This window comes from Pseudacidovorax intermedius, from assembly GCF_001476815.1.
In the GTDB taxonomy this organism is placed as follows: Bacteria; Pseudomonadota; Gammaproteobacteria; order Burkholderiales; family Burkholderiaceae_C; genus Xenophilus; species Xenophilus intermedius_A.
The window spans coordinates 1-55973 of the sequence record NZ_LDSL01000098.1; the positions used below are offsets into that span (position 1 = coordinate 1).

Sequence of the window (55973 nt, forward strand, 5' to 3'; positions counted from 1 at the left end):
GCCGGGTGCGCCCCTCGAGGGGGATTGGACTTCCACACGCAGTGAGGACCTCCAGACGAGGCGGTCTCTTATCAATGATCCATCGCGCTCACGCCCCGCCCGGATGGCAAGAAACCGGCGCAGCAAAAGGATCGCATGTCCGCGGAGCAGGCCATGCCAGTGCACCCGCGGAACCGGCTTTGCCGGGCCGCCGGGTGCGCCCCTCGAGGGGGATTGGACTTCCACACGCAGTGAGGAAGTCCAAACGGGGTGGTCCCTTGCTATAGCCAGTTGCCCGTGCCCTGCGGCATTTGAATGCGCGCGGCCGGGTCGCCGCCGTCCACCAGTGTGCCGATGAGCACGCTGAGGATCGAGATGAAGATGCTCGCGAACAGCGCGGTCCAGAAGCCCGAGACGCGGAAGCCCTTCACCAGCGCCGCCACCAGCAGGATCATCAGCGCGTTGATGACCAGCAGGAACAGGCCGAAGGTCAGCAGCGTGAGCGGCAGCGTCAGGAAGATCAGCAGCGGCTTGACGATGGCATTGGCCAGGCCCAGCAGCAGGGCCGACACCACCAGCGAGCCCGTGCCGTCGAACTGCAGCCCGCGGAAGATGTGGCTGGCCACCCAGAGCGAGAAGGCCGTGATGGCCCAGTGGACGAGGAAGGGCGTGAGGTTCGCGAGCATCGGCCGATGATAGGGGCGGCATGCCGCCGCCGCGTGGCGCCCGGCCGCGCCGCGCCGGCCGCGCACAGGCCGATCCAGTGCCGGCCTACACGGCCGGCGGGCATCCGCCGCAGCATGGGCAGATCCTCTGTCCATCCAAGGAGCACGTCATGCCACGTGGCGACAAGTCCAGCTACACCGACAAGCAGAAACGCCAGGCCGAGCACATCGAGCAGGGCTACGAGGACCGCGGCCTGCCTGAGAAGGAGGCCGAGCGCCGCGCCTGGGCCACCGTGAACAAGGAGACCGGCGGCGGCAAGAAGAGCGGCTCGGGCCGCGGCCATGCGGTCAACCATGCGCCTTCCCGCAAGGGCGGTCATGCAGGCGGCGCGGCCTCGCGCACGGCCGCCGAGCGTTCGGCCTCGGCCAGGAAGGCCGCGGCCACGCGCAAGCGCAACGCGGAGGCGGCGAAGCATTGAAGCGGCGGCGTGGTCAGTGGCTTGCGCCCGGTCAAGGCGCAATGGCACATGGCGGCCTACGCTGGCAGGACCGATCAACCTGCCGGAGAGCCGCCGATGGCCGCACTGCAATGGTCCGACGCGCTGGTGCTGGATGCACCGGCCATGGACCGCACCCATGAAGAATTCGTCGTGCTGCTCGCGGCCGTGGAAGAGGCGGAAGACGCCGACCTGCTGCCGCGCTGGCAGGCCCTGATCGCCCACACGGACGCGCACTTCGCCCGCGAGGACCACTGGATGCGCGCCAGCGGCTTCGCCACCGGCAACTGCCACAGCGTGCAGCACCAGGTGGTGCTGCACGCCATGCGCGAGGGCCTGGCCGCGGGACGCACCGGCGAGCTGGCCGTGGTGCGCGACATGGCCCGGCAATTGGGCCTGTGGTTCGTCCAGCACGCCCAATCCATGGACGCCGGCCTGGCGCTGCACCTGCGCAGCCTGGGCTTCGACATGGAAACGGGCGAGCCTCCGCCCGCGCTGATGCGGCCGGTCTGTACGCTGCAGGGCTGCGGCACCGCGGCCTGCAGCAGCGCCGATACGCTGCATCGCGCGCACGCGGCGGAAGCTGGCTGAGCCGCGGCCCGCCGACCGGGGGCGCCGCGGCGCGCCCACCTACCGCGCGAGGCGGCGCGGGCGCCGATGGCCACCCCCACCATGCGCCTACGCTGGTGCGCCATGACCGATCCCCACGCCCCCCGCACCGGCCAGGCGCCGGACAAGCTGCCGCGCGATGCCTTCAAGGTGCGCTTCATGCAGGTCTTCCAGGATCCGGCCTTCGCGCCCGAAGCCGAGGCCCTGGCCCGCATCGAGGCGGTGGCCTGGGACGCCTACCAGGACGGCCGCAAGGCCCCCGTCACCCGCCGCGCCGGCCCGGGCTATGCCGACCCGGACTACGAACTCTCGGTCGACTGGCTGGAGGCCCGCGCCCGCATCGACGCCGCCCAGGCCGCCTGGGGCAGGCCCGAGACGCGCTCGCGCGTGCTGCTCATCAACGGCTCGCCGCGCAACGACGGCACCTGCCCCGGCGAGATGGCCAAGAGTTGGCGCCTGCTGCAGCTGGCGCGCGAGGTGCTCGAAGGCCAGGGCATCGAATGCGACGTGCTGGACCTGAGCCTCGTCACGTCCGACTACGACCGCCACATCCATCCCTGCAAGGGCTGCGCTTCCACCGCCATGCCGCTGTGCCACTGGCCGTGCAGCTGCTATCCCAACCATTCGCTGCGGCAGACCGGCGACTGGATGAACGAGATCTACGAGCGCTGGGTGGCCGCGCACGGCGTCATGATCTTCACGCCCACCCACTGGTACCAGGCGCCCACGCCGCTCAAGGCCATGATCGACCGGCTGGTGTGCGCCGACGGCGGCAACCCCGACCCCACCACCACCCACGGCAAGAAGGCCGTCGAGGCCAAGGCGCTGGAGCTGGACGGCGAAGGCTGGCACTACCCCAAACACCTCGACGGCCGCGTCTACGGCGTGGTGGTGCACGGCGACGTGGCCGGCATCGAGAGCCTGCGCCGCAACCTGTGCGACTGGCTGGACTGGATCGGCCTGCAGGACGCCGGCACGCAGGCCAAGCTCGACCGCTACATCGGCTACTACGAGCCTTATGCCACCAGCCACGAGACGCTGGACGAGGACGAAGCCATGCAGGAAGAAGCCCGCAATGCCGCCCGCGCCGTCGCCATGGCGGTGGGCATGCTGCGCGCCGGCCGGCTCACGCCGCCCGACGCCCGCCTGCGCCGCCCGCGGCCGAAGTAAGGCGTGGAAGTAAGGCGAGCCGAGGCGCGGACCGCCTGCGCGCCTCCTCGATGTCTGCGCAATCGCATGGCACCCTTCACGCTTCTTTACCTCCCCACATGCGGGGTTGACGAAGGCCGCACCGGCGCTTGACCTGCGGGGCGCACAGTCGCTTCCACGCTGCCGCACCGGTGGCGGTCTTCGGAAAGGAAGCACCATGAACTCCCGTCGTCACTCCCTCCTCGCGGCCGGCCTGCTGGCCTGTGCCGCCTTCACCGCCCAAGCCCAGCCGGCCCCCGGCACGGCACCCGCCGGCGGTCCGCCACCCGCCGGCATGCAGGCCGAACGCACCGGCAAGCCCATGGACATGCAGCAACGCATGCAGCGCATGAAGGAGCGCCATGCCAAGCGCATGGCCGATCTCCAGGCCAAGCTGCAGCTCACCCCGGCGCAGCAGCCAGCCTGGGATGCCTACGCCGCCAGCTTCGCGCCCCCGGCCATGCCGCCCGGTCCGCGTGAGGACCTGGCCAAGCTGAGCACGCCCGAGCGGCTGGACCGCATGCAGGCCCGCCAGGCCGAGCGCCAGGCGCGCTTCGCCAGGATGGCGGATGCCACGCGCAGCTTCTATGCGCAGTTGACGCCCACGCAGCGCCAGACCTTCGATGCCGCCACCGTGCCGCACCGCCACGGCCGCGACGGCCACCCCGGCGGCCATGGCCCGCGTGGCGGCGACGCCCCGCGCGGCTGATCGAAGCCGGGCGCGCGGCCTCCGGCCACGCGCCCGCCCATGAAAAAAGCCCCGGCCAGATGGCCGGGGCTTTTTCATCGTGGATTCGCCGCGAGGGCGCCGATCACTTCGGCGTGCCGCCGGGCTGGGCGCCCTGCGGGTTGGTCGGCACGGCGGTCTTTTCGCCGGGGCCCATCGGGCGGGCGCGCATTTCGGCCTTGGTGTCGGCACGGACTTCGGCGCGGCTGTTCTGGTTGACCGACGGGGTCTTGTTGGGCTGGCCGTTCATCATGGTGCTGGCCTGGCCGCTCGGCGTGGTCGTGTTGTTCTGCATGCGGGCGTTGGCCTTGGCTTCGGCGCGCACGTTGTCGCGCTGGGCGGGCATCGTGCCCTCCGGACGCTGCGTGGGGTTGGGCACGCCGGTGGTGGTCATCGTGCTGGCCTGGCCCTGGGTGGCGGGCACCGTGGCCTGGGCCATGGCGCCGGCGCTGGCGGCCAGCAGGCCGGCGGCGAACAGGGTGGACAGCGTGGTGTTGCGGGTCATGGTGGTTCTCCTTCGATGTGGATCAGTGAGAGGGGTTTCGGGATGACGTCGCCATCCCGACGACGTGCTGTGCACCGTACCGGCCCGCCCCGAGCCCGCAGTGTGGGCGGCCACTGCGCCGCCCTGTAGGAGCCCGGTCCGCAAAGGCCGCTGCCGAAGCGAAAGTCGCTGGCGAAAAAATGGGCGCGGGGAACCGGACGCACTCCTACAGTCCATTTCACGGCCCTGGCCTACAACACTGGCGTGTCTTCCCTGCCCCACATCCCCACCGATCCGACGCCCCCGCAACCGGCCACGGCCGCCGCCGGCTCGCGCCGGCTCAAGGTGATGACCGTCAACACCCACAAGGGCTTCACCGCCCTGAACCGCCGCTTCATCCTGCCGGAGCTGCGCGAGGCGGTTCGCACTGTGGGTGCCGACGTCGTGTTCCTGCAGGAAGTGCTGGGCACGCACGAGCGGCATGCGCGCCGGGTGGACAACTGGCCCGAGGCGCCGCACTACGAATTCCTGGCCGACACCATGTGGCCGCAGTTCGCCTATGGACGCAACGCGGTCTATCCGCGCGGCCACCACGGCAATGCGCTGCTGTGCAAGTTCCCGATCGTCCACCACCGCAACCACGACGTGTCGGTCGCGGGGCCGGAAAAGCGCGGCCTGCTGCACTGCGTAATCCGGCCGCCGGGCCTGGCCTTCGACATCCATGCCATCTGTGCCCACCTGGGCCTGGCCGAGTCGCACCGGCAGCAGCAGCTGGAGTTGCTGTGCCACATCGTGCGCGACGAGGTGCCGGCCGATGCGCCGCTGATCGTCGCGGGCGACTTCAACGACTGGCGCAGCCGCGCCGACCGGGTGCTGGAAGACGGCGCGGGCCTCAAGGAGGTGTTCCGCACCGCCACCGGCAAGCCCGCGCGCACCTTCCCGGCCCGTTTCCCGCTGCTGCCGCTGGACCGCATCTACGTGCGCAATGCGAGTGTGTCGTCGCCCGTGGTGCTGCCGCGCACGCCCTGGTCCCACCTGTCGGACCATGCACCGCTGGTGGCCGAGATCCATCTTTGACAACACTGCCTGAGCGAACGGCCATGACTGCACCTGCCTGGCATCCCGACAACGACGTCGAACTCCTGGAGAACGGCGAAGCCTTCTTCCCGCGCGTCTTCGAGGCCATCCGCCGCGCCGAACGCGAGGTGGTGATCGAGACCTTCATCCTGTTCGAGGACAAGGTGGGCCTGGCGCTGCACGAGGCGCTGTGCGAGGCCGGGCGCCGGGGCGTCCACATCGACCTGATGATCGACGGCTTCGGCTCGCCCGACCTGTCCGAGCGCTTTCTCGGCGAGCTGGCGGCGGCCGGCGTGAAGGTGCGCGTCTTCGACCCCGGCGAGCGCGTCTTCGGCAAGCGGCTCAACGTGTTCCGCCGCATGCACCGCAAGATCGTGGTGGTGGACGGCTGGCGCGCCTTCATCGGCGGCATCAACTATTCGGCCGACCATCTCGCCGACTTCGGGCCCGAGGCCAAGCAGGACTATGCGGTCGAGTTGCGCGGTCCCATCGTCGGCGAGCTGCACCGCTTCGTGCTGCGTGAGATCGCGCTCGGCGCGCGCAAGCCGCGCTGGTACCGCCGCCGCATGGCGCGCGTGAAGGCGCTGCAGTCCAAGCCCGCGCTGCAGACCGCGCCGCCTACCGCCACGCGGCTGCGCGGTCCGATGGCGGCGCAAGGCATCCAGGCCCTGCTGGTCACGCGCGACAACCGCCACCACACGACCGACATCGAGCGGCACTACCTCGCCGCCATCCGCAGTGCGCGCAAGCGGGTGGTGATCGCCAATGCCTACTTTTTCCCCGGCTACCGCTTCATCAAGGCGCTGCGGCAGGCGGCGCGGCGGGGGGTGGACGTGCGCCTCATCCTGCAGGGCGAGCCCGACATGCCCATCGTCAAGAAGGCGGCGAGCATGCTCTACCACCACCTGCTGCATGCCGGCGTGCGCATCTACGAATACTGCGAACGGCCGCTGCACGGCAAGGTGGCGCTGGTGGACGACGACTGGAGCACCGTGGGCTCCAGCAACCTCGATCCGCTGTCGCTGTCGCTCAACCTCGAGGCCAACGTGGTGCTGCGCGGCGCGGGCTTCAACCAGGTGCTCACCGAGCGGCTGGAGCACCTCATGCGCCACAGCTGCAAGCAGATCGCCCCCGAGGACCTGGCGGAGGAATGGAGCGGCTGGCGCCTGGTGCGCAGCTTCTTCGTCTTCCACTTCCTGCGCTGGTATCCCTCGCTGACCAGCTGGCTGCCGCGGCATGTGCCGCAGCTCAAGCCGGCGGTGCCGCCGGCCGACGCGCCGCCGCTCGGCACCACGCGCGCCGCCGACGCCGTCTGAGCCCCATGGCCCCCGCAGCCTCGGCCCGCGCCGCGCCGTCTCCGGCCAAGGCCGCACCTGCAACCGGACTCGCCGCCAGGGCCTGGTGGCCGTGGGCGAAGCGCGTCGCGCTGTGGGTGTTCCTGTGCGGCGTGGCCTGGCTCATCGTGCGGCAGGCCCGCACCATCGAATGGGACGAGGTGCTCGATGCGCTGCGCGCGCTGCCCGTGGCGCTGGTCGCCGGCGCGGCGCTGATGGCGGCCTGCAGTTTCGCGCTCTACACCACCTTCGACCTGCTGGGCCGGCACCTCACGGGCCACCGCTTGCGTGCGCCCACGGTGATGGGCGTGGCCTTCATCAGCTACGCCTTCAACCTCAATTTCGGCTCGCTGGTGGGCGGCGTGGCCTTCCGCTACCGGCTCTATTCGCGGCTGGGGCTGCGCGCCTCGGACATCACGCGGGTGCTGGGCTTTTCCATGCTCACCAACTGGATCGGCTACCTGGTGGTCGCCGGCCTGGCCTTTGCGCTGTCGCCGCTCGCCCTGCCGCCGGAATGGCGCATCGACAGCGGCGGGCTGCGCATCCTGGGCCGCGTGCTGGTGGCGGTCGGCATCGCTTACCTGGCGCTGTGTGCCTTCGCCGGCGGCCGCTCGCTGTCGGTGCGCGGCCATGTGCTGGAGGTGCCCTCGCTGCGCATGGGCCTGGTGCAGATGGGCCTGTCGATGGCCAACTGGTCGCTCATGGGCGCCATCTTCTGGCTGCTGCTGCAGGGCCGCGTCGACTATCCGCAGGTGCTGGCCGTGCTGCTGGTGGCGGCCGTGGCTGGCGTCATCACGCACGTGCCGGCCGGGCTGGGCGTGCTGGAGGCGGTGTTCGTCGCCCTGCTGTCGCACCAGGTGGCACAGGGCCCGCTGCTGGGCGCCCTGCTGGCCTACCGGGCGGTGTACTACCTGCTGCCGCTGGTGGTGGCGGTGCTGCTCTACGGCGTGACCGAGTACCGCGCCCGTCACGCGCGCCATCGCGCCAAGACCTGACCGCGGGCGGGGCCATGGCAGCCCGCACCGGATGACTGTATATTCATCCAGTGGACCTCAATCGCAAGCTCGCCATCCTGGCCGACGCCGCCAAGTACGACGCCTCGTGCGCCTCGTCGGGCACCGACAAGCGCGACTCGCGCGGCGGCCGCGGCATGGGCTCCACCGAGGGCATGGGCATCTGCCACAGCTATGCGCCCGACGGCCGCTGCATCTCGCTGCTGAAGATCCTGCTGACCAACTTCTGCCAGTACGACTGCCTCTACTGCATCAACCGCGAGAGCAGCAACGTGCCGCGCGCCCGCTTCTCGGTGGACGAGGTGGTGCACCTCACGCTCGACTTCTACGCCCGCAACTGCATCGAGGGCCTGTTCCTGTCCAGCGGCATCATCCGCAGTCCCGACTACACCATGGAGCAGCTGGTGGAGGTGGCGCGGCTGCTGCGCGAGGACCACGACTTCCGCGGCTACATCCACCTCAAGACCATTCCCGACGCCGACCCGGTCCTGCTGGCCCGGGCCGGCCGCTATGCCGACCGGCTGAGCATCAACGTCGAGCTGCCCACGTCGGCCGGCCTGCAGGCGCTGGCGCCCGAGAAGGACGCGGGGGCCATCCGCCGATCCATGGCGCGCATGGCCGTGCACATCGGCGAGGCCAAGGGCCAGGCGGGCGACGACGCGGCCGCGGCGGCCAGGGCGGTGTCGCTGCCGGTCACCGGGCCGCGCCGCGGCAAGGCGCCGCGCTTCGCACCCGCCGGCCAGAGCACGCAGATGATCGTCGGCGCCGACGCGGCCACCGACGCCGCCATCCTCGACACCAGCGCCAACCTCTACGGGGCCTACCGGCTGCGCCGCGTCTACTACTCGGCCTTCAGCCCCATCCCCGACGCCGCGAGCCGGCTGCCGCCCGCCGCGCCACCCCTGATGCGCGAGCACCGGCTCTACCAGGCCGACTGGCTGATGCGCTTCTACGGTTTCGAGCACCACGAGATCGTGCCCGCCACGCAGCAGGGCATGCTGGCGCTGGACGTGGACCCCAAGCTGGCCTGGGCCCTCGCCCACCGCGAGCGCTTTCCGGTCGACCTCAACACCGCGCCTCAGGAACTGCTGCTGCGCGTGCCAGGCCTCGGCGTGCGCGCCGTGCAGCAGCTGATGGCCGCGCGCCGGCAGCGGCGGCTGCGGGCCGAGGACCTCAAGCGGCTGCGGGTGCCGACGGCGCGGGTGATGCCCTTCGTGCAGCTCGACGGCCATCGGCCGGCCCGCGCGCTGGAGGCGCCCGACCTGCGCGCACGCCTCACGCAGCGCGCCGAGCCGGCCCAGGCCAGCCTGTTCTGAGCACCGCGTGGCCCGTGACGCTCGAGCGCGCAGGGCCTGGATCACGTCCTGCAGTCTTGCACTGACCCAGGGGGCTGATTCCGGCGCGGCGGCGGCGGGTCGCCTGCCTACAAATGACTGACAGGCGACTGCCTACCTTACAGGGCATGAGTCCCCGTGTCATCACCCTGGAGAGCGAGATCGATTGGCCTGGCTTCCGGAGGGAGGCACGCGCCCTGCTCGCCGCGCTGGTGCCACCCGATGAAGTGCAGTGGCAGACGCCCGGGCAACCGGCACCAGAGCTGTGGGCCGACCAGGAGGTGGCTCGCCCGTCCGCACCCCCTGCGATGCCGACGCGGCCGCTGGGCAGCGCAGGGCCGGCGCGCCTCGTGGTGCCGCCCGCCTTTCTGACGCTGTGCGAGAAGGTGGTGCTGCACCAGGACCCGCAGCGCTTTGCGCTGCTCTACCGGCTGCTGTGGCGTCTGGTCCACGAGCGTGGCCTGCGCCAGGACCCGCTCGATCCCGACCGCCTGCGCGCCCGCCAGATGCTTCAGTCGGTGCGGCGCGACATGCACAAGATGAAGGCCTTCGTGCGCTTCCGCCCCGTCGGCCAGCCCGAAGGCGAAGCGCCCCTGTCGGTGGCCTGGTTCGAGCCGGAGCACCACATCGTCGAAGCCGTCGCGCCCTTCTTCGTGCGCCGCTTCACGCAGATGCACTGGGCCATCCTCACACCCGAATGCTCGGTGCGCTGGATGCCCGCGCCGCCCGGCGCACCGCCGCTGGCGGGCGATGACGCCCTGCCCGGCGAACTGGAGTTCGGCCCCGGCGCGTCGCGCGAGCAGGCCCCCGGGCCGGACGAGGGCGAAGTGCTCTGGCTCACCTACTACGCCCACATCTTTAATCCCGCCCGCCTGAAGCTGTCGATGATGGCGCGCGAGATGCCGCGCAAGTACTGGTCGAACCTGCCGGAAGCAAAGCTGATCGCGCCCCTGGCCGCCCAGGCCGCGGAACGAACCGGCCGCATGGTGCAGGCCGAGCCGGCCCCCACCCGGCGCCGCCTGCCGGCGCGGCCGCCGCTACCGCCCGCGGTCTCGCCGGGCCAGGACCCGGCGCACACCCTCGAAGAACTGGCCCGCGCCACCGACCGCTGCCGCGACTGTCCCATCGGCGAACATGCAACGCAGTCCGTGTTCGGCGAAGGGCCGCTGCATCCTGCGCTCATGCTGGTGGGCGAGCAGCCGGGCGATCAGGAGGATTTGGCGGGCCATCCCTTCGTCGGTCCTGCAGGACAGCTCCTGGACCGGGCGCTGGAAGCACTGGGCTGGTCGCGCGACGCGCTCTACCTCACCAATGCCGTGAAGCATTTCAAGTTCGAGCTTCGCGGCACACGGCGAATCCACAAAAGCCCCGGCCAGCGCGAGGTGCTGGCCTGCCAGCAATGGCTGGAGCGCGAGATCGCGGTCGTGCGTCCCCGCGCCTTCGTCGCGCTGGGCGCCACGGCGGCGCGCGCGCTCGTCGGACGCGCCGTGCCCGTGATGACCGAGCGCGGGCAGTGGCTCGCGGGGCCGGAGGGCGTGCCGGTGCTGGTGACCTTGCATCCTTCCGCGCTGCTGCGTGGCGATCCGGCGGAGCGGGAGTCGCAGTGGCAGGCCTGGCTGACCGATCTGGCGCTGGCCAGCCGCTACCTCAGCGGCGAGGACGCCGAAGAACTCAGTCGTCCGCGCGCCGCAGCGTGATGAGGGTGATTTCGGAAGGCGCGCCCAGGCGCTTCGGCGGACCCCAGTAGCCCGTTCCCCGGCTCACATACACCCACATGTCCTGCAACCGGTGCAGGCCGGCCGTGAAAGGCTGCTGCAGCGGCACGAACAGGTTCCAGGGAAAGAACTGCCCGCCGTGCGTGTGGCCGGACAGCTGCAGTTGAAAGCCCGCTTCGGCCGCCGCCGGCGCACTGCGCGGCTGGTGGGCCAGCAGGATGCGCGTGGACACCAGGGGCGGCGCATCGTGCAGGGCCTGGCGCGGGTCGCTGGCGTGGGCCGTGTCGAAATGGCCGGCGGTGTAGTCGGTCACGCCGGCCACCAGCAGCATGCTTTCCAGCACCTCCTCGTCGGTCTGCGCGCCGTGCACGCTGCGCGTCTGCAGCACCACGTGCTCGTTGAGCAGCACCTTGAGGCCCAGGCGCTTCAACTCGGCAATCCAGGCATGGGCGCCGGCGTAGTACTCGTGGTTGCCCGTGACGACGAAGGTGCCGTGCCGCGCCCGCAGGCGCGCCAGCGGCGCGACATGCTCGCGCAGCTCGGGCACGCTGCCGTCCACCAGGTCGCCGGTGATGGCGATCATGTCCGCGCCCAGGCGGTTGACCTGGTCCACGATGCGGCCGATGTAGCCGGCGCGGATCGTGGGGCCCACGTGCAGGTCGCTCAGCTGCGCGATGGTGAAGCCCGCCAGCCGCGCAGGCAGGCCGGCGATGGGCACCTCCACCCGCCGGACCGGCGGCGTGCGCCGCGCGAAGAAGAAGCCCACCAGCGAGTCGGCCGTGGCCAGCGCCACCACGGCCAGCGCACTGGTCTGCTCCCATTGGGCGCGCACCATGCCGAAGCCGGCCAGCCGGCTCGCGGCCCAGGCCGAGAGCAGCGCGACGTCGCGCAGCACCGCCAGGACGAACAGCGACGAGAACCAGCCCATGGCCAAAAGGCCCACCCAGCGCACCGGCTTGCGCCAGCGCTCCGGCAGGGGAAAGCGCTGTACGAAGGGCAGCGGCATGGCGGCGGCCGACACCACCAGCAGCAGGGCGAACAGCGGCCACAGGGCGGTGGCAGCGGCCAGGGCCGGCAGCAGCCGCACGGCCAGGAAGACGTGCAGCAGCGTGACGAGGAAGACGAGGGGAGCGAGGCGCATGACGAAGATCAACATTTTGCTGCGCCGCAACAAAACGTGCATGTGGGGAAACCCGCTTTCGGCGTGTTCAAGCGTAAGAAGAAGCGGGAAGACGTGAAAAAAGGCCGCCGGCCGGTCAGGGCCGCGGCCTGCGCGCAGACCGGCGCCTGAGGATCAGCGTGCGCTCTGGCTTTGCGCCAGGGCCTGCGGCGGGTGGGTGGCCGCCGCGATGTCGAAGTTGGAGGGCCACAGGAAGAGCATGCGCCCCGGCGCACCCAGCGCCACGTTCAGCGTCTGCGTGAGCGTCAGCGTGCCCAGCGTCGCCTGCACGTCGTAGGTGCCGGGGCCGAGGCGCGCCAGCATGTAGGGGCCGTGGGCCGTGGCGTCCAGCACCTGCTCGCCGTTGTACTTGTTGACCACGCGCACGGCCACCGGCTCGTCGAACTGGCCGCGCGGGCCGCGGGAGACGGCGAATTCCAGCGTGGCACCCCAGCGCGGCGACACCATTTCCATGAAGGCCTGCTCGTCGCGGCCGACGCCGCCGCACATGTATTCGGTGCCCTCGGGCGCCATGCGGATGTCGGGCAGCGCGGCCGGCGCGGCGGCCGCCTGGCCGCAAAGCAGGGCGCAGGCCGCGGCGGCGACGCCGGCGCGGAAGAGGGAAGGGAAGGGCCGGAAGGACATGGGCTTCAACTTCAATGGCGAGGAACGGCCCCGGAACACGCGACCCGCACTGCGGGCCGCAAAGGCGTCCGGGCCATTGTGTGCAGCAAGAATCGGGCGCGGTCTCGGGACTGCTCCGCTTGACAGGCCGGCGCCGCTGGCATGAGCGCCGCTGCCGGGGCAAGGCATGCCGCCGTGCGCCCTCCGACAAGCCCGCCCCGCACCGCCGGTGACGTGCGCACGCGCCAGGCTGGGGCATCCGGAGCGGTTGCGGGCCTACATGGGGGCATCCGCCGGATGTCTAGAACCGCAGGGAATCCTCACTTCCTTCCATGACGACGCCATGACCCAACCCGGCTTTCCCCAGTCGCCCGACATGCCGCAGTCCGGCGCGCCCAGCGCCGACGTCGCTGCCGCGCCGGCTTCCAACGACGGCGCTCATTCCTGGGTCGCCGCGGCCAAGGCCTTCGACGCCCGCCGGCCGGACCTGCCGGGCGAGCACCTCGCAGTGCTGGGCCTGGGCGTGCTGCTGCTGCTGTCCTCGGGCCGCAGCCGCTCGCTGATCGGGCGGCTGGTCAAGGCCGCCGCCGGCGGCGCGCTGGTGGCGCGCGCGGCCAGCGGGACCGGCGGCGTGGCGAAGCTGGCGCGGGTGATCGCAAAGGTCACGTGAGCCCACCCCGTTTGGACTTCCTCACTGCGTGTGGAAGTCCAATCCCCCTCAAGGGGCGCACCCGGCGGCCCGGCAAAGCCGGTTCCGCGGGTGCACTGACGTGGCCTGCTCCGCGGCCCTCGGATCAGGAGGATGGCGCCGCCGATGGGGCGCCAGCGAGATGCGTCACTGAGATCGACGTCGAGCGCCTCCTCAAGCGCCCGCCGCCTGCGGCTCAGCCCTTGGCCAGCCGGTACTGCACCGGATCGGCCGTCAGGTAGCCCACCGCGCAGGCGAAGCGGTCCTTGTAGTTGGCGCGCACCAGCGGATCCAGCGTGGGCTGCACGATGCTGTGGATGCTCTCCCAGTCCCCCGCGTGCTGGAAGTTGCTCATGATGTAGGTCCAGCCGTTGATCTCGTCCACGGCATGCAGGCCGGTGGACTCGGCACCGGCCGGCGTGGATAGGATGCGCGACAGCTTCTTCGTGTCGACGTTGTACGCCCACAGGAAGTTGTTGACGTGGTTGCCGCTGTCCTCGCCGATGAAGAGCGTACGCATCTTCTCGGAGAACTTCAGGTTGTCGGCGCTGGAGATCTTGTCCGGGTTGGTGGTGTTGCCCAGCGCGTCGGGCGTGGCCAGGTCCTCGCCGGTCAGCATCACGCGCGAGCTCACGGCCACCCAGTCGCTGTTGATGGCGTTGCCGTCGGAATCCTTGGCGCCGCCGGCCAGCTTGTGCTCCAGGATCACGCCGCAGCTGAGCTTCTTGGGGAAGGTCACGTTGGCGCTGGCCAGCCAGCCGGTGCCGCCGTTGACCATCGAGGTCTGCACGTTGGTCACGCCGGAATAGGCCAGCTTGTCCTTCACGTTGACGGTGGTGCCTTCCATCTTGGTGAAGGCCATGCTGCCGCCCTTGAGCGCGGCGTAGCGGTGCGTCTCCAGGAAGGCCGCGGCCTTCTCCTTGCCGGCCTTGACCTTGATCCAGTTGGCCTTGCCGCTGTAGAAGATCTTCGTGTAGCTGGCGTCGCCCGGGTCGGTGGTCTGCACGTCCATGATGTCCGTCGGCACAAGCGCATCGGCCAGCGCCTCGATGGCCGAGCTGGTGGCCGAGCCGAGCTTGATCCACGTCAGCCTGGCGGTGCTGGTGTCGGTCAGCCGCTCGTCGTAGCGCGCCACGTAGAGCGTGCCGGAGGACAGGTCGCGCGCCTTGTCGGCCACGAACATGAACAGGCCGCCGTTGGTGGCGTCGTCGCCCATCAGGGCGGTGCGCTCGTCGGGCATCACCTGGATCAGCTCGTGCGAGATGCGGCCCAGGTTGTAGTGCTTTTTGCAGCTGCCGGTGCCGTCGGCGTTGACGCTGATCTCGGGCAGGTGGCCATAGTGGTAGGGGTTGGCCTTGGCCGGGTCGCCGTACAGGTTCTGGCTGTAGGCCTTGAACATGGTGTTGCTGGCGATGGCGAAGGCGTCCGGCTCGTACTCCTCGCTCGACAGGTGCGTGCCCCAGGGCGACAGGCTGGCGCCGCAGGTGATCCACAGGCCGTGCGAGGCCGAGGTGTCGACGTTGTGGTACTTGACCAGCGTGAGCTTGCCGGTGGCCGGGTCCTGGTCGAGCGTGAGCACCGCCATCGGCGAGGGCAGCGTGCCGTAGGCGCTGGCGCCGGCCTGGTTGCGGGTGGTGTATTCGAACTGCACCACGGCGAACACCGGGTTGCCCTTGACGCCGGCCACCTTGGCGCCCGGCACCGTCAGCAGCGAGCTGCCGTCGGCGCAGTCGGAGAAGAACTGGCGTTCCTTGCCCGCCACCGAGGTGTCGAGGATGGGCTTGTTGTTGATGTCGAAATAGCCGCCGGCCAGGATGGTGCCGCCCTTGCCGTCCGGCACCAGGTCGCCGGTGGTGAAGTAGGGCTTGTAGGCCAGGGCATAGCTGGTGCTGCTGCCGTCGCTGTACGACACCTTCATCACCGAGCTGGTGGTCATGGTCGCCATCTCGGCCGGCTTGGCCAGCGTGGGCGCGGGCATGTTGCTGAATTCGGTCGACACGTACTGGGCGGCCGGGCTGGCCACCGGGGCCGGTGCGGCGCCCGGTGCGGGCGCGGGCGCCGGGGAGGGCGCCAGGCCGGCGAAGCTCGCGTTGCTGCTGCCGCCGCCGCAGGCGGTCAGCAGCGCGGCGCCGCCCAGCGGCAGCAGGGGCGCGGCGCCGAACAGCCGGAGGGCCTGGCGGCGCGAGGGGACGGATGGGGTGTTGTCGTGGGTATTCATCGTCGGGGCTCGGTGGAACGGAAAAGGACCCGGCCGGCGGCCCGCCAGGAAGGCAGGCCGCCGGCCGCGAAGCCGAGACGATGGCGTGGCCCCGTGACAGGGGCGTGAAACGGTCAGGCGACTGGCAGGCGGCCGGACTAGGCTGGGCGGTGACCCGGTGGTCCGTCCCCGTCGCCTGTGCTGGCCCTGGATGCCCCCGGCAGGGGCCTCAGGTGCCGATGAAGCCGCCGTCGTTGCGCGTGATGGCGATGGTGGCCGAGCGCGGGCGGCTGCTGCCGCCGTCGGGCCAGTGGCTCGTGAACTTGCTCGGGTCGCCGATGTTGGCGACCGAGGTGTCCTCGCCGGGGTGCTGGATGTTCACGAAGATCGCGCGGCCGTCGCCCGATTCGGCGATGCCGGTGATCTCGCATTCCACCGGGCCCACCAGAAAGCGGCGCAGCGCGGCCGTGCCGGGTGCCTTGCCCACGATGGTGCCCTGCTGGCGCGTGCTGCCGTCGGCGGCGATGTTGGTGATCGTCTTCGCGCCGCCGTCGCCCACCTTGCCGGGCAGGGCGGCCAGCATCATGCAGTTGGTCACGTCCGTGTAGGCGCCGTCGTCCGTCTGCAGCCACAGCAGGCCGGGGCGGGCCTGGCTGAACCACAGGCCGTCGGGGCTGGAGAAGTCGTTGTCCGCGCCCAGCTGCGACAGGTTGATGTCGGCCGAGGCGGTCGAGCGCGCGCCGAAGAGGTACACGTCCCACTTGAAGGTGGTCGAGGTGACGTCGCCATTGGCTTCGGAGAAGCGCAGCACGTGGCCGTTGGGGTTGCCGCGCTGGGCGGTCTGCGCCGAGCCCTTCGGGTCGTTGTAGAAGCGCGGGTTGGCGGCGTCGGTGGCGGTGATGGGACGTGCCGTGGCATTGGTGTTGGTCAGCGTCACGTACACCTCGCCCGTCACCGGGTTGACGGCCGTCCACTCCGGCCGGTCCATCCTGGTGGCGCCGGCGGCGTCGGCGGCCAGGCGGGCGTTGATCACCACGTCGGCCGCGTCGGCGAAGGCGTAGGTGCTGTTGGCGGCGGTGATGTTGTTGACGCCCAGCTTCAGCTCCAGCCAGGTGCCGGTGCCGTCGGCGGCGAACTTCGCCACGTACAGGCGGCCGTCGTCCATGTACTTGTCACCGGCGGCCAGGCCGCCGCCCACGTCGGCCGGGTCCCAGGCGCGGGTGGAGACGAACTTGTAGATGTACTCGTTGCGCGAGTCGTCGCCCATGTACCAGACCAGCGGCTTGCCGGCCACCACCGGGCCGAGGCAGGCGCCCTCGTGGCCGAAGCGGCCCAGCGCGGTGCGCTTGCGCGGCGTCGACAGGGGGTTGAAAGGGTCGATCTCCACCACCCAGCCGTAGGTGTTGGGGCCGTTGCGGAAGTCGTCCGTGGCGCTGGCGCCCAGCACTTCGGCATTCCAGCGGCCGTACAGGTTGTCGCTGGTGTCCGGCGTGACGGTGGCCCACAGCTCGCGGCCGTTGCCGGCCACGCCGTAGCGGCTGAGTGCGGTCAGCTCCTTGGCCGTGCGCTTCGCGTTGTCGGTGGCGGTGACGCGGCGGAAGTAGCCGGCCCAGTTCTCTTCGCAGGTGAGGTAGGTGCCCCAGGGCGTGGTGCCGTTGGCGCAGTTGTTGACGGTGCCGCGGGTCCTGCTGCCGTCGGTGGAATACCGGGTCTTGACGTAGTCGGTCCTGGCGGCCGGGCCCGACAGGCGCATCTCGGTCAGCGTGTGCACGCGGCGGTTGAAGCTGGAGCTGCGCTTGTAGCCCCAGGTGCTGCCGGTCTTGCCGACTTCGATCACGCTCACGCCGTGCAGGTAGAACTCGCGCAGCACTTCGCCGGGCACGGTGCGGACCTGGGCGGTGCCGCTGCCGGTGGTGGTCTGGCCGGCGGGGTGCAGGAAGGCGGGCGTGATCGCCTCGTGGTTCATCACCAGCAGGCCGCGGTCGGTGGCGCTCGGCGCCCAGGTGCCGCCGGCGCCCATGCCGAAGTAGGTCATGCCGTCATGGTGGTCGCCGGCGCGGCGGTCGTAGGTGGTGGGGTCGTCGCTGCCGTCGTTGGCATAGGCGGGCACGTCGCTGCTGATCGGGTCGCCCAGGCGGTACATCACCGTGGCGGTGTAGCCGGCGGGCAGCACCAGCCTGTCTTCCAGGCTCTTGGCGACCGGGTTGAAGCTGAGCGTCAGCGGGGCAGGTGCCGGGGCTGCGCCGGGGGCGGGCGCCGGCGCTGGCGCGGGCAAGGGCGCCGGGCTGGCGCCGACGGCGGGCAGGAAGGTGCTGTTGCTGCCGCCGCCGCAGGCGGTGATCAGTGCCGCACCGCCGCTGGCGACGCCGAAGCCCAGCAGGCGGCGGCGGTTCATGCGTGCGGCCACCACCTCGTCGAAGCTGGGGTTGGCGCTGGGGTTGTGGCCGACCTCGTCGGGATCGATCGAGGGCATGCCCAGAGGCTGCGAGGTGCTCATGGCGGATTCCGTGGGGCTGTTGTGAGAAACAGCGGGCACGGTATCGGCCGCAGATGACAGTTCTGCGAAAGTCAGGTTCCCATCAGCATGAATCTGCTAGGCAGTTGCCGGGTGACCGTCGCGGGCGGCAGGCGCGGCGCCGCGCCCGCCATGCCGGGCTCAGAAGGCGCCCGACGGATCCACCCCGCGCGGCCACAGGGCCCACAGCCGCAGCGGCTGCTTCATGCGCGCGGCGAAGCGGCCGGCCTCGGCACCGGTGCCGGCGAAGAAGTCGGCCCGCACCGCGCCCAGGATGGCGCTGCCCGTGTCCTGCGCCACCACCAGCCGCGACAGTTGCGCCACCGGCCCGCTGGTGGCCAGCCACACCGGCGTGCCATAGGGAATGGAGTCGCGGTCCACCGCGATGGAGCGGCCCGCGGTCAGCGGCACGCCCTGGGCGCCGCGCGGCCCGAAGGCGGCGTCCAGCTCGGTCAGCGGCTCCTCGCGGAAGAAGACGTAGCGCGGGTTGCTCCACAGCATCTGCTGCACCCGCTGCGGGTTCTGGCGCGCCCAGTCCTTCACGTCCTCCGGCCAGCGGCCGATGGGCGACACGCCCTGGCTGGCCAGCCACTGCTGCACGCTGCGGTAGGGCTGCTCGTTGGTGCCGGCGAAGGCCAGGCGCACGGTGCGGCGGCTGCCGTCGGCCTCGGTGATCTGCAGCCGGCCCGAGCCCTGGATGTGCAGCATCAGCGCATCGACCGGGTCGGCCAGCCAGGCGATCTCGCGCCCGCGCAGCGCGGCCTGGGCCTCGGGCAGAGTGTCGATCTGCTGGCGCGTGAACCAGGGCCGGCGCGGCACCCAGCCGGCGGGCGTCTGGTACAGCGGCACGGCGAAGGCCGAGGTGGGCGTGCGGCTGGCCTCGAACACCGGCTCGTAGTAGCTGGTGAGCAGGCCCTGCGGCTGGCCGTCCAGGGCTTCCACGCGGTAGGGCTGCAGCCGCTCCAGCAGGAAGGCGCGCTGCTCCTCCGGCGTGCCGATGGACAGGCGCCGCAGCTCCTGGCACAGCGGCGCCATGACGGCGTTCGGCCGCTGGCAGTTGGCCATCAGCACGATCCAGGCTTCGTGCATCGCATCGTCCTGCACGCCCGGCAGCTCGCTCCAGTCGGCAGGCACCCAGCGGCTTTTGGGATGGGTGAGGGGGCCGGTCAGCGGGCCCAGCGGAGGCTGCGGCGGCGGCGCCGTGGGCACGCTCACGCGCGGCGCGGTGGCAGGCGTGGGCGGCGACGAGGCGCAGCCCGCCAGCACCGCTACGATGGCCGTGGCCGCAAGGGCGGCCAGGCCGCGCCAGCGGCCGGCGCTCGGCCGCGCCGGCACCATGGCCGCGGCCATGCGGGGGCCGCCAGCGGCGGAGAACTGCGAAATTTGTGGAGCATCGGGACGCATGTACTTGATTTTGCTGGAGGCGCTGGCGGCCTTGGTGGTGCTGGTGCTGATTGTGTGGTGGACCATGTTCCATGGCCGCCGCAAGGGCGAACTCCCGAAGGACGAGGACCGGGACGACGCACGCTGATCCTGTCGGACGGCCGGCCACCGGCCTGTGGGACGTGCCGGTGAAGTCGGGGCCGCCAAGGTCTTCGGCGGTTCAAATTCGATAGCAACGAAGCGACGCTGAACAAACCTGGGAAGCGTGTTATTTGCCCCAATCCGCGCCGTTTTCAAAAGGCGCATTCGTCACCGGACCTTCCCATAATGGCCCCAACCCGCTGCGGCGGCCGGACGTCCCGGCCGGGTGCGGGTGCCATATTCCAAGGAGAAAGAACCATGCAGAAGATCTCGGGCAAGCTCGTCCTCAGCGCCGCCACCCTGGCCGTGGCCCTGACCGGTTGCGCCAACATGAGCGACACCCAGCGCACCACCGGCATGGGCGCCGGCATCGGCGCGCTGGGCGGCGCGGCCATCGGCGCCGCCACCGGTAACAGCCGCACCGCCGCCACCGGCGCGGCCATCGGTGCCGGCGTGGGCGCCCTGGGCGGCTACCTGTGGTCGCAGCGCATGGAGCAGCAGAAGCGCCAGATGGAGCAGGCCACGCAGGGCACGGGCATCGCCGTGTCCCAGACCGCCAACAACGAGCTGAAGCTGGCCGTGCCCGCCGACGCCGGCTTCGACACCGGCCGCGCCAACATCCGCCCGACGCTGGCCCAGGTGCTGGACCAGTTCGCCACCGGCCTGCGCAACAACCCGAACGCCGACGTGCGCATCATCGGCTACACCGACAACACCGGCACCGACGCCATCAACGACCCGCTGTCGGTGCAGCGTGCCGCCGCCACGCGCGACTACCTGACCTCGCGCGGCGTGCCCGCCCGCGCCATCCAGATCGACGGCCGCGGCTCGCGCGATCCGGTCGCCAGCAACGCCACCGAAGCCGGCCGCGCGCAGAACCGCCGCGTCGAGATCTACGTGGGCGAGCGCGCACCGTCGCGCGGCTGATCGCCCCATGACGGCGGCCGGGCCCGGCCGCCGACGCCACCCTTCCACGCCGCCTGCCGGGTCGAACCTGCCAGGCGGCGTCAGCTTTCCGCGCCGCGCAGCAGGTTGGCCAGCTCCACGGCCGACTTCACTTCCATCTTGTCGAACACGCGCGCGCGGTGCACCTCCACCGTGCGCACGCTGATCGACAGTTCGTCGGCGATCAGCTTGTTGGGCAAGCCGCGCACCACGCGGCGCAGCACCTCGCGCTCGCGCTCGGTCAGTTCGGCCAGCCGCTGCTGGATGCGCTGGCGTTCGCGCCGCACATCGATGGCGGTCTGCGACAGCTGCAGCGCCTGCTCGATGCGGTCGACCAGGGCGTTGTCCGAAAAAGGCTTCTCGCAGAAGTCGAAGGCGCCGCGCTTGACGGCCTCGACGGCCGTGGGCACGTCCGCATGGCCGGTGAGGAAGATCACCGGCATCTCCCCCAGCTGCCCGGCATCGGCCAGGCGCTCGAACAGCGCCAGGCCGCTGGTACCGGGCATGCGCACGTCCAGCAGCAGGCAGCGCGGCTGGTTGAGGAAGGCGGTGCTTTCCTCCAGCCGGGCGGTGAAGGCATCGGCACTGGCGAAATGCTCGCTGGCCAGGCGGCGCGAACGCAGCAGCCAGGCCAGGGCTTCTCGCACGCTGGCGTCGTCGTCGACGATGAAGATGAGGGCGTCGATCAGGGGTTGCATGGCGAGGACGGAGAGGAAATCGTAGGGGCTGCCGGTGCGGCCGGCGCCGCGGCGCCCGCGGCCGGCAGCGTGAAGCGGAAGACGGTGCCGCGCGGCTGGTTGGGCGCATGTTCCAGCGCGCCGCCGTGCTGCTCGACCACGGTGCGGCACAGGCTCAGGCCGAGGCCCATGCCGTCGCGGCGGGTGGTGAAGAAGGGGGTGAACAGCCGTTCCTGCACCTCGGCGTCGATGCCGGTGCCTTCGTCGGCCACGCTGAAGGCGACCCAGCGCCGGCTTTCGCCGCCGGCCACCACCGGCGCGGCGCTGAGCGTGAGCACGCGGCGGCGCAGCTCGGGCCGGTCCATGGCCTGCATGCCGTTGCGCGCCAGGTTCAGCAGCACCTGTTCCACCAGGGAGCGGTCGCACACCACGGCGGGCAGGCCGGCCGGCACGTGCAGCTCGATGCGCACGTCCAGCTTGCGGGCCTGCAGCTGCACCAGCGGCATCACGGCCTCGAACAGCTGGCGCGGCGTGACGGGTTCGCGCGCCCGCTCGCGCCGGCGCACGAAGTCGTGCACGCTGCGGATCACGCGGCCGGCGCGCTCGGCCTGCTCGGCGATGCGGCGCATGGCCAGGGCGAGCTGGCGCCGGTCCTCGGCTTCCTGGCCGGGCAGCGGCGGCGTCTCCAGCAGGTTGAGCGAGCCGGTGGCGTAGCTGGCGATGGCCGCCAGCGGCTGGTTGAGTTCGTGGCTCAGCAGCGAGGCCATCTCGCCCACCGTGGCCAGGCGGGCCGTGGCCTGCAGCCGCTCCTGGCTGGCGCGCGACAGTTCCTCGATGCGGCGCTGCTCGCTCAGGTCGACGATGGCGCTCATCCAGCCGGTCTGCACGCGGCGGTCGTCGATCAGCGGCGTCTCGAAGATCAGCACCGGCACGCGGGTGCCATCCTTGCGGCGGAACACCGACTCGTGGCCCTCGCGCGCGGTGATGCCGCTGGCCTGGCGCACGTGCTGCCGGTTGCGGTATTCGGCAGCCAGCTCGGGCGGCCAGTAGGGCATCTCGTCAGCATGGCCCAGCAGCTCCTCGGCCGTGAAGCCGACCATGTCGCAGAAGGCGGCGTTGACGTAGGTGACGCGGCCGTCCAGGTCGCGCGCGCGCAGGCCGGTGAGCACCGAGTCTTCCATCGCCTTGCGGAAGGCGAGCGTGTTCGACAGGTCGTGCTCCACCCGCAGCCGACGTCGGGTGTCGCGCGCCAGCAGCACCAGCACCGACACCAGCGCGATGGACATGGCCGTGACCAGGCCGGTCAGCAGGTTGGGAAAGAGGTCGGGCGCGCTGCGCCACCCGTCCACGCGCAGCATGAGCGTCAGGCCCGGCAGCTCCAGCGCCTGCTGCGCGGTGAAGATGCGATTGCCGGCGCGCCGGGCGGTGCCGATGCTGGCCAGGCGCGTGCCGTCCAGCTCCAGCAGCGAGACTTCCTGGCCGCGGGTCATGCGCGCGTCCAGCAGTTCGGTGAGCATGCTGCGCAGCGAATAGAGGGCGATCAGGTAGCCGCCGTGGCGCGAGGGCAGGCAGACCTCCAGCACCTCCACGCCGCCGCCGCCGGGCATGGGCAGGTAGTGCGAGGGCGCGTAGGCGCCGCCGCGCTGGCGCTCGGCGGCCGTGCAGGCCTGCACCAGCTCGGGCAGGCTGGAGGGGCGCTGCTGCAGGTCCAGCGGATGGGGGCGGTAGGGCGTGTCTTCCGCCGCGAGCAGCGCCAGCGAGGCATCGCGCCGCTCGATGCGCAGCCATTCGCGGTGGTTGCGCAGCAGTTGCGCCGCCTCGGCGGGAAAGCGCTGCGCATCGGCATCGGTGGCCTGCAGGCTCTGCAGGTTGCGGGCCAGGGCGGCGCGCAGCTCGACGGTGGCGTCGGCGGTGTCGCGCTCCAGCCGCTGCTGCACCTGCTCGATCTCGTGGCGGCCGGCCAGCCAGACGACGGTGATGAGCAGGCCGGTGACCAGCACCGCCAGCATCACCCACAGGAACCAGCGCCGCCACATGGAGCGCAGCCGGCGCCAGCCCACGCGCGGCAGCACCGGCGCGTCGGGCAGGTCGGCGGGGGGCAGGGTGGCGCTCACAGCACCCGGTGGCCGAGCGCCGGCAACTGCTGGCGGCAGGCCCGCAGGCGGGCGATGTCCAGCTCGGCGAGCACCACGCCCTCGCCCTCCTCGCGGCGCTCGGCGGCGAGCTGGCCCCAGGGGTCGGCCACCAGGGTCTGGCCCCAGGTGCGGCGGCCGTTCTCGTGGCGCCCGCCCTGCGCGGGCGCGGCCACCCAGGCCAGGTTCTCGATGGCGCGGGCGCGCAGCAGCAACTCCCAGTGGGCCAGGCCGGTGGTGTGGGTGAAGGCGGCGGGCACCAGCAGCAGCTCGGCGCCCTGGGCGGCGAGCGCGCGGTACAGCTCGGGAAAGCGCAGGTCGTAGCAGACCGACAGGCCGATCTTCCAGCGGTGGCCGTCGCGCGAGGGCAGCTCGAACAGCACCGGCGTGCGGCCGGGCGCGATGACGCGCGCCTCGTCGTACTGCTCGCGGCCGTTGTCGAAGCAGAACAGGTGGATCTTGTCGTAGCGCGCCGCGCAGGCGCCGTCGGGGCTGTACACCAGGGTGGTGTTGAACACGTGGCCGTCGTCGCCGGCGTCCATCGGCAGCGTGCCGCCGACGATCCACAGGCCGAACTCGCGGGCGCAGCCGGCCAGGAAGTCCTGCACCGGGCCCTGGCCGGGCGTCTCGCGCAGCGGCAGCTTGTCGGTGTCGCGCTGGCCCATGAGGCAGAAGTACTCGGGCAGGGCGGCCAGTTCGGCGCCGGCCCCGGCGGCCTGGGCGAGCAGGGCGCGGGCCCGGGCGAGGTTGGCCTCGCGGCCGGTGCCCGAGACCATCTGGATGGCGGCGATCTTCATGGTTTGGCGTCGTTGGCGGTGGCGGAGGCGCCGGCGGCCGACGCGGTGCGTGGCACCTTCACCACGCGCGGGTCGGCCCAGGTGCCGTCGATCAGGAATTCCTGCGTGGCGGCGGCCTCCAGCGGCCGGCTCAGCACCAGTTGCGCCAGGAAGGCGCCCAGCCCCACGGCCGGGTTGATGGCGGTGGCCACCAGGGCGGCGGTGCCGGCGTTGATCTCGGGCACCACCACCACGCGCAGCTGCTGCGTCTCGTGCGCGATGTCGGCCGAGCCGTCCATCACCACCACGGCGTTCACGCCCTTCATCTGCAGGTTGTGGGTGGTGGCGATGCCGTCGGCGATGCGGGCGTCGCCGCGGATGAAGTCGAAGGCGAAGCCGGCGCTGAAGACGTCGCGGAAGTCCAGCGTCAGCCGCCGCGGCAGCGCCTGCAGGTTGATCACGCCCAGCAGCTTGGCGATGCCGGGGTCGGCCTTGAGGAACTGGCCGCGGGTCATGTCCAGGTGCAGCTGCCCGCCCAGGGAGGCCAGGTCCAGGTCGAAGGGCGAGCCCTGCCAGTGCACGTCGCCGCCCAGCGTGCCCTGGCCGGCGGCCAGCACGCCCGGCATGCCGAAGCGGCCGAGCAGGGCGCCGGCGTCGTGCATGTGGAGGGTGAAGTCCAGCGCCATGCGCCGCCGGGCGCCTGCGCCGGTGGGCGGCGCCCAGCGGCCCCTGGCGTCGAGCCGGGCCTCGGGCAGGGTGAAGGCGAGCTTGTCCAGCCGCCATTCGCGCGCGCCGCCGCCGGCGGCCGGCTGGGTGGCGGCCACGATCTCGGCCCGGCCGAGGTGACGGCCCAGCAGTTCCAGGTCGTCCACGACCACGTCGAGCGCGGGCAGGTCCTCCGGCGGCGAATCGAGCAGCGATTCCACCTGCTCGCGCGACTCGCCCGGCGCGATGCGCAGGTAGGCCAGGCGGGCCTTCACCCGCGCCGGTGCACGGCTCTGGTACTCGATCGCGCCGCTCAGCTCGCGGGCCTGCACGTTGGCCTTGTAAAGGTCGCCTTTGACGGTGCCCCCCACCGTCAGGTCGTGCAGCGTGCGGCCGGCCACCTGCAGCCGGCCGGCCTGCAGGGCGAGGCGGTCGGGCAGCCAGGGCGAGGCGGCGACGGCCTGGGCGCCCGACGGCTGCGTGGCGCGCGCCGGCGCGGCGGGAGCGGCGTCCGCCGGCACCGAGGCGGCGGGCAGCGACACCTTCTGCGCGAAGGCGGCGCGCCAGGCATCCACGTCGATGTCGTCCAGCGCGATCTGCGCCAGCACGCCGCTGGCGGGCAGCGTGTCCGCGCCGGCCACCTTCTCGCCCAGGCGCAGCGCGCCGCGCAGCACCGTGGGCTGCGGCGCGCCCACGTCGCGCACGTAGGTGGCCGAGGCCACGTCGCCCAGGCGCATGGCGATGGTCTCGGTGCGGCCCTGGCCCGCGGCCTCGGCCTGGCGCAGCGTGAGGCGCAGCGGCCGGCTGGCGTCGGCGGCCTTGGCCAGCGGCGGCGGCAGGTCCATCGCCAGGCCCTGCAGGCTGCTGTCGAATTCGAAGTCGGGCACGCCGCCGCGCAGCTGCAGGCTGGCGGTGTAGCTGCTGCCGCCCTGCAGGTGCGCGGCAAGGCTGTTGAGTTCGGGCTGGCCCTCCAGCGTCTGCAGGCCTTCGGCGGTGAACTGGCCCTGGGCCTTGAGCTGCAGCGGCTTGCCGCTCTCGCCGTAGCCGCCCTGGCCCTCGACGCGCATCGGCCCACCGGCGAGCTGGGCCTGGAGGCCGGCCAGGGAGAAGCCGCTTTCGGTGAACTGCAGGCTGCCCTTGACCTGCCGGAAGAAGGGCGAATGGGGCACCAGCCGCACGTCGTTGCCGGGCAGGGCGACGGTGGCCCGGATCTTCGTGTCCACCATGCGGGTGAGCGGCATGTCCATGGCGAAGCGGTAGTCGGCGCTGCCGCCGGCCTCGATGCCGCCCAGGAAGGAGGCCGCCTCGCCCGTCAGCGGCGCGCCCTGGCGCAGCAGGTCGGCCACCGGCCCGCGCGCCTGCAGCTGCAGCCGCAGCAGCGGCGCATGGGCCAGGTCGGGAATGGTCGCCTCGCCCTTGACCAGTTCCACCGCCGGTGCCCCCGCCAGCCGGCCGCGGGCATTGAGCACCTGCATGGTCTGGCGGTCGAACACCAGGTCGCCCGACAGGCCCGTGACGCCCGGCCAGGCGGCATGGCCGGCGGGCACGTGCGGCACGTAGTCGAACTGCACGTCGTGCACCCGCGCCGTGATGCGGAAGGCGTCCTGCGGCGCCATCGACGGCACGTGGTGCAGGTCGCCGCGGATGCGGAAGCGCACGTCGTCGGCGCGGCCCTGGCGGACGGCGTCGCGCACGTAGTGCCGTGTGTCGGCGGGAATGCCCAGCGGCAGGTAGCGGTGCACGCGCGTACCGTCGGCGCGGGTCAGCCGCGCCGTGAGGTCCAGCACGCCCGGAAAGCGGCCGGGGCCGGCGGGCGCCGGCTCGCCGGTGTGCCAGGCGATCTCGGCCGTGCCTTCGGCGTCGGCATTGGCCAGGCGCAGGTCGGGCAGCTGCAGGCGCAGCGCCTCGCCCTCGCGCTGCCAGCGCACGGTGGTCTGCAGCCGGTCGACGGGGATCTCGGGCTCCTCGAACACGCCGGGGAATTCCAGCGCCCCATCGCGCACGGCCACCTCGGCGGAGCCGCCCTGCTGGTTCAGCGTGAAGTCGGCCGTGAGGCCGCGCACGCCGGGCGAGCCCGGGTGGTGGCCGTCGGGCGTGGCGTCGCGGCCGTCGGCGGCGATGGCCAGGGCCTCGACCCGGCCGCGCACGTCGTAGCGGCTGGGCGCGTCGGCGGGGCCCTGCCAGCTGGCCTCGATGTGGTCGAGCAGGCCGCGCGGCGCGCGCAGGGCCAGCTGCTGGCGCACCTTCTGGCCGATGGGCAGGCGGTCGGCGATCAGCGCCATGGCGCCCAGGTCCAGACGGTCGGCCCGCAGCGCGCCGCGCTCGGGCGTGCGGCCGCTGGCGGGCTCGGTGCGCAGCCAGAAATTGCCGCCGGGCCAGCGCTGGCCGTCGCCCGTGGCGAACTGCAGGTTCTGGGTGGCGAATTCGAAGAGCGCGTCGGTGCTGCGCACGGTGATGCGGCCGGTCAGGTCGCGCAGCTGCAGCGGGTCGAGCCGGGGGCCCAGCACGGCATCCACGCGGGCGAGGGCCAGGTCGGCCGTGGCGCCCACCGCGCGGCCGTCCTCGACGTCGATCCAGGCACGCACGGCGCCCTCGCCTTCGCGGATGCGCGCGTCCAGCGTCACGTACTGGCCCAGGCGCCTGACGTCGAAGGCGGGCAGGTCGGCGTAGAGCTGGCCGCGCCAGCTGCGCCAGTCGCCGCTGCGCAGGCTGAGCAGCGGCTGGCGCAGGCGGCCGTTGATGGAGAAGCGCTCGCCCCAGCCGGCCGGCGGCGTGGCATCGAGCCGCAGGGCATGCTGCAGGCCGCGGTTGCGCGAGACGAAGCGCACGTCCGACAGCACCAGCGTGGGCGCGTCGCGGGTCTCGTCGGTCCAGCGCACGGTGCCCTGCACCACCACCACCTCGCGCTGCGAGAACAGCCATTCGGTGCCCGCGTTGTCCTCGTCCTTGCGCGCGGCGGGGTCGATGACGATGCCGGCCACGCGCAGCCGGCCCTGCGCATCGCGGCGCACCTCGAGCTCGGGCTTTTCGATGTAGAGCTGCTCGAAGCCGCGGTGCCACAGCGAGCGCGGCGACACGCTGGCCACCACGCGCGCCAGGCGCAGGCCGGCGCCGTGGCCCGGGTCCTGCAGCGTGACGTCACGCAGCTCGATGGTCGGGAACAGGCTGCTGGAGTGCGCCTCGAGCTCGCCGATGCGAACCGGTACCCCTGCGATGCGGCTGGCTTGCGCCTCCAGCGCGCCGCGCCATTCGCCGATACGCGGCACAATCCACGCGTGTAGGACAACAACGCACAGGGCGATCAGCAGCCACGCGGCCACCACCAGGGCCAGCAGCCAGCGTGCCGCGACCGCTGCGATCCTGAGCATGCGTGGAGGTGAGGGCGTCGTGACATTCATGAAGGATCGCGCTGTGTCGGAAATTATGACCGGCCGCCCCTGGCCGGGTTCCAGGTCGGCCGGTGGCGAGGACGTGCCGCGGCCGGCCGATTCGGGGCCCTCCGGCAACGCCGATGCGTCGGCCGCGATGCCGCCCGCGCGCGGGCTTTCGTCGGGCTCGCGTTTCGTGCAGCGGCTGCGCCGCCGCTATGCCGACGCGCTGCCGCTGCTGCCCGCCGGCGCGCCCGCCCGCGCCACCATGGAAGCCGCCTACGCCGCCCTCCGCGCCGCCGGCCGGCCCACCGGCGATGCCCTGCGCATCGTGCGCCAGCTGGTCATGGAGCGGCTGATCGCCCGCGACTGCGACGAAGGCGCGCCGCTGGAGGAAGTGCTCGGCGCCGTCACCGCGCTGGCCGAATTCGCGCTCGACGTGGCCTGCCGCGACGCCTTCGACGAGCTCGATGCCGTGCATGGCGCCCCGCGCACCGCCGACGGCCAGCGCGCCCAGCTGTGGATCGTGGGCATGGGCAAGCTCGGCGCGCGCGAGCTCAACGTCTCCAGCGACATCGACCTCATCTACCTGTACGACCAGGACGGTGACACCGCCGGCGACGCCCAGGGCCGCGGCGTCATCGCCAACCAGGACTACTTCGGCCGGGCGGTCAAGCGCATCTACCAGCTGGTGGGCGACACCACCGAGCACGGCTTCGTCTTCCGCGTCGACCTGGCGCTGCGGCCCAACGGCAACTCGGGCCCCAGCGTGGTCTCGCTCGATGCGCTGGAGGAGTACTTCCAGGTCCAGGGCCGCGAATGGGAGCGCTTCGCCTGGCTCAAGAGCCGCGTGGTGGCGCCCACGGCCGCCGTCGAGTCGGGCAGTGCCCAGGCCCTGCGCGGCGTGGTGCTGCCCTTCGTCTTTCGCCGCTACCTGGACTACAGCGTGTTCGACGCGCTGCGCTCGCTGCACCGGCAGATCCGCGAGCAGGCCATGCGCCGCAGCGCCGGCCGGCCCGAGCGGGCCAACGACGTCAAGCTCTCGCGCGGCGGCATCCGGGAGATCGAATTCATCGTCCAGCTGCTGCAGGTGGTGCGCGGCGGCCAGTTCCCGGAGCTGCGCACCCGGCCCACGCTCGACGCCCTGCAGCGCCTGGCGCGTGCCGGCCTCATGCCCCAGGCCACCGCCGACGAGCTCGACCGCGCCTACCGCTTCCTGCGCCAGGTGGAGCACCGCATCCAGTACCTGGACGACCAGCAGACCCACATGCTGCCCGTGGCCGACGAGGACCTGCGCTGGATCGCCGCCACGCTGGGCTTTCCCGACTGCTGCGCATTCCTCGAAAAGCTGGACACCTGCCGCGAGTTCGTCGCCCAGGAATTCGACACTCTGCTCGGCGGCGAGAAGCGCTGCACCGGCGGCCAGTGCCAGCGCGGCGGCACCGGCCCGCGCACCGCGCCGCAGGACCTGGGCGAGCTGCTCGCCAGCCTGCCCGCCCCCTTCGCCGAGCGCGTGCGCCAGTGGGCCGACAACCCGCGCATCGCCGCCCTGCGCGACGAGGCCCGCGCCCGCCTGCGCCAGCTGGTCGTGCGCACCGGCCGCTGGCTGCAGGAGGCCGAGTCCGCCCCCGCCGACGAGCGCTGCGCCCACCCGGTCGAAGGCGCGCTGCGCTGGGCCGACTGGATCGAGCCGCTGCTGCGCCGCGAAAGCTACCTGGCCCTGCTCGTCGAGCGCCCCGGCGTGCACGAACGCCTGCTGCGCCTGCTGGGCGCGGCCCGCTGGCCGGCGCGCTACCTGCTGCAGCACCCCGGCGTCATCGACGAACTCGCCAGCCCCGACATGCTGGCCGCGCGCTTCTCGGCCCTGGAATTCGAGGGCGAGCTGGAGGCCCGCCACCGCTCGCTCTCGCGCACCGGCGAGGCCGACGAAGAAGCGCTGATGAACCTGCTGCGCCGCGCCCACCATGCCGAGGTCTTCCGCATCCTGGCGCGCGACCTGGAAGGCCGGCTCACCGTCGAGCAGGTGGCCGACGACCTGAGCGCCCTGGCCGACACCGTGCTGGCCATCACCGCCCGCTGGTGCTGGCCCCACGTGCGCAACCGCCACCGCGAGCAGCCGCGCTTCGCCGTCATCGGCTACGGCAAGCTGGGCGGCAAGGAACTGGGCTACGGCAGCGACCTGGACATCGTCTTCGTCTACGACGACGAGGACGAGCGTGCGCCCGAGGTCTATGCCGCCTACGTGCGCAAGCTCATCAACTGGCTGACCATCAAGACGCGCGAAGGCGACCTGTTCGAAATCGACACCGCGCTGCGGCCCAACGGCAACTCGGGCCTGCTGACCATCACCTTCGACGCCTACGAGAAATACCAGCTCGGCCGCGGCAGCAACACCGCCTGGACCTGGGAACACCAGGCCATGACCCGCGCCCGCTTCGTGCTGGGCAGCGCCGAGCTGGGCGCGCGCTTCAACGACGTGCGCCGCGCCGTCATCGCCGCGCCGCGCGATCGCGGCGCGCTGCGCCAGGAGATCGTGACCATGCGCGAGAAGGTGCGCGCTGCCCACCCGGTGCGCGCCGGCCGCTTCGACGTCAAGCACAGCCCCGGCGGCATGGTGGACGCCGAATTCGCTGTGCAGTACCTGGTGCTCGCCTGCGCGGGCGAGGTGCCGGCCCTGCTCGACAACGTGGGCAACATCGCGCTGCTGCAGCGCGCCGAGGCGGCCGGCCTGCTGCCCGAGGGCATGGGCCGTGCGGCCGGCGATGCCTACCGCGTGCTGCGCCGGGTGCAGCACAGCGCGCGGCTGGACGAGGCGCCGACCCAGGTCGCGCCCGACGGCCTGGCCCGCGAGCGCGCGGCCATGCTGGCGCTCTGGGGCGCGGTCTTCGGTTGAGGACGGCCGCCGCGCGCTGCGCGCGGCGTTCCTGCCTCTGGCGCAGGACCGGCGCCGCATGCCGGCGCCCGTGGACCCGTGAACCCGGCCGCCGCACGGCGTTTCATAAGATGCGGCTCGCATGCACCGACCCGACACTCCCGAGATGCCGATGCCCCGCACCCCCTGCCCCTTCGTGCTGCACCGCCGCTGGACCCTCTGGACCGCCGCCTGCGCCGCCGCCGTGCTGGCCGGCTGCGCCAGCGCGCCGCGCGACGGCCCGCCGCGCAATCCGCCGCCCGGCCTGGCCCAGACGCCCGATGCCGAGCCCCGTGTCGAGGCCATCCGCGTCGACGGCGGCACCAGCCGGCCCTACACCGTCGCCGGCCGCAGCTACGTGCCCCTGACCGACGACCGGCCGCTGGTGGAGCAGGGCTTGGCCTCCTGGTACGGCCAGGGCTTCCATGCCCGCGCCACGGCCACCGGCGAGCCCTACGACATGTACGCCATGACGGCCGCCCACCGCACCATGCCGCTGCCCAGCTATGCGCGGGTGCGCAACCCGGCCAACGGCCGCGAGGTGATCGTGCGGGTGAACGACCGCGGCCCCTTCCGCGACGACCGCATCATCGACCTGAGCTACACCGCCGCCCTCAGGCTCGACCTGCTGCGCGGCGTGGCGCCGGTGGAGGTGGAGCGGCTGACCAACGAATCCATCCGCACCGGCGCCTGGCGCCGGCCTTCGGACACGCGGCTGGCCGCGGCACCGGCGACCGCTGTGGCGGGCCGGCCGGTGGCGGGCGCGGCCTCTGCCGCGGCCGTGCCAATGGCCTATCCGGTGGCGACGTCGGCGGCGGCGGGGAGGTCCGGCGCCTCGGCGAGCGCCGCTGCGGTGCCCGTGCCCGTGCCCGCTGCGTGGGCGCAGCCCATCGCCTCCGGTCCGTCGGAGCGCGCCTCGGCGCCCGCGTGGCAGTTGGCGCAGGCGACCTCCGGCACCGCCAGCGATGCGGGCCCCGGCCCGGCGCCGTCCGCACCGCCCGAGCCGCCGCCGCGCTTCCGCAGCATGGAGGTGGCACCGATCGCGCCCATGGCGCCGTTGACGCCACCGTCCACCGGGGCCTCCGGGCCATCCGCTGCGACGAGCGCGCCTGCCGGGCCGGCAAACGCCGGCGACGCGGCAGCCGCGCCCGCCGGCGCCCCGTCCACGCCGATGGCCACCCCTGCGGCCGGGGTCTGGATGCAGCTGGGTGCCTTCCGCGAACGGGAGGGGGCGCAGACCCTGCTGGCGCGTGTGGCGGCGGGCGAGCCGGCGCTGGCCGGCCGGCTGCGCATCGTCGAGGAGGGCGGCGCGCACAAGGTGCAGGCCGGGCCGTACCCGACGCGCGATGCGGCGCAGGCCGCGGTCGCCCCGCTGCGCGCCAGCCTGGGCCTCGCGCCCTTCGCCGTGGAGCGCCGCTGAGCCGGGCGGCGCACCTTGGCGCGGCTTAAGCGCCCTGCGGCGCGGCGCCGGCCGCACCCAGCCGGGCGCCCAGCTCCTTGCGGTAGCGGTTGAGGTCCTGCACCGTCTTGAAGCTGCGGTCGAACAGCAGTCCCAGGTTGTGCAGGATGCGCTCGCCCACCTTGCCTTCCCACACGGCGTCGAAGCGGATCTGCTGGTCCAGCCAGCGCTCCAGCCACTCGGGGTCGGGCATGCGGCTCTGCACCGTGTCGCGCGGGAACAGCGCCTTGTTCACGTGCAGGTTGGTCGGGTGCAGCGCCTGGGCCGTGCGCCGGGCACTGGCCATGAGCACGCCCACCTTGGCGAAGGCCGCGCGGGCCTCGTCGCCGCACTTTTCCAGCGCGCGGCGCATGTAGCGCAGGTAGGCGCCGCCGTGGCGCGCCTCGTCCTGCGACAGCGTGGTGTAGATGTGCTTGATGACCGGCTCGCTGTGCCACTCGGCCGCGCGGCGGTACCAGTGGTTGAGCCGGATCTCGCCGCAGAAATGCAGCATCAGCGTCTCCAGCGGCGGCGCGGGGTCGAAGTCGAAGCGCACCTGGTGCAGTTCCTCCTCGCTCGGCACGCAGTCGGGCCGGAAGCGGCGCAGGTATTCCATCAGCACCAGCGAATGCTTCTGCTCCTCGAAGAACCAGATGGACATGAAGGCACTGAAGTCGCTGTCGTGGCGGTTGTCGCGCAGGAACATCTCCGTGGCGGGCAGCGCCGCCCATTCGGTGATGGCGTTCATCTTGACGGTCTGCGCCTGTTCGTCGGACAGGCGCGTGCCGTCGAAGTCCTGCCAGGGGATGTCGGTGGCCATGTCCCAGCGCACCGATTCGAGCTGCTTGAAGAGGTCGGGATAGAGCATGTCGGAGGCAATGTCGTTTGCGCCGATTCTGCGGTCGAAGGCGCAGGCGCCCGGCTTTGTCCTGGGCCGGCCGAGGTTACTTCTGCGGCACCGGGGCCCTGCTTACGCAAATTTACAGGCTCCCACGGGAACCATCGGATTCCGCCTACGCTCCCAGAACCATGAGCGCGTTGACCATGCGCTCGACGGTTTTCGATGTTGCGAGGTCTTCCGGAATCAGATCCGGTCGAAGCATCCCGGGGCGACTCTTCTCCTCCTCCCTCCCTCCCTCCTTCGTGTCGGGGTATCTCGCAGCATCTTTTTAACAAGCCTCACCGGCCTTCTACCGGTGCAAGGCATTTTCCAGGCGCGACGAGTTCGCGCCTTTTTGTTTCCGGGCGCGCCGTTCCCAGGAGGCGACAGGCTCAAGCCGGCGCCGTGTCCTTGAAGCTGGCGCGCTGGTGCAGCTTGTCGATCAGCCTGGCCAGCGAGGGATGGGCGCTGCGCCAATCGAGTTCGGGAAAGCGGAAGGCGGTCCAGTCCAGCGCGCAACCCACCGCGATGTCCGACAGGCTCAGGTGGATGCCGCTGCAGAAGGGCTTGTCGCCCAGGCCCTTGGCCATGGCGGCGATGCCGGCCTCGACCTTGCCGCGCTGGCGGTCCATCCAGGCCTGGCTGCGCTCGCCGTCGGCGCGCTTGGGCCAGATGGCTTCCATGCGCCAGAGCACGCCGGCGTCCATCACGCCGTCGGCCAGGGCTTCCCAGGTCTTGACCTCGGCGCGCTCGCGGCCCGAGGTGGGAATGAGCTTGCCCACGGGCGACAGCGTGTCCAGGTACTCGACGATCACGCGCGAGTCGAACATGGCGTCGCCGCCGTCCATCACCAGGCAGGGCACCTTGCCGAGCGGGTTGGACGACGCGATGGTGGTGCCGTCGGCCCACACGTCTTCCTGCACGAACTCATAGTCCAGGCGCTTCTCGGCCATGACGACGCGCACCTTCCGCACGTAGGGGCTGGACGTCGATCCGATGAGTTTCATGCAGGCGGAATCCTCGAAAAATGTGAACCCGATGTCTGCGGGCGCGCGGATTCTAGAGGGAGTCGCGCCGCCCGGCCCGCCGCCGGCTCCTAGAATCCACGGATGAGTTTCGCGCCCGTTTCCGCCCTTTCGCCCCTCGATGGCCGCTATGCCGGCAAGCTCGCGCCGCTGCGGCCGCTGATGAGCGAGCAGGGCTACATGCACCGCCGCGTCCAGGTCGAGGTAGCCTGGTTCATCGCCCTGTCCGACGCCGGCTTCGCCGAGTTCAAGCCGCTCACGCCTGGCGCCCGCAAGTACCTGATGGGGCTGGTCTCGCATTTCTCCGAGGCCGATGCGCTGGCCATCAAGGAGATCGAGAAGACCACCAACCACGACGTCAAGGCCGTGGAGTACTGGATCAAGTCCAAGTTCGAGGCCCGGCCCGAACTGGAATCCGCCGCCGAGTTCGTGCACTTCGCCTGCACCAGCGAGGACATCAACAACACCAGCCACGCGCTGCAGATCCAGGCCGCGCGCGACCAGGTGGTGCTGCCGGCGCTGGACGGCATCGTCGCCACGCTGCGCAGGATGGCCGGCGACTTCGCCGCCGTGCCCATGCTCAGCCGCACCCACGGCCAGACCGCCAGCCCCACCACCGTGGGCAAGGAGATCGCCAACGTCGCGGTGCGCCTGGCCAAGGCGCGCGAGCAGATCGCCGCGGTCAAGCTGATGGGCAAGATGAATGGCGCCGTGGGCAACTACAACGCCCACCTGGCCGCCTGGCCCGACTTCGACTGGGAGAGCTTCAGCCGCAAGGTGGTCGAGACGCCGGCGCCGCAGGGCCTGGGCCTGGTCTTCCAGCCCTTCAGCATCCAGATCGAGCCGCACGACTACATGGCCGAGCTGTTCGACGCGCTGGCGCGGGCCAACACCATCCTGGTCGACTTCTCGCGCGACGTCTGGGGCTACATCAGCCTGGGCTACTTCAAGCAGCGGCTCAAGGCGGGCGAGATCGGCTCGTCCACCATGCCGCACAAGGTCAACCCGATCGATTTCGAGAATGCCGAGGGCAACCTGGGCCTGGCCAACGCCCTGCTGCGCCACCTGTCGGAAAAGCTGCCCATCAGCCGCTGGCAACGCGACCTGACCGATTCCACGGTGCTGCGCAACGTCGGCGTGGCCTTCGGCTATGCCGTGCTGGCCTATGCCAGCCTGGCCACCGGCCTGGGCAAGCTGGAGCTCAACGAAGCCGCCCTGGCCGAGGACCTGGACAGCAGCTGGGAAGTGCTGGCCGAGCCCATCCAGACCGTGATGCGCCGCTACGGCGTGGCCGGCGCCTACGAGAAGCTCAAGGAAGTGACCCGCGGCCAGGCGGTGACGGCCGAGGCGCTGCACGGGCTGATCCGCTCGCTCGAGATTCCCGAGGCCGAGAAGGAACGCCTGCTGGCCATGACGCCGGGCAGCTACACCGGCAAGGCGGCCGAGCTGGCGAAGCGCGTGGGCGGCGGCCAGGCCTGATGGCGCTCAAGTCCACCATCTTCAAGGCCAACCTGGCCGTGGCCGACATCGACCACGGCTATTACGCCGACCATGCGCTCACCCTGGCCCGCCACCCGAGCGAGACCGACGAGCGCATGATGATCCGCCTCGCGGCCCTGGCCCTGCAGGCCCACCAGCTGCAGGTGATGTGCGGCGGCGACGGCCAGCTGGCCTTCGGTGCGGGCCTGTCCGACCCGGACGAGCCCGACGTCTGGCTGCGCGACTTCACCGGCCGCGCGCGGCTGTGGATCGAGGTGGGCCAGCCCGAGGACAAGCCGGTCGTCAAGGCCTGCGGCAAGGCCGACCAGGTGGTCGTCTATGCCTTCGCCAGTTCCGCCGAGGTCTGGTGGCGCGGCATCGAGACCAAGCTGAGCCGGCCGCAGAACCTGCAGGTCTGGCGCATTCCCGCCGCCGCCTCGCAGCAGCTGGCGAGCCTGGCCCAGCGCAGCATGCAGCTGCAGGCGACGATCCAGGAAGGCGTGCTCATGCTGGGGGACGGCGAGCGCTCCGTCGACATCGAGCCGCAGCGGCTGAGATGAAACCACCCCGTTTGGACTTCCTCACTGCGTGTGGAAGTCCCATCCCCCTCCAGGGGCGCACCCAGAGGCCTGGCGGAGCCAGTTCCTCGGGTGCCCTGGCGTGGCCTGCGCCGAGAGCCCTCGGCGACTGCCTACGTAGAGCTGCTGGGGGGCAGTAGGGCGCTCAAAGCCCCGGCATCGGCGCGCCGCAGTTCCAGCACTGCTCGAAGCCGCCTTCCACGAACTCCCCGCAGCGGCAGTGCCACTGGCGCTGCGGTGGGCGCTGCAGCGCGCCCAGCAGGCGCAGGGCACGTGCGTGGTCGTCGTCATGTTCGACCCACAACTCTGGCAGACATTGGTCGGGCGGCAACTGGCCAGCGGCGGCGCCGAGGTACTCCCGTTGCACGCTCACCGACAAGCCCTGGGCTCGCAACGCATCGGCCCACAGGGTGGCCAATGCCAGATTGGGGGCCTGGGCGAGGCGGCGCATGGGTGGGGCGGATTCGCTCAGGCTGCCGGATCGCCGCCGCCCGCCGGCGCGGCGGGGTCCGACGGTGGCGACGCGTCGGGGGCAGGTGCTTCGGCCTCGCGCGCCCGCTCGGCATAGCGATTGAAGCGCCACGCCGTGTCCTGCATCGTGATGCGGCGCCAGGTCTGGCGCTTCTCGGCCGGGCTCATCGCGGGCCAGTGCTGCACCTCGTCGAAGCTGCGGCCGCAACCCTTGCACTCGTCGTCGCCCTGGCTGGTGGAGCAGATGGCGATGCAGGGCGTGTCGGGCGTGGTCTGGTACCAAGCTTCCCACGCCGCCCAGGCGCGGGCCGGAAAGCCGAATTCGTCGGCCTCGTCTTCATGGTGGAACACCATCAGCGCATACACCTCGGCCAGCGCCCGCACTTCGGGCGCCAGGCTGATGCCGTCGGGCGAGGGCTTCTGCCGCCGCCAGTGGTTGATGGCGGCCTCGATGTCGGTGATGTGGATGCCGGCCATGCAGGAGAGAACGTGGCGCTGCGGAAGGACGAAACGCCGTCCGCATCGAATCAGGAGGGGCGCGATCTTATCGCCACGGCTGCCGCCTTGCGCCCCGCGAGGGCGCTGTGTTCCAATCGCGCGGTTCGAAGGGGAGTAGCTCCCGGCCCGGCCCCACGCCGGCGCTGTCGGTCCTGTCGTCAGTACGAAGCGCAAGCTTCCGGCAGTTCCGGGTCCTGCACCATGCGGTGCCGTTCCGAGCAAGACCTTTGATGAGCCCGCTTCGGGCTGATCAAGGCCGTCCTTCGGTTCCATGGTGTCCTCCGGCACCTTCCTCGATCAGCCCGCAGCGGGTTGTCCTTCCCGGCAGGCGCCCGCCGCCTGTCCATCGGTCACAGGTATTGAGGAATCTATGGACTTTCTGACTTCTCCCGAGTTCTGGGTCGCGCTCGGGCAGATCATCATCATCGACATCCTGCTCGGCGGCGACAACGCGGTCGTGATTGCGCTGGCCTGCCGCAAGCTGCCGCCCGCGCAGCGCACCAAGGGCATCATCTGGGGCACGGCCGGCGCCATCATCCTGCGGGTGGTGCTGATCGCCTTCGCGATGACGCTGCTGAACCTGCCCTTCCTGAAGTTCGTCGGCGCGCTGCTGCTGGTGTGGATCGGCATCAAGCTGCTGGCGCCGGACGAGGAGGGCCACGGCGAAGTGGCCAGCAGCGACCGCCTGTTCGCCGCCATCAAGACCATCATCGTGGCCGACCTGGTGATGAGCGTGGACAACGTGATCGCCATTGCCGGCGCCGCGCAGAACGCGGGCGACCACTCGCTGCTGCTGGTGGTGCTGGGCCTGCTGATCTCGATCCCGATCATCGTCTGGGGCAGCCAGCTGGTCATCAAGCTGATGGAGCGCTATCCGCTGATCATCACCGCCGGCGGCATGCTGCTGGGCTGGATCGCGGGCGGCATGCTGGTCAGCGACCCGGTCTTCGCCAACCCCGACCGCTGGCAGTGGATGCTCAAGCTGCCGCAGACCGACGCGCTCAAGTACGGCGCCCAGATCGCCGGCGCGCTGCTGGTGCTGGCGATCGGCAAGGCGGTGCTGGCCCGCCGCGCCAAGCAGGCCGCCGTTCACTGAGCGTGCGCACGGCCGGTGCGGTGAACCTTCGGTGCCGCCCGGCCTCTCTCACGAATCCGCCAACCTGGCCCAAGGAGCCCTTCGATGGACAAGATCATCCTGTACGTGGACGATGCGGCCTATGCCGTGGAACACCTGGACCGACTGGCGCCCGCCGCGCCGGGGCGGCACTGGATCGTGGTGGCCTGCGCGCCGCGCATGACGCACCGCATCAGCAAGTGGGTGAGCCACAGCGCGCGCGAGAACTGGCGCGCCAAGTGGTTCGCGCGCGTGCAGGAATCGCTGGGCCCGCTGCTGGCCCGCGAGGGCGCGCAGACCACGCCCGTGCTGGCCAAGGGCCCGCTGGTGGAGCTGACGCAGCGCCTGCAGCTGGAGCACGGCGCCGCCCGCGTGGTGGACGCACGCCGTCCGCGCATCGGCGCCAGCATGGAGCCGGTGGTGTCCGCGGCTGGCAGCGACAACGGCACGCGCCGTCCGCTGGTGCCGGGCGCAGGCCGTGCGCTGCCGGGCGGCCTGGCCGGGCTGGCGGCCTTCCTGCTGCTGGCGCCGGCGCTGGCCGACTGAGCGCTTGAACGACGGCGGGCGGCGGCTTCGCCCCCACCATGGCGGTGCCGGGTTAGCCCGCACCGCCTTTTTTTGTCCGCGCGCAGCGTCGGCGTGGCAGCGCTGGCCTCTTTTCCTTCATTGGCGCAGGCCAGCCGCGCTGGCACCCGCAGCGGACAGCGACGCTGCGCGCCCGCCGACGGGCGGCCCCGCGACCGCCACCTGTCAGCGTCCAGCGGCTATGCTGCCGCCATGCGATTGATCCTCAAATGGGTGCTCAGCGCCTTGGCGCTGCTGATGGTCACCTACCTCTACGGCGGGGTGCAAATCTCGGGTTTCGGCAGCGCGATGATCGCCGCGGCCGTGCTCGCGCTGCTCAACGTCTTCGTGCGGCCCGTGCTGGTGCTGCTGACCTTGCCGGTCACGCTGATCACCCTCGGGCTGTTCCTCTTCGTCGTCAACGCGCTGATCTTCTGGATGGCATCGGGCCTGCTGCCGGGCTTCCACGTCGACGGCTTCTGGGCGGCGCTGTTCGGCTCGCTGCTCTATTCGCTGTTCGGCGTGATCATCGAAGCCGCCATCGGCGCCAGCCGGCGCTGATCCGCCGCTGCTCCGCCCACCGCGCCTACATCGGCTTTTCTTCCATCTGCGCACGGGCAAGGCGCTCGACCTCGCGGGCGCGCACGTCCACGATCGAGGCCTCGATGTGGTCGACGCGGCCGCCTCTGGCGGTGGTGTCGCGCACGAAGTCCTGCGCGGCGCGGAAGCGGTCGCGCGCCGCGACGTAGTCGAGCTGGGCGACATGGCCCTCGGCCTCGGCGCGGATGGCGCGCAGCGTGTCGCCGTCCACCTCGTACAGGCTGGCCAGTTCGCGCCAGACCGTGGCGTCGCGCGGGTGCACGGCCACCCAGTCGCGCAGCACCGGCGCGGCGCCGGCGGCGTTGGTGCGGACCAGTACGGCGGCCTGGGCGGCCATCAGCATTTCGCCGCGGGTCTTGGCGCGCACGTCCAGCAGGGCGGCGGCCGCGGCGGGGTTGCCGCCGGCCATCTCGATCTCGGCCGCCAGCAGCCGGGCCAGGCGCGCGGGTTCGGGGGCGGTGCCGGCCTGGGCCCGCAGCTTCTGCACCAGGCTGCGGGCGGCCGGCAGGTCGCGCAGTTCCTTGGCCGCCAGGGCGCCGGCGTAGAGCACGCCCGCGCCCGCCGCGCCCGCCGGCACGTCGTTGCGCTGGGCGGCCTGCATCCACTGGCGCAGCAGGTCGACGCCGGGGCGCCCCAGCACGCGGGCCCGGGCCGTGACCATGGCGTGCTCCGGCGTCAGCGGGATGGCCTGCGCGGGTGCGCCGTCGCGGAACTGGAAGCGCGCCTGCATCTCGGTGATGCGTTCGCTGGTCAGCGGATGGCTGCGCAGGTAGGGATAGCTGCCGTTGTCGTTCAGGCGCGAGGCGTACTGCAGTTTCTCGAACATGCTCGCCGCGCCCTGCGGCGCGAAGCCGGCCTGGCTCATCACGCCGAAGCCGATGCGGTCGGCCTCGCGCTCCATGTCGCGCGAGAAGTCCAGCTGCTTCTGCATGGCCATGGCCTGGCCGCCGACCATCATGGCCGAGCCCAGGTCGCCGCCGCTGCGGCCGCTCTTGCTCATGGCCAGGCCGCCCAGCAGCATGGCGGCCAGCATCAGCGGCATCTGGCGGCTCTGCTGCGTGAAGATGCGTGAGATGTGGCGCTGGGTGACGTGCGTGAGCTCGTGGGCCAGCACCGAGGCCAGTTCGTCGCGGCTGCCCACCAGCGCGATCAGGCCGGTGTGCACGCCGAGGTAGCCGCCGGGCAGTGCGAAGGCGTTGATGGTGCGGTCGCGGCCGATCATCACGACCCAGGCGAAACGCTCGTCCAGTTCGGGCGTGAGCTCGCCGCGCTGGCGGGCCGCGGCCAGCAGGGGTCGCCAGATGCCCTGGACGTAGTCGGTGAGCACCGGGTCGTCGACGTAGTCGGGGTCGCGGTAGAGCTCCCGGGCGATGCGGTCGCCGAGCTCGCGCTCGGCGCCGGCGGTCATTTCGGCGCCGTCGCTCAGGCCGGGCAGCACCTGCGGCTGGGGTTGGGGCTGCGGCTGGGCCCGCACCGGCAGCGCCGCCAGCTGGGCCGCGGCCAGCAGCATGGCGACGCCGCCGCGCAGCAGGGGCCGGCCCCGGCGGGACGGGGACACGAGGGGACGGCGCACAGCGGAAGAGGACGGCATCGGTCGCGATCGGTGGCTTTTTCCGGCCCGTATGATGCGCCTCCCCCCGGATCGTTCCTGTCATGTCCTCTTCGCCCCTCACCCATTTCGACGCGCACGGCCAGGCCCACATGGTGGACGTGGCGGCCAAGCCCGCCACGCACCGCATCGCGATTGCCGAGGGGCGCATCCGCATGCAGCCGGCCACCCTGGCGCTGGTGGAATCGGGCACGGCCAAGAAGGGCGACGTGCTGGGCGTGGCCCGCATCGCCGGCATCCAGGCGGCCAAGAAGACCAGCGAGCTGATCCCGCTGTGCCATCCGCTGGCGATCACGCGCGTCGCCGTCGAGTTCACGACCGAGCCGGGCGAGGCACCGGCCGTGCACTGCCGCGCCACGGTCGAGACGGTGGGGCCGACGGGCGTGGAGATGGAGGCGCTGACGGCGGTGCAGGTGGCGCTGCTGACCATCTACGACATGTGCAAGGCGGCCGACCGCGGCATGGTGATCGACGGCGTGCAGGTGCTGGAGAAGCACGGCGGCAAGTCGGGCTCCCACATCAATCCGCCGCGCTGAGCGTCGCGGCGTCGGGCTGTCCGTCTCCGGGCGGCGGGTGAAGAAGGGCGGTCAGCGCGCGTCGCAGCTCGCCCCGCCTTCATCCTGCCGCTTGCGCCGCAGCGCCTCGACCACCTGCCGCGCGCCCAGGCCCAGCGGCCGTTCCTTGGACCACACCACGTCCACCCACAGGTCCAGCCGGTTGCTGAGGTTCTCGAACGGGATTTCGACCAGCGCACCGGCCGCCACGTGCGGCTGCACGAAGGGGCGCGGCAGCCAGCCCCAGCCCACGCCGGCCGTCAGCAGGCTGAGGGCGGCCAGCGCGTTGTCGGTCCGCCAGGTGTGGCGGGCGAACACGATCCGCGGGTCGCGCTGGGCCGGGTCGCGGCCGGCGACGACGATCTGGCGGGTGTCGATCAGGTGCTGCTCGCGCAGCCGGCCACCGGCGGCGACCAGCACCGGATGGTCGGCCGCCATGACGGCGACCAGGGTTTCGGTCGCCACTTCCTGGAAGCCCTCGCGGCCGTCGATGCTGGGCCGCTCGAAGACCAGCGCCAGCTGGGCCCGGCCGCTGTGCAGCATCGCCAGGGCATCGGCCTGGGGCGCGGCCAGCACCTCCACCTCCAGCGAGGGATGCGACTGCGCCAGCGCTGCCAGCGGCTGGCTCCAGGGGCCGCTGAGCAGCTCTGGCGCGATGGCCAGCGTCAGCCGCTCCTCCAGGCCCTGGGTGAGCGCCAGCGCCTGTACCTCCAGCGCCTTGAGCTGGGCCGCCAGCAGCCTCGCCTGCGGCTCCAGCGAGCGGGCGGCGGCGGTGGGGCGGGGCTCGCGGCCGCTGCGGTCGAAGAGTTGCAGGGCCAGTTCGGCCTCCAGCTGGGCGATGCCCATGCTCACGGCCGAGGGCACGCGGCGCAACGCACGGGCCGCGGCCGAGAAGGAGCCATGGTCCAGCACGGCGAGGAAGAGGGCGACGTCGTCGCTGTGGAGCATGCGGATCTTTCATTGAATCTGAAAGAAGCTGACTTTATGTGTCAGTGCGACAGAAATAAAGTGCTGCCATCGTTCACCGTGTTTCCGAGTCGAAAGAAAGAAGAAGCCATGCAGGGCATCAAGCGCCGCGTCGTCTACATCACCCTCTACGAGGGCATCGCCATCGTGGTCGCCAGCCTGGGCCTGGCCTGGATGTCGGGGCAGGGCGTGGGCCATTCGGGGGTGGTGGCGGTGATGGCCTCGGCCATCGCCATCGTCTGGAACCTGCTGTTCAACAGCCTGTTCGAGCGCTGGGAGGCCCGCCAGGCCACGCGCGGCCGCAGCCTGGGGCGGCGGATCGCGCATGCCATCGGCTTCGAGGGCGGACTGGTGATGCTGCTGGTGCCGACCATCGCCTGGTGGCTGGGCATCAGCCTGTGGGACGCGCTGGTCATGGACCTGGCGCTGGTGGTGTTCTTCCTCGTCTACACCTTCGTCTTCAACTGGGTGTTCGATGCCGTGTTCGGGTTGCCGGCCTCGGCGGCAGCGCAGCCGGCCGGCGCCACCTGAGGCAGCCGGCCGCGCCCCGGGCTTTCCGGGTTATCCCTCGCCAGCCCCTATAAAATCCGCGCTCCCCGCCCAAGGAGCGTTGCAACGGCGGGCCCCGGCGCGCCGACTGGCGGATGCGCCCGAGCGGCCCGGGCCGTGAGGCTTGGCGGGACCGGACGCCCCGCGCCAGGCGCCGGCCGCAACGACGCTCACCTGATCCCTTGCCCCCAGGTGTGCCGTCCATGAGTTCTTCCGCGTCTTCCGTTCCCCCCATGCTGCTGTCCGGCCTGGAGCCGGTCGTCATCGACGCGGGCACGCTGTTCGTCAACATCGGCGAGCGCACCAACGTCACGGGCTCCAAGGCCTTCGCCCGCATGATTCTCAACGGCCAGTTCGAGGAAGCGCTGGCCGTGGCCCGCCAGCAGGTCGAGAACGGCGCGCAGGTGATCGACATCAACATGGACGAGGCCATGCTCGACAGCAAGGCGGCCATGGTGCGCTTTCTGAACCTGATCGCCAGCGAGCCCGACATCGCGCGCGTGCCGATCATGGTCGACAGCTCCAAGTGGGAGGTGATCGAGGCCGGCCTGCGCTGCATCCAGGGCAAGGGCATCGTCAATTCCATCTCCATGAAGGAGGGGGTGGACAAGTTCAAGCACGAGGCGCGGCTGATCCGCCGCTATGGCGCCGCCGCGGTGGTGATGGCCTTCGACGAGCAGGGCCAGGCCGACACATACGCCCGCAAGATCGAGATCTGCGAACGGGCCTACCGCGTGCTGGTCGACGAGGTGGGCTTTCCGCCCGAGGACATCATCTTCGACCCCAACATCTTCGCGGTGGCCACGGGCATCGAGGAGCACAACAACTACGCCGTCGACTTCATCGAGGCCACGCGCTGGATCAAGCAGAACCTGCCGGGCGCCAAGGTGTCGGGCGGCGTGTCGAACGTGAGCTTCAGCTTCCGCGGCAACGATCCGGTGCGCGAGGCGATCCATACCGTCTTCCTGTACCACGCCATCCAGGCGGGCATGGACATGGGCATCGTCAACGCCGGCATGGTGGGCGTGTACGACGACCTGGAGCCCACCCTGCGCGAGCGCGTGGAGGACGTGGTGCTCAACCGCCGCCCCGATGCCGGCGAGCGCCTGGTGGAGATTGCCGAGAGCGCCAAGGGCGCCGCCAAGGACGACAGCAAGAAGCTCGAATGGCGCGGCGGCAACGTCAACGAGCGCCTGGCCCATGCGCTGGTGCACGGCATCACCGACTTCATCGTCGACGACACCGAAGAGGCCTACCAGGCCATCGTGGCCCAGCCGGGCGGCCGGCCGCTGCACGTCATCGAAGGTCCGCTGATGGACGGCATGAACATCGTGGGCGACCTGTTCGGTGCCGGCAAGATGTTCCTGCCGCAGGTGGTCAAGAGCGCGCGCGTGATGAAGCAGGCCGTGGCCCACCTCATTCCCTACATCGAGGAAGAGAAGAAGCGCGACGAGGCCGCGGGCCGCGACGTGCGCTCCAAGGGCAAGATCGTCATCGCCACCGTCAAGGGCGACGTGCACGACATCGGCAAGAACATCGTCACCGTCGTGCTCCAGTGCAACAACTTCGAGGTGGTGAACATGGGCGTGATGGTCCCGTGCCACGAGATCCTGGCCCGCGCCAAGGTAGAGGGCGCGGACATCGTCGGCCTGTCGGGCCTGATCACGCCCAGCCTGGAAGAAATGCAGTACGTGGCCGGCGAGATGCAGAAGGACGAGCACTTCCGCGTCAGGAAGATCCCATTGATGATCGGCGGCGCCACCACCAGCCGGGTGCACACGGCCGTCAAGATCGCGCCGCACTACGAAGGCCCCGTGGTCTACGTGCCCGATGCCTCGCGCAGCGTGAGCGTGGCGCAGAGCCTGCTGTCCGAGCAGGCGGCGAACTACATCGCCGAGCTCAATGCCGACTACGACAAGGTGCGCCAGCAGCATGCCAACAAGAAGCAGGTGCCGCTGTGGCCGCTGCCCAAGGCCCGCGCCAACAAGACGCCCATCGACTGGACCGGCTACCAGCCGCCCAAGCCGAAGTTCATCGGCCGGCGCATGTTCCGCAACTACGACCTGGCGGACCTGGCGAAGTACATCGACTGGGGCCCCTTCTTCCAGACCTGGGACCTGGCCGGGCCCTTCCCGCAGATCCTGAAGGACGAGATCGTGGGCACCGAGGCGCAGCGCGTCTTCAGCGACGGCAAGCGCATGCTGCAGCGGCTGATCGAGGGCCGCTGGCTCACGGCCAATGCGGTGGTGGGCTTCTGGCCCGCCAACACCGAGCGCGACGACGACATCGTGCTGTATGCCGACGAGTCGCGCCAGACGCCGCTGCTCACCTGGTACGGCCTGCGCCAGCAGACCGAGAAGCAGGCGGTGGACGGCGTGATGCGCCCCAGCCGCTGCTTGGCCGACTTCGTGGCGCCGCGCGATTCGGGCGTGGCCGACTACGTGGGCGCCTTCGCCGTCACGGCCGGCATCGGTGCCGAAAAGCGCGAAAAACACTTCCTCGACGACCTGGACGACTACTCCGCCATCATGTTCAAGGCCCTGGCCGACCGCCTGGCCGAGGCCTTCGCCGAGGCGCTGCACCACCGGGTGCGGCTGGACCTGTGGGGCTATGCGGCCGACGAGCAGCTGAGCAATGAGGACATGATCAAGGAGGCGTACCGCGGCATCCGCCCGGCGCCCGGCTACCCGGCCTGCCCGGACCACAGCGTCAAGGGCCCGATGTTCGAGCTGCTGCAGTGCGCCGACATCGGCATGGGCCTGACCGATTCGCTGGCCATGACGCCGGCGGCCAGCGTGTCGGGCTTCTACCTGAGCCATCCGGACAGCACCTACTTCAACGTGGGCAAGATCGGGCACGACCAGCTGCAGGACCAGGCGGCGCGCCGGCGCGTGGCCGAGGCCGAACTCGAGCGTTTGTTGGCGCCGAACCTCTGAAGCGGAGGCTGCCATTTTTCTCCTGCTGCAGAAGCTGAGCTTCACGGCCGTGCACCTTGCCGGCCTGGCCTTGGTGGTGCTGTCGCTCTGGGGCGCAGGCGATGCGCTGATGCGGCGGCTGTGGGCCGGTGCGCGGGATACGCCCGGTCGCGACGATCCCTGGCTGCGCATGGCGCTGTCCGCCGCCACTGGTCTCGGCCTGGCCATCGTGGCATTGCAGGCCCTGGGCATTGCCGGCCTGCTCCGGCCACCCGCAACGCTGGCACTGTTGGCGCTTGGGCTGGCGCTGGCCTTATGGCGCCTGCCCGCGCAGTGGCGGCTGCTGCGCGCGCTGCCGCCCGGGCCGCCGCTCGGCCGCGCCGAGCGCGTGGCGACGGTCGTCGCCATCGGCGCCTTCGTCATCAGCCTGTTCGAGCCGATGGCGCCGCCGCATGCCTTCGACGAGATGATGTACCACCTGCCCTACGCACGGCAGGTGGCCGAGAGCGGCGCACTGGGCATCCACGACTGGCTGCGCTATCCCTGGTTCCCCTACAACTACGACCTGCTCTATGCCGCCGCGCTGCCGCTGGCGGGTGACGTGTTCCCGCACCTGCTGCATGCGCTGGGCGGCTGGCTGGCAGCGGCGCTGGTCTGGCGCCTGGCCGTGACCCACACCGACCGCGTCTGCGCCGCCATCGCGCTGGCGGCGTGGCTGATGATGGGCGAGTTCTTCAACGCCCTCATCGACATGGGCGTGGCGCTGTTCGTGGTGGCGGCCTTCACCGTGCTGTGGCTGTGGTGGAGCACGCCGGCCTCGGCTGCGGGCGGTCGCCGGCCCGCGCGCTGGCTGGGCCTGGCGGCCTTCTACCTGGGTGTTGCGGCCGGCAGCAAGTACCAGGCGCTCACCTTCCTGCCGCTGGTGGCCGTGTGCGTGGTCTGGCGCGAGCGCCGGCCGGGGCCCTGGCTGCTGGCCCTGGCCTGCTTCCTGCTGCCGTGCATCTACTGGTTCGGCCGCAACTGGGCACAGACGGGCGACCCCTTCAATCCCATCGGTGCCAAGGTGTTCGGCTTCACCAACTGGAATGCGGACGACTACAAGCGCCAGGTCGACGACGTGCGCCTGCATGCCAGCCTGCCCAACGTGATGCTGTGGCCGGCGCTGCTGGTGCCCTTCAGCCTGGCCTGGAAGACGCGGCCTGCCGTGCGGGCGGCCGCGCTGTTCGGCGCCTGGTCGCTGCTGGTGTGGCTGGCCACCTCGCGCTACCCGCGCTACATGATGGCGTCCTTTCCCCTCCTGGCGTGGCTGGGCGCCATCGGCTGGCAGCAGCTGTGGCGGTGGACGGCCGCGGCCCTGGCGCGCCGTGGCGGCGAGCGGCTGCAGGCGCGCGTGAGCCGCGGCCTCGGCGCGGCGCTGGTCGCCGTCCTGGCGCTGGCCGGCGTGCTGCGGCTGGGCAAGCATGTGCAGCAGATCGCGCCCACGCCCGAGACGCGCGAGGCCTACCTGGCCGCCCACGTGCCCGGCTACGAGGTGCTGCGCTGGCTGCGTGCGAACCCGCAGTCCGGCCGGCTGTACCAGGTGGGGCTGAGCGACGCGATCTATTTCGCGCCCAACCCCGTGTGGGGCGACGTGTTCGGCCCCTACCGCTATGCCGACTTCCTGCTGCTGCCGCCGCCCGAGATGGCCCGCAAGTTCGTGCAGCACGGCTTCGGTACCATCGTCGTCCAGACGGCAGTCGGGCCCTACGTCACCGGCGTGCCGGGCTTCGAGCGCCACTTCCAGCTGATGGTGCAGAAGGATGGCGTGAAGGCCTACCGCATCGTGGCCGACGCGCCCTGAGGGCTGTCTCGCCCGCCGCCTCTTCCCCTCCAGCCCTTTCCCCATCGCCCATGCGCATCGCTGCGGTCATCCCCTGCTACAACGAAGCCCTGGCCATCGCGCAGGTGATCGAGGCCTTCCGCCTGCACCTGCCGCAGGCGCAGGTGCACGTGTTCGACAACGCCTCCACCGACGGCACGGCAGAGGTTGCGCGGGCCCACGGGGCCCGCGTGACGCTCGTGCGCCTGCGCGGCAAGGGCAATGTGGTGCGGCGCATGTTCGCGGACGTCGAGGCCGACATCTACGTCATGGTCGACGGCGACGCCACCTACGACCTGGCGCGGCTGCCCGAAATGATCGCCCTGCTGGTGCGGGACAACCTCGACATGGTGGTCGGCGCGCGGCAGGACGACCAGCAGGACGCCCAGACCTACCGCCGCGGCCACCGCCTGGGCAACCGCATGCTCACCGGTGCCGTCGTCCAGCTCTTCGGCGGCGAGTTCAGCGACATGCTGTCCGGCCTGCGCGTGTTCTCGCGGCGCTACGTCAAGTCCTTCCCGGCGCTGTCGCAGGGCTTCGAGACCGAGACCGAACTGACGGTGCATGCGCTGGAACTGCGCATGCCCTGGGACGAGCTGCCGGTGCGCTACCTCTCGCGGCCCGAGGGCTCGGAGAGCAAGCTGTCGACCTACCGCGACGGCTGGCGCATCCTGGGCACCATCACCAAGCTGTTCGTGAGCGAGCGGCCGCTGCTGTTCTTCATGGTCGTGGCGGCGGTGCTGGCCTTCGCCGCCGTGGCGCTGGCCGTGCCGCTGCTCGTGACCTACCTGCAGACCGGCCTGGTGCCGCGCCTGCCCACGGCCGTGCTGGTCACCGGCCTGATGCTGGCCGCCATGCTCTCCGCCAGCTGCGGCGCCGTGCTGCGCACCGTCACGCTGGGCCGCCGCGAGGCCAAGCGCATCGCCTACCTGGCCATCCCGGGGGCGGCGCAACTGGCGCGGACCGAGGCATGATCCCGGCGCCCCTGCTGCGGCGCCTGCTGAGCTTCGGCATTGCCGGCGGCATCGGCTTCGTGGTGGATGCCGGCCTGCTGTACCTGCTGGCGCCGCACCTGGGCTGGTACGCGGGGCGGGTCCTGTCCTTCTGGGGCGCGGCCACCGCCACCTGGCTGATCAACCGGCGCTTCACCTTTGCCGACAGCGCACGGCGGCTGCCGCTGTGGCAGGAATACCTGCGCTACCTCGCGGCCATGCTGGGTGGTGCCGTCGTCAACTACGCAGCCTACGTCGCCGTGCTGCACTCGCTCGAGGGCCCCGCCGCGCCGCTGATCGGCGTGGCCGCCGGCAGCATCGCGGGCATGGGCGTCAACTACCTGTCGGCACGCTACCTGGTGTTCAGGCGCTGAGAACCGGCGCCGCTTTTCTGATCGAAGGGCCGCGGAGCAGGCCATGCCAGTGCACCCGCGGACCGGGCTTGGCCCGGCCGCCGGGTGCGCCCCTTGAGGGGGATTGGACTTCCACACGCAGTGAGGAAGTCCAAACGGGGTGGTTTCATTTCAATGCGCGCCCGACAGGACGACCGGGACCTCGGTCGCCGGCGGCGTGTTGCGGCTGCGGCCGCAGCGCACGATGCCGTCGATCATCACCATGCCCACGCCGGGCAGGTCGCCCAGCTGCACGCTCTCCAGCAGGGTGCGGCCGGGCGTGTGCTGGGCCCGGTCCAGGAAGACGAAGTCGGCCGCGTAGCCCTTGTCGATCAGGCCGCAGTTGAGCTTGCGCATGCGCGCCGTGTTGCCGGTGGCGAAGCAGAACACCAGCTCGGCCGGGATGTTGGCCAGCGAGGACAGCATGGCGATCATGCGCAGGATGCCCAGCGGCTGCACGCCCGAGCCGGCCGGGCCGTCGGTGCCCAGGATCACGCGGTGCGGGCACTTGAGCTCCAGTGCCGCACGCGCCGCCGCGATGGCCACGCGCTCGTTGCCGTTGTGGACGATCTCGATGCCCCGCGTGCTCTTCTCGCACAGCTCGCACACGTGCGCCTCGGGCAGCGAGGTGTGGCCGCCGTTGATGTGGCCGATGATGTCGGCGTCGGCCTCCAGCACCACGTCCTTGTCGATCAGGCCCGAGCCGGGAATCGACGGGCCGCCCGTGTGGATGGTGCTCTGGATGCCGTACTTGCGGGCCCAGGCCACCATCTCCTTGGCCTCGTAGCCGGCCTTGACGCTGCCCAGGCCGACCTCGCCCAGCAGGCCGACGCCGGCCTCGGCCAGTTCCTTGAAGTCGCTCTCGACCATGCCCTTTTCGATCACCGGCGCGCCGGCCAGCACCTTCACGCCGCCGGGGCGGAAGGCGTCGAAGGCACGCTGCGCGGTGATGGCCAGGGCCTTCAGGCCCACGATGTCCTTGGGCCGGCCGGGATAGTGCACCTCGCCGGCCGAGATCATGGTGGTCACGCCGCCGTTCATGCTGGACTCGATCCAGTTGAGCTGGCTCTGCCGCGGCGTCCAGTCGCCGGCCACGGGGTGCACATGGCTGTCGATCAGGCCCGGCGCCACGCAGGTCTGGCGTGCGTCGATGACCGTGGTGGCGCCTTCGACGTCGCAGTCCTTGTAGCGGCCGACGGCGGCGATCAGGCCGTCCTGGACGACGATGGTGTCGGCCTGCAGGATGGGCTGGTCGATGTCGCCCGAAAGCAGCAGCCCTATGTTCTGGATGACGACCTTGCCCGACTTGCCGGCGGCGGCGACTTCTGCCATTTTTTGGTTTCCTCGTGGGGTGGGAGAGATTCCGTGCTGTCGTCCTGCCGCACCGCGCGCAGCACCGTCTCGGTCACGAAGGCCTCCCAGTGCTGGGCGGCCTCGGGGGCCTCGAGCTGCTCGCCCAGGAAGCTGGCGAGCGTGTAGCGGTTGGACATGTAGAAGTAGCCCGTCGCCGCGATCAGCAGGTAGACGTCGCGCGCGGCCAGGTCGGGGCGGAACAGGCCCTGGGCCGCGCCGCTTTCCAGAATCGAGGCAATCACCGCCACCGCCCGCGACGAGTACTCGCGCGCCCGCAGCGACTTGGCGATGTGCCGGCCCTTGTGCAGGTTCTCGGTGTTGAGCAGGGTGACGAAGTCGGGGTTGCGCCGGTAGTAGCCCAGCACGAAGCGGATCACCTCGGTCAGCGCCTCGACCGGGCGGGCCATGTCCAGCGCCATGGCGGCCTCGGCCTCGTCCATGCGCTGGTAGATGCCCTCCAGCACGGCCACGAACAGGCCTTCCTTGCTGCCGAAGTAGTAATAGATCATCCGGTCGTACGACTTGGCCGCGCGGGAGATCTTCTCCACGCTGCCGCCCTCGTAGCCGTACCTGGCGAACACCTTGGTGGCCGCCCGCAGGATGGCCTCGCGCGAGGCCTGCGCCTGCGCCTCGCGCACGCCGGTCTTGCGCTGCGGCTTGGCGGGCGTCTTGCGTGTGGCCAAGGTGTCAGGTCCTCGAAAAGATGCGGCCGAGCGCCGGGCCGCCCCAAGCCGGCCGCGCCGCCCCCTCGGGGGGTGGCGTTACACGCGCGCAGCGCGTGAAAAGCCGGGGGGCTGTCATTTCTCTACAAAGGCGCGCTCTACGACGTAATCGCCGGGAGTGGTGGTGTTGCCCTCGTGGAAGCCGCGCTGCTCCAGGATCAGCTTCATGTCGGCCAGCAGCATGGGGCTGCCGCACAGCATCACGCGGTCTTCCTCGGGATTGAGCGGCGGCAGGCCCAGGTCGTCGGTGAGCTTGTTGCTGGTGATCAGGTCGGTGATGCGGCCCTGGTTGCGGAAGGGCTCGCGCGTCACGGTGGGGTAGTACAGCAGCTGCTCGCTCACCATCTCGCCCAGGAATTCGTGGTGCGGCAGGTCCTGCGTGATGGTGTCGTGGTAGGCCAGCTCGTTCACTTCGCGCACGCCGTGCACCAGGATGACCTTCTCGAACTTCTCGTAGGTCTCGGGGTCGCGGATCACGCTCAGGAAGGGCGCGACGCCGGTGCCGGTGCCGAAGAGGTACAGGCGCTTGCCGGGCAGGGTGTAGTCGATCAGCAGCGTGCCGGTGGGCTTGCGGCCGACCACGATGGTGTCGCCGACCTGGATGTGCTGCAGCCGCGAGGTGAGGGGGCCGTCGGGCACCTTGATGCTCAGGAACTCGAGGTGTTCCTCGTAGTTCGCGCTCACGATGCTGTAGGCGCGCAGCAGCGGCTTGCCGTCGACCTTCAAGCCGATCATCGTGAAGTGCCCGTTGGAAAAGCGCAGGGCAGGGTCGCGCGTGGTGGTGAAGCTGAACAGGCGGTCGGTCCAGTGGTGGACGGTCAGGACGCGTTCTTCGGCGAAGGCACTCATAAGCTAATAACCAAATGAAAGGGAAGCTGGCGGGTGGCACGGGGGCATGCGCGACTGGCTTGCGGCGCCACTGGCGGGTGCTGCCCATTTTCGTTCACGACGCACCAGGAGGGGGAGCCGTGCACTCTGGAAAACACCCATGCAAGCATCGCGCCGGGCCGCTAGATTCGTTTCATGTAGCGCTCACAACATGAAGATGGAGCGGATGCTACACAAACGGTGCATCGCCGCCAAGCCGATTCCGGCATGCTTGTTGCACACACAGGCCGCGTTGCACGAAAGCCCACGATGACAGAACACACCAAGACCGACGGCCTGCCCGGCATCGACATGCCGGCCCTGCCCACCCTGCCCGACGGCCTGGGCCGTGCGCCCGCGCGCAACGAGCGCATGAGCGCGAGCAAGGTCGAATGCAATGCCTGCCCGGTGCTGTGCCAGATCTCCGACGGCCGCACCGGTGCCTGCGACCGCTATGCCAATCGCGACGGCGTGCTGGTGCGCACCGACCCGGTGGTCATGCTGCGGCGCGAACTGGATTCGCCCACGCCGGCGCTGGTGCCCTTTGCCCGCCCCGCTGCGGAGACGGTCGAAGAAGCCGCTGCCGATGCGCCGAAGGACGACTGGAACGGCGACCTGCTGCTGGCCGACCAGGTCTTCGTCACCGGCATCGGCAGCTCCACCACCTACCCGGACTACAAGCCCGCGCCCTTCATCGTGGCCTCCAAGGCGCAGGGCGTGGACATGGTCACGGTGGTCACCGAAGGCATCTTCAGCTACTGCAGCGTGAAGGTGAAGATCGACACCGACCGCTTCCTCGGCAGCGAGCAGGCCAACGTCCGCTACAAGGGCGAGGTGGTGGGCCACGTGACCACCGCCGAGTACGGCTCGCAGATGCTGTCGCTGGGCGGCGTGCACCACCTCACCGGCGGCAGCAAGAAGGAAGGTCGCATGACGCTGGAGATGATGCAGCGGCTGTGCAACAAGCAGGCGGCCGAATGCACCATCGACGGCGGCGCCAGCCTGGTCATCCAGGCCGGCCGCGCGCCCATCGTCAACGGCGTGGAAGAGCAGCGCATGCGCGTGGGCTGCGGCTCGGCCACGGTGGGCATCTTCGCCAAGCAGCTGCTGGGCCTGGCCGACGAGGTGGTGGTGGTCGACGACCACATCACCGGCGTGCTCACCGAGCATCAGGCCGGCCGCTGTCTGGCCATGCTGCCTTCGGGCATCCAGATGCGCGGGCGCAAGTCCACGCCGGGGCGCTACTTCCAGGTGGCCAACCCGGGCAGCGGCTGGGGCGGCACCGACATCGCCGACCCGCTGGCCATCATCGAGGGCTGGGAGCCCGGCGTGGCCAGGCCCGGCCTCACGCTGCTGATGACCTCCACCACCGGCGAGCAGGCTGAGTGGTACGTGCTGGACGACGACCTGCGTCCCGTGCCGCAGCCCATGCCCGAGGCCGTGCGCAAGGTGGTCGAGCGCATCGGCGAGAACTGCGAGCCGTCGCTCACCACGGTGCTCTTCCTGGGCGGCGCGGGGGGCAGCCTTCGCGCGGGCGTGACGGAGAACCCGATCCTGCTCACGCGGGCCATCAAGCGCGCGCTGGTCAACGTGACCTGCGGCGGCGCACCGGCCTATGTGTGGCCGGGCGGCGGTATCACCGTCATGGCCGATGTCATGCGCATGCCCGACAACAGCTTCGGCACCGTGCCCACGCCGGCCATCATCGCGCCCATCGAGTTCAGTATGACGTTGCAGGACTACGCCGACCTGGGCGGCCACATGGAGCACGTGATGACGCTGGAGCAGGCCCTGCGCCGCGGCGCATGGCAGGACGACGGCGCGCCGCTCGCCCGCCGCTTCGTCGGCCAGGCCAGCGACAACCCCTGGCCGCTGGGCCACAAGCCCATGCTGGGCTGATCGATCGCGCACACGCACGGCATGCCCGCCCAACGCCAAGCCCTCGATGCCCAGCGCTGGCACTGGCACCACGGTCCCATGGACCTCGTGGTCCAGGCCGAGGGTGAGCCGCGCGCCGTGGCCGAGGCGCACGAGGCGGCCTGGGCGCGCTTCGAAGGCCTGCTCGATGAGCTGGTCGCCGAGTTGCCCGCGCTGCGCCGGCCGGTGTCGGACCATGCGGCCCTGCGTGGCCCCGTCGCGCGCCGCATGCAGGCCGCCTGCCTGCCTTTCCTGCCCGCCTTCATCACGCCGATGGCCGCCGTGGCCGGCGCGGTCGCGCAGGAGCTGATCGCCTTCTACCAACGTGCCGGCGTCACCCGCGCCTGGATCAACAACGGTGGCGACATCGCGCTGCACCTCGCGCCCGGCACCGAGGCGCGCGTCGGCCTCTATGCGGACCTCGCCCGCTTCGACCCGCGCGACGCCGAGCGCCTGCGCACCGATGGGCAGTTCAGCGTGACCGCCGCAGAGCCGGTGCGTGGTATCGCCACCAGCGGCTGGCGCGGCCGCAGCTTCTCGCTCGGCATCGCGGACAGCGTGACGATCCTCGCGGCGACCGCCGCGCAGGCCGACGCCGCGGCGTCGATGGTCGCCAACGCCGTCGATGCAGAGCACCCCGCCATCGAGCGCCGCCCCGCCAACGACTGCAAGGACGACAGCGACCTCGGTGCGCTGCCCGTCACCGTGCAGGTGCCGCCGCTGCCCCCCACCGTGGTGCGCGATGCGGTCGAGGCGGGCCTGGGCCGCGCGAGCGAACTGCAGTCGCGAGGTCTGATCCACGCCGCCGTGATCGTGTGCCAAGGGCAATGGAGAGTGCTGTCGGCACGCAACCCAGCCCTGGCGACAGAGCGCGTTGGTTCAGTATTTGCTTAACGAATCGCATACCCCGTCCACACGATGATCGACATCCGCCGCGTCTTCACCCAGGTCGAGCAGATCCACCACGAATTCGGCCCCCGCGCCGAGCAGCCGCTGGTGCGCGGCGCCATCGGCGCCGTGCTCGCCAACCCCTTCGCCGGCCGCTACGAGCCGGACATCCTGCCCATGATGGCGCTGCTGGATCCGGTCGGCGTGGACATGGCCCAGCGCCTGCTGGCCGCCATGGACGTGCCGCGCGAGGCCATCGCCACCTACGGCAAGGGCGCCATCGTGGGCGCCGCGGGCGAGCTGGAACACGGCGCGCTGTGGCACGTGCCCGGCGGCTATGCCATGCGCGAGCTGCTGGGCTGGAAGGGCGACCGTGCGGCCTACACCGCAGGCAAAGGCGAAACCAAGAGCGGCCAGCCCGGCAATGCGCTGTCCATCGTGCCCTCCGCCAAAAAGGTCGGTCCGCCCGGTGCCGCGCTCGATGTGCCGCTGACCAACATCAACGCCAGCTACGTGCGGGGCCAGTTCGACGCCATCGAGGTGCGCGTGCCCGGCGCGCCCGCGGCCGACGAGATCGTCTTCATCCTCGCCATGACCACCGGCTACCGGGTGCATGCCCGCGTCGGCGGCCTGAAGGCCGAGGACATCAGCCAATGGAACGGCCTGCGCTGAGGCGCGCACCGGACAACAAGGAGCATCCATGCCAGCAGACATCCGCAAACTGATCGTCCAGGTGGACGAGACCCGCAAGGAAATGGGCCAGACCATCGACCCGCCCACGCGCCGCGCCGTCGCCATCGCCGTCATCGCCAACCCCTACGCCGGCCGCTACAGCGAGAACCTGGACGAGCTGATCGCCATCGGCGAAGAGCTGGGCGGCCTGCTCGGCCAGAAGGCCGTG

Annotated in this window: 49 protein-coding genes (1 of these 49 running past the window's edge); 29 read left to right on the top strand and 20 right to left on the bottom strand. The window is 71.2% G+C overall.

Annotation, left to right across the window (positions count from 1 at the left end):
- Positions 1-260 precede the first annotated feature (260 nt).
- Complete coding sequence (locus NS331_RS15475; RefSeq protein WP_058642911.1) at positions 261-665, bottom strand: phage holin family protein; 405 nt, start codon at positions 663-665, stop codon at positions 261-263.
- 149 nt (positions 666-814) lie between these two features.
- Between NS331_RS15475 and NS331_RS15480 the strand changes: the two genes are divergently transcribed.
- The 4 genes from NS331_RS15480 to NS331_RS15495 all read left to right on the top strand — a co-directional run bounded on the left by NS331_RS15480 (position 815) and on the right by NS331_RS15495 (position 3647).
- Positions 815-1123, top strand: coding sequence for a hypothetical protein (locus NS331_RS15480; protein WP_058642912.1), 309 nt, complete (start codon positions 815-817; stop codon positions 1121-1123).
- Positions 1124-1219: 96 nt separating this feature from the next.
- Entirely contained in the window at positions 1220-1732 is a 513-nt protein-coding gene (locus tag NS331_RS15485; RefSeq protein ID WP_058642870.1) for a hemerythrin domain-containing protein, read from the top strand.
- Between the two features lie 102 nt (positions 1733-1834).
- Positions 1835-2920 (top strand): flavodoxin family protein, encoded by a 1086-nt coding sequence (locus tag NS331_RS15490; protein WP_058642871.1) that lies wholly within the window; start codon positions 1835-1837, stop codon positions 2918-2920.
- A gap of 196 nt (positions 2921-3116) precedes the next feature.
- Positions 3117-3647: a Spy/CpxP family protein refolding chaperone gene (locus NS331_RS15495; RefSeq protein WP_058642872.1), complete on the top strand. Its 531-nt coding sequence runs from the start codon at positions 3117-3119 to the stop codon at positions 3645-3647.
- Positions 3648-3750: 103 nt separating this feature from the next.
- Here the strand turns inward: NS331_RS15495 and NS331_RS15500 are convergent, their stop codons facing one another.
- Complete coding sequence (locus tag NS331_RS15500) at positions 3751-4170, bottom strand: hypothetical protein (protein WP_058642873.1); 420 nt, start codon at positions 4168-4170, stop codon at positions 3751-3753.
- Positions 4171-4413: 243 nt separating this feature from the next.
- Here NS331_RS15500 and NS331_RS15505 point away from each other — a divergent pair, with 243 nt between their 5' ends.
- The 5 genes from NS331_RS15505 to NS331_RS15525 all read left to right on the top strand — a co-directional run bounded on the left by NS331_RS15505 (position 4414) and on the right by NS331_RS15525 (position 10604).
- Positions 4414-5226 (top strand): endonuclease/exonuclease/phosphatase family protein, encoded by an 813-nt coding sequence (locus NS331_RS15505; protein ID WP_058642874.1) that lies wholly within the window; start codon positions 4414-4416, stop codon positions 5224-5226.
- 23 nt (positions 5227-5249) lie between these two features.
- Complete coding sequence (gene clsB / locus NS331_RS15510) at positions 5250-6542, top strand: cardiolipin synthase ClsB (RefSeq protein ID WP_058642875.1); 1293 nt, start codon at positions 5250-5252, stop codon at positions 6540-6542.
- A gap of 5 nt (positions 6543-6547) precedes the next feature.
- Positions 6548-7555 (top strand): lysylphosphatidylglycerol synthase domain-containing protein, encoded by a 1008-nt coding sequence (locus tag NS331_RS15515; RefSeq protein WP_058642876.1) that lies wholly within the window; start codon positions 6548-6550, stop codon positions 7553-7555.
- A gap of 50 nt (positions 7556-7605) precedes the next feature.
- The gene (locus NS331_RS15520) at positions 7606-8889 is read left to right on the top strand and encodes a putative DNA modification/repair radical SAM protein (protein ID WP_058642877.1); all 1284 of its coding nucleotides are present in this window, start codon (positions 7606-7608) and stop codon (positions 8887-8889) included.
- A gap of 146 nt (positions 8890-9035) precedes the next feature.
- Complete coding sequence (locus NS331_RS15525) at positions 9036-10604, top strand: UdgX family uracil-DNA binding protein (RefSeq protein ID WP_058642878.1); 1569 nt, start codon at positions 9036-9038, stop codon at positions 10602-10604.
- On the opposite strand, the gene NS331_RS15530 is transcribed toward NS331_RS15525, so the two are convergent.
- Positions 10579-11763 (bottom strand): metallophosphoesterase, encoded by a 1185-nt coding sequence (locus NS331_RS15530; RefSeq protein ID WP_082702539.1) that lies wholly within the window; start codon positions 11761-11763, stop codon positions 10579-10581. The two genes, NS331_RS15525 and NS331_RS15530, sit on opposite strands and share 26 nt — an antisense overlap.
- Positions 11764-11916: 153 nt before the next feature.
- Positions 11917-12426 (bottom strand): hypothetical protein, encoded by a 510-nt coding sequence (locus NS331_RS15535; RefSeq protein WP_058642880.1) that lies wholly within the window; start codon positions 12424-12426, stop codon positions 11917-11919.
- Between the two features lie 322 nt (positions 12427-12748).
- Between NS331_RS15535 and NS331_RS27165 the strand changes: the two genes are divergently transcribed.
- Positions 12749-13075, top strand: a complete 327-nt coding sequence (locus tag NS331_RS27165; RefSeq protein ID WP_242873768.1) for a hypothetical protein — start codon at positions 12749-12751, stop codon at positions 13073-13075.
- 214 nt (positions 13076-13289) lie between these two features.
- On the opposite strand, the gene NS331_RS15545 is transcribed toward NS331_RS27165, so the two are convergent.
- The 3 genes from NS331_RS15545 to mltA form a co-directional block, all read right to left on the bottom strand.
- The gene (locus NS331_RS15545; RefSeq protein WP_058642881.1) at positions 13290-15311 is read right to left on the bottom strand and encodes a PhoX family protein; all 2022 of its coding nucleotides are present in this window, start codon (positions 15309-15311) and stop codon (positions 13290-13292) included.
- Between the two features lie 208 nt (positions 15312-15519).
- Positions 15520-17787, bottom strand: a complete 2268-nt coding sequence (locus NS331_RS15550; protein WP_058642882.1) for a PhoX family protein — start codon at positions 17785-17787, stop codon at positions 15520-15522.
- A 159-nt stretch (positions 17788-17946) separates the two neighbouring features.
- A complete protein-coding gene (gene mltA / locus NS331_RS15555) occupies positions 17947-19155 on the bottom strand; it encodes a murein transglycosylase A (RefSeq protein WP_440589389.1) in 1209 nt (402 codons plus the stop codon).
- Positions 19156-19207: 52 nt separating this feature from the next.
- Between mltA and NS331_RS27370 the strand changes: the two genes are divergently transcribed.
- Both NS331_RS27370 and NS331_RS15560 read left to right on the top strand, forming a co-directional pair.
- A complete protein-coding gene (locus NS331_RS27370; protein ID WP_275936469.1) occupies positions 19208-19336 on the top strand; it encodes a hypothetical protein in 129 nt (42 codons plus the stop codon).
- Between the two features lie 251 nt (positions 19337-19587).
- Positions 19588-20256 carry a YiaD family glycine zipper/OmpA-like lipoprotein gene (locus NS331_RS15560; protein ID WP_058642883.1) on the top strand — a complete coding sequence of 223 codons (669 nt, stop codon included), beginning with the start codon at positions 19588-19590 and terminating at the stop codon, positions 20254-20256.
- An 80-nt stretch (positions 20257-20336) separates the two neighbouring features.
- On the opposite strand, the gene NS331_RS15565 is transcribed toward NS331_RS15560, so the two are convergent.
- The 4 genes from NS331_RS15565 to NS331_RS15580 all read right to left on the bottom strand — a co-directional run bounded on the left by NS331_RS15565 (position 20337) and on the right by NS331_RS15580 (position 27932).
- Positions 20337-20972: a response regulator transcription factor gene (locus NS331_RS15565; protein ID WP_058642884.1), complete on the bottom strand. Its 636-nt coding sequence runs from the start codon at positions 20970-20972 to the stop codon at positions 20337-20339.
- Positions 20960-22987 (bottom strand): ATP-binding protein, encoded by a 2028-nt coding sequence (locus NS331_RS15570; RefSeq protein WP_082702540.1) that lies wholly within the window; start codon positions 22985-22987, stop codon positions 20960-20962. Before NS331_RS15570 ends, NS331_RS15565 begins: the two co-directional genes overlap by 13 nt.
- Before the next feature lie 74 nt (positions 22988-23061).
- On the bottom strand, positions 23062-23880 hold the full coding sequence (locus tag NS331_RS15575; RefSeq protein ID WP_058642885.1) for a carbon-nitrogen hydrolase family protein: 819 nt from the start codon (positions 23878-23880) through the stop codon (positions 23062-23064).
- Entirely contained in the window at positions 23877-27932 is a 4056-nt protein-coding gene (locus tag NS331_RS15580) for a YhdP family protein (RefSeq protein WP_242873769.1), read from the bottom strand. Before NS331_RS15580 ends, NS331_RS15575 begins: the two co-directional genes overlap by 4 nt.
- 157 nt (positions 27933-28089) lie before the next feature.
- Here NS331_RS15580 and glnE point away from each other — a divergent pair, with 157 nt between their 5' ends.
- Complete coding sequence (gene glnE / locus NS331_RS15585) at positions 28090-30825, top strand: bifunctional [glutamate--ammonia ligase]-adenylyl-L-tyrosine phosphorylase/[glutamate--ammonia-ligase] adenylyltransferase (RefSeq protein ID WP_058642917.1); 2736 nt, start codon at positions 28090-28092, stop codon at positions 30823-30825.
- Between the two features lie 151 nt (positions 30826-30976).
- The gene (locus tag NS331_RS15590) at positions 30977-32263 is read left to right on the top strand and encodes a septal ring lytic transglycosylase RlpA family protein (protein WP_058642918.1); all 1287 of its coding nucleotides are present in this window, start codon (positions 30977-30979) and stop codon (positions 32261-32263) included.
- A gap of 25 nt (positions 32264-32288) precedes the next feature.
- Here the strand turns inward: NS331_RS15590 and NS331_RS15595 are convergent, their stop codons facing one another.
- The gene (locus tag NS331_RS15595; protein ID WP_058642886.1) at positions 32289-33149 is read right to left on the bottom strand and encodes a ferritin family protein; all 861 of its coding nucleotides are present in this window, start codon (positions 33147-33149) and stop codon (positions 32289-32291) included.
- Between the two features lie 404 nt (positions 33150-33553).
- Positions 33554-34168 (bottom strand): glutathione S-transferase N-terminal domain-containing protein, encoded by a 615-nt coding sequence (locus tag NS331_RS15600; protein ID WP_058642887.1) that lies wholly within the window; start codon positions 34166-34168, stop codon positions 33554-33556.
- Positions 34169-34270: 102 nt separating this feature from the next.
- On the opposite strand from NS331_RS15600, the gene purB reads away from it, so the two are divergent.
- The gene (gene purB, locus NS331_RS15605; RefSeq protein WP_058642888.1) at positions 34271-35665 is read left to right on the top strand and encodes an adenylosuccinate lyase; all 1395 of its coding nucleotides are present in this window, start codon (positions 34271-34273) and stop codon (positions 35663-35665) included.
- Positions 35665-36225 carry a YaeQ family protein gene (locus tag NS331_RS15610; protein ID WP_058642889.1) on the top strand — a complete coding sequence of 187 codons (561 nt, stop codon included), beginning with the start codon at positions 35665-35667 and terminating at the stop codon, positions 36223-36225. The genes purB and NS331_RS15610 overlap by 1 nt, the downstream gene beginning before the upstream one ends.
- A 163-nt stretch (positions 36226-36388) precedes the next feature.
- On the opposite strand, the gene NS331_RS15615 is transcribed toward NS331_RS15610, so the two are convergent.
- Both NS331_RS15615 and NS331_RS15620 read right to left on the bottom strand, forming a co-directional pair.
- Positions 36389-36694: a putative signal transducing protein gene (locus tag NS331_RS15615; protein ID WP_058642890.1), complete on the bottom strand. Its 306-nt coding sequence runs from the start codon at positions 36692-36694 to the stop codon at positions 36389-36391.
- 17 nt (positions 36695-36711) lie between these two features.
- Entirely contained in the window at positions 36712-37191 is a 480-nt protein-coding gene (locus tag NS331_RS15620; RefSeq protein ID WP_058642891.1) for a DUF3717 domain-containing protein, read from the bottom strand.
- 391 nt (positions 37192-37582) lie between these two features.
- On the opposite strand from NS331_RS15620, the gene NS331_RS15625 reads away from it, so the two are divergent.
- From NS331_RS15625 to NS331_RS15635, 3 genes are all read left to right on the top strand, one after another.
- Positions 37583-38308: a TerC family protein gene (locus tag NS331_RS15625; protein WP_058642892.1), complete on the top strand. Its 726-nt coding sequence runs from the start codon at positions 37583-37585 to the stop codon at positions 38306-38308.
- 84 nt (positions 38309-38392) lie between these two features.
- A complete protein-coding gene (locus NS331_RS15630) occupies positions 38393-38872 on the top strand; it encodes a hypothetical protein (protein ID WP_058642893.1) in 480 nt (159 codons plus the stop codon).
- Between the two features lie 231 nt (positions 38873-39103).
- Positions 39104-39451, top strand: a complete 348-nt coding sequence (locus tag NS331_RS15635; protein ID WP_058642894.1) for a phage holin family protein — start codon at positions 39104-39106, stop codon at positions 39449-39451.
- 25 nt (positions 39452-39476) lie between these two features.
- Here NS331_RS15635 and NS331_RS15640 read toward each other — a convergent pair whose 3' ends face one another.
- Positions 39477-41000 (bottom strand): M48 family metalloprotease, encoded by a 1524-nt coding sequence (locus NS331_RS15640; protein WP_242873772.1) that lies wholly within the window; start codon positions 40998-41000, stop codon positions 39477-39479.
- A gap of 143 nt (positions 41001-41143) precedes the next feature.
- Between NS331_RS15640 and moaC the strand changes: the two genes are divergently transcribed.
- Complete coding sequence (gene moaC, locus NS331_RS15645; protein ID WP_058642896.1) at positions 41144-41635, top strand: cyclic pyranopterin monophosphate synthase MoaC; 492 nt, start codon at positions 41144-41146, stop codon at positions 41633-41635.
- A 51-nt stretch (positions 41636-41686) separates the two neighbouring features.
- On the opposite strand, the gene NS331_RS15650 is transcribed toward moaC, so the two are convergent.
- Positions 41687-42601 (bottom strand): LysR family transcriptional regulator, encoded by a 915-nt coding sequence (locus tag NS331_RS15650; protein ID WP_058642897.1) that lies wholly within the window; start codon positions 42599-42601, stop codon positions 41687-41689.
- Between the two features lie 108 nt (positions 42602-42709).
- Between NS331_RS15650 and NS331_RS15655 the strand changes: the two genes are divergently transcribed.
- From NS331_RS15655 to NS331_RS15675, 5 genes are all read left to right on the top strand, one after another.
- Positions 42710-43150: a PACE efflux transporter gene (locus tag NS331_RS15655; RefSeq protein WP_058642898.1), complete on the top strand. Its 441-nt coding sequence runs from the start codon at positions 42710-42712 to the stop codon at positions 43148-43150.
- 251 nt (positions 43151-43401) lie between these two features.
- A complete protein-coding gene (metH, locus tag NS331_RS15660) occupies positions 43402-46104 on the top strand; it encodes a methionine synthase (protein ID WP_082702536.1) in 2703 nt (900 codons plus the stop codon).
- A 49-nt stretch (positions 46105-46153) separates the two neighbouring features.
- Complete coding sequence (locus tag NS331_RS15665; protein WP_242873771.1) at positions 46154-47923, top strand: ArnT family glycosyltransferase; 1770 nt, start codon at positions 46154-46156, stop codon at positions 47921-47923.
- A gap of 50 nt (positions 47924-47973) precedes the next feature.
- Entirely contained in the window at positions 47974-48915 is a 942-nt protein-coding gene (locus NS331_RS15670; RefSeq protein WP_058642900.1) for a glycosyltransferase family 2 protein, read from the top strand.
- Complete coding sequence (locus tag NS331_RS15675) at positions 48912-49307, top strand: GtrA family protein (RefSeq protein WP_082702537.1); 396 nt, start codon at positions 48912-48914, stop codon at positions 49305-49307. The genes NS331_RS15670 and NS331_RS15675 overlap by 4 nt, the downstream gene beginning before the upstream one ends.
- 150 nt (positions 49308-49457) lie before the next feature.
- On the opposite strand, the gene NS331_RS15680 is transcribed toward NS331_RS15675, so the two are convergent.
- From NS331_RS15680 to NS331_RS15690, 3 genes are all read right to left on the bottom strand, one after another.
- Entirely contained in the window at positions 49458-50657 is a 1200-nt protein-coding gene (locus tag NS331_RS15680) for an amidohydrolase family protein (protein ID WP_058642901.1), read from the bottom strand.
- Positions 50603-51361, bottom strand: a complete 759-nt coding sequence (locus NS331_RS15685) for a TetR/AcrR family transcriptional regulator (protein ID WP_058642902.1) — start codon at positions 51359-51361, stop codon at positions 50603-50605. Before NS331_RS15685 ends, NS331_RS15680 begins: the two co-directional genes overlap by 55 nt.
- Positions 51362-51475: 114 nt before the next feature.
- On the bottom strand, positions 51476-52249 hold the full coding sequence (locus tag NS331_RS15690) for a ferredoxin--NADP reductase (RefSeq protein ID WP_058642903.1): 774 nt from the start codon (positions 52247-52249) through the stop codon (positions 51476-51478).
- 288 nt (positions 52250-52537) lie between these two features.
- On the opposite strand from NS331_RS15690, the gene NS331_RS15695 reads away from it, so the two are divergent.
- The 4 genes in view from NS331_RS15695 to NS331_RS15710 are tightly spaced (at most 28 nt apart) and all read left to right on the top strand, a layout consistent with a single transcriptional unit that may run on beyond the window.
- On the top strand, positions 52538-54166 hold the full coding sequence (locus tag NS331_RS15695) for a hypothetical protein (protein ID WP_058642904.1): 1629 nt from the start codon (positions 52538-52540) through the stop codon (positions 54164-54166).
- 21 nt (positions 54167-54187) lie between these two features.
- Positions 54188-55078, top strand: coding sequence for a UPF0280 family protein (locus tag NS331_RS15700; RefSeq protein WP_058642905.1), 891 nt, complete (start codon positions 54188-54190; stop codon positions 55076-55078).
- A 24-nt stretch (positions 55079-55102) separates the two neighbouring features.
- Positions 55103-55744 carry an amino acid synthesis family protein gene (locus NS331_RS15705; protein ID WP_058642906.1) on the top strand — a complete coding sequence of 214 codons (642 nt, stop codon included), beginning with the start codon at positions 55103-55105 and terminating at the stop codon, positions 55742-55744.
- Between the two features lie 28 nt (positions 55745-55772).
- On the top strand, positions 55773-55973 hold the 5' portion of the coding sequence (locus NS331_RS15710) for an amino acid synthesis family protein (RefSeq protein WP_058642907.1). 384 nt of this gene lie beyond the right edge of the window; 201 of the gene's 585 nt are visible here — the first part of the coding sequence; its start codon is at positions 55773-55775; its stop codon lies off the right edge, out of view.

Excerpts from the sequence above, each read along its gene's own strand:
- NS331_RS15515 (WP_058642876.1), top strand. The coding sequence starts at position 6,548 with ATGGCCCCCGCAGCCTCGGCCCGCGCCGCGCCGTCTCCGGCCAAGGCC.
- NS331_RS15500 (WP_058642873.1), bottom strand. The coding sequence starts at position 4,170 with ATGACCCGCAACACCACGCTGTCCACCCTGTTCGCCGCCGGCCTGCTG.
- NS331_RS15655 (WP_058642898.1), top strand. The coding sequence starts at position 42,710 with ATGCAGGGCATCAAGCGCCGCGTCGTCTACATCACCCTCTACGAGGGC.
- NS331_RS15650 (WP_058642897.1), bottom strand. The coding sequence starts at position 42,601 with ATGCTCCACAGCGACGACGTCGCCCTCTTCCTCGCCGTGCTGGACCAT.
- NS331_RS15525 (WP_058642878.1), top strand. The coding sequence starts at position 9,036 with ATGAGTCCCCGTGTCATCACCCTGGAGAGCGAGATCGATTGGCCTGGC.
- mltA (WP_440589389.1), bottom strand. The coding sequence starts at position 19,155 with ATGGCCGCGGCCATGGTGCCGGCGCGGCCGAGCGCCGGCCGCTGGCGC.
- NS331_RS27370 (WP_275936469.1), top strand. The coding sequence starts at position 19,208 with ATGTACTTGATTTTGCTGGAGGCGCTGGCGGCCTTGGTGGTGCTGGTG.
- glnE (WP_058642917.1), top strand. The coding sequence starts at position 28,090 with ATGCCGCCCGCGCGCGGGCTTTCGTCGGGCTCGCGTTTCGTGCAGCGG.
- NS331_RS15535 (WP_058642880.1), bottom strand. The coding sequence starts at position 12,426 with ATGTCCTTCCGGCCCTTCCCTTCCCTCTTCCGCGCCGGCGTCGCCGCC.
- NS331_RS15700 (WP_058642905.1), top strand. The coding sequence starts at position 54,188 with ATGCCCGCCCAACGCCAAGCCCTCGATGCCCAGCGCTGGCACTGGCAC.
- NS331_RS15670 (WP_058642900.1), top strand. The coding sequence starts at position 47,974 with ATGCGCATCGCTGCGGTCATCCCCTGCTACAACGAAGCCCTGGCCATC.
- NS331_RS15595 (WP_058642886.1), bottom strand. The coding sequence starts at position 33,149 with ATGCTCTATCCCGACCTCTTCAAGCAGCTCGAATCGGTGCGCTGGGAC.
- NS331_RS15600 (WP_058642887.1), bottom strand. The coding sequence starts at position 34,168 with ATGAAACTCATCGGATCGACGTCCAGCCCCTACGTGCGGAAGGTGCGC.
- NS331_RS15695 (WP_058642904.1), top strand. The coding sequence starts at position 52,538 with ATGACAGAACACACCAAGACCGACGGCCTGCCCGGCATCGACATGCCG.
- NS331_RS15680 (WP_058642901.1), bottom strand. The coding sequence starts at position 50,657 with ATGGCAGAAGTCGCCGCCGCCGGCAAGTCGGGCAAGGTCGTCATCCAG.
- moaC (WP_058642896.1), top strand. The coding sequence starts at position 41,144 with ATGTCCTCTTCGCCCCTCACCCATTTCGACGCGCACGGCCAGGCCCAC.
- NS331_RS15490 (WP_058642871.1), top strand. The coding sequence starts at position 1,835 with ATGACCGATCCCCACGCCCCCCGCACCGGCCAGGCGCCGGACAAGCTG.
- NS331_RS15480 (WP_058642912.1), top strand. The coding sequence starts at position 815 with ATGCCACGTGGCGACAAGTCCAGCTACACCGACAAGCAGAAACGCCAG.
- NS331_RS15560 (WP_058642883.1), top strand. The coding sequence starts at position 19,588 with ATGCAGAAGATCTCGGGCAAGCTCGTCCTCAGCGCCGCCACCCTGGCC.
- NS331_RS15590 (WP_058642918.1), top strand. The coding sequence starts at position 30,977 with ATGCCCCGCACCCCCTGCCCCTTCGTGCTGCACCGCCGCTGGACCCTC.
- NS331_RS15615 (WP_058642890.1), bottom strand. The coding sequence starts at position 36,694 with ATGCGCCGCCTCGCCCAGGCCCCCAATCTGGCATTGGCCACCCTGTGG.
- NS331_RS15630 (WP_058642893.1), top strand. The coding sequence starts at position 38,393 with ATGGACAAGATCATCCTGTACGTGGACGATGCGGCCTATGCCGTGGAA.
- metH (WP_082702536.1), top strand. The coding sequence starts at position 43,402 with ATGCTGCTGTCCGGCCTGGAGCCGGTCGTCATCGACGCGGGCACGCTG.
- clsB (WP_058642875.1), top strand. The coding sequence starts at position 5,250 with ATGACTGCACCTGCCTGGCATCCCGACAACGACGTCGAACTCCTGGAG.
- NS331_RS15620 (WP_058642891.1), bottom strand. The coding sequence starts at position 37,191 with ATGGCCGGCATCCACATCACCGACATCGAGGCCGCCATCAACCACTGG.
- NS331_RS15575 (WP_058642885.1), bottom strand. The coding sequence starts at position 23,880 with ATGAAGATCGCCGCCATCCAGATGGTCTCGGGCACCGGCCGCGAGGCC.
- NS331_RS15580 (WP_242873769.1), bottom strand. The coding sequence starts at position 27,932 with ATGCTCAGGATCGCAGCGGTCGCGGCACGCTGGCTGCTGGCCCTGGTG.
- NS331_RS15635 (WP_058642894.1), top strand. The coding sequence starts at position 39,104 with ATGCGATTGATCCTCAAATGGGTGCTCAGCGCCTTGGCGCTGCTGATG.
- NS331_RS15545 (WP_058642881.1), bottom strand. The coding sequence starts at position 15,311 with ATGAATACCCACGACAACACCCCATCCGTCCCCTCGCGCCGCCAGGCC.
- NS331_RS15625 (WP_058642892.1), top strand. The coding sequence starts at position 37,583 with ATGGACTTTCTGACTTCTCCCGAGTTCTGGGTCGCGCTCGGGCAGATC.
- NS331_RS15565 (WP_058642884.1), bottom strand. The coding sequence starts at position 20,972 with ATGCAACCCCTGATCGACGCCCTCATCTTCATCGTCGACGACGACGCC.
- NS331_RS15530 (WP_082702539.1), bottom strand. The coding sequence starts at position 11,763 with ATGCGCCTCGCTCCCCTCGTCTTCCTCGTCACGCTGCTGCACGTCTTC.
- NS331_RS15570 (WP_082702540.1), bottom strand. The coding sequence starts at position 22,987 with ATGTGGCGGCGCTGGTTCCTGTGGGTGATGCTGGCGGTGCTGGTCACC.
- NS331_RS15690 (WP_058642903.1), bottom strand. The coding sequence starts at position 52,249 with ATGAGTGCCTTCGCCGAAGAACGCGTCCTGACCGTCCACCACTGGACC.
- NS331_RS15485 (WP_058642870.1), top strand. The coding sequence starts at position 1,220 with ATGGCCGCACTGCAATGGTCCGACGCGCTGGTGCTGGATGCACCGGCC.
- NS331_RS15550 (WP_058642882.1), bottom strand. The coding sequence starts at position 17,787 with ATGAGCACCTCGCAGCCTCTGGGCATGCCCTCGATCGATCCCGACGAG.
- NS331_RS15640 (WP_242873772.1), bottom strand. The coding sequence starts at position 41,000 with ATGCTGCTGGCCGCGGCCCAGCTGGCGGCGCTGCCGGTGCGGGCCCAG.
- NS331_RS15475 (WP_058642911.1), bottom strand. The coding sequence starts at position 665 with ATGCTCGCGAACCTCACGCCCTTCCTCGTCCACTGGGCCATCACGGCC.
- NS331_RS15610 (WP_058642889.1), top strand. The coding sequence starts at position 35,665 with ATGGCGCTCAAGTCCACCATCTTCAAGGCCAACCTGGCCGTGGCCGAC.
- NS331_RS15705 (WP_058642906.1), top strand. The coding sequence starts at position 55,103 with ATGATCGACATCCGCCGCGTCTTCACCCAGGTCGAGCAGATCCACCAC.
- NS331_RS15495 (WP_058642872.1), top strand. The coding sequence starts at position 3,117 with ATGAACTCCCGTCGTCACTCCCTCCTCGCGGCCGGCCTGCTGGCCTGT.
- NS331_RS15675 (WP_082702537.1), top strand. The coding sequence starts at position 48,912 with ATGATCCCGGCGCCCCTGCTGCGGCGCCTGCTGAGCTTCGGCATTGCC.
- NS331_RS27165 (WP_242873768.1), top strand. The coding sequence starts at position 12,749 with ATGACCCAACCCGGCTTTCCCCAGTCGCCCGACATGCCGCAGTCCGGC.
- purB (WP_058642888.1), top strand. The coding sequence starts at position 34,271 with ATGAGTTTCGCGCCCGTTTCCGCCCTTTCGCCCCTCGATGGCCGCTAT.